Here is a 40,753-nt window from a genome sequence, read left to right on the forward strand (position 1 = left end):
GGAAAAGGGCAAAACTCCCCTCTCCGAAAACCCTATGCTGTTCTGAATGAACGCGTCCCTCGATCCGAAGGACGATGAAAGCGACGATCTCGCAAACGAGCCCTTACAGGGCGCCGTTGCAAAACCGCCGCGTTGCGACTTGACCTTGTCACGCCGAGATCGGAAGGGCCGGTGCACGCACCGTCCGATCGTTCTCTTCGTCGCGTCTTGGTAGAGCGGGATTTAAGCCGGCCTCTCCACCCGGTCAACCCCGAACAGCCATACATTCCACATGGAGGACGGCATGGCATCCTTGTCGTTCGTTCCGTGGTGGCCCGCCAATCGAGTGGTCGCCCCGCCGTTCCTTGCCGAAGCCGCGGTTGTGGCACGTGAACCACCACCGGATGTGCCGCCGGTCAGCCATCCAGGCTCATGTCGGTCACCCGAACGACCCTGTTCCACCTTCCTACGTCCTTGGAGAGGAAGGCGCAGCACTGCTCGGGACTGCCGGCAACGATGTCGACGCCGTGCTCCTCCATCTCCGCAAGGCTTCGGCGCGGATGTTGGTTGATGATGGCCGCGTTGGACACGAACAGCATTTTTGGCTTGATAAGCGTCCTGCAAGGCGGGGCCGCCGCCGCGGTAGGGCATGTGCACCAGCAGGAAGCCGCCCTGCTGTCCGCGCGCAATCGGCACGATCGCCGTAGCCTTCTCGAAGCATGCGGGAGGACCACACTCCACCTGCGCGGATCGCGTCGTCCACAGGGCCAGGGCCGGACGCACCCTGCTGGTTCAACCGCGAAACGGCCAACGGAGCGGTAGGGGCCTCATTGATCGGGTGACTCGCCGGCACCGCGACCGGGCCTCGACCGGCTCGGGGCGCGGTCGCTCCCCCTGACGCGGACCCCGGCCGCCCTCCTCGCCCGATCCCGCCCTACTCCTGCCGGTAGTTCGGCGCTTCCCGCGTGACCGCCACGTCGTGGACGTGGCTTTCGCGCAGCCCCGCGGCCGTGATCCGGCGGAAACGGCAGTTCCGCTGCATCTCCGCCATCGTGGCGTTGCCGGTGTAGCCCATCGCCGCGCGCAGCCCGCCCACGAGCTGGTGCACGACATTGCCGACCGGCCCCTTGTAGCCGACCCGGCCTTCCACGCCCTCCGGCACCAGCTTGAGGCTGTCCTGCACCTCCTGCTGGAAGTAGCGGTCGGCGCTGCCGCGGGCCATGGCGCCGATGGAACCCATGCCGCGGTACGACTTGTAGGACCGGCCCTGGTACAGGAACACCTCGCCGGGCGCCTCGTCGGTGCCGGCGAAGAGGCTGCCCATCATCACGCAGTCGGCGCCCGCCGCCACGGCCTTGGCGATGTCGCCCGAGGAGCGGACGCCGCCGTCGGCGATGGCGGGCACGCCGCCCTCCCGCGCCGCCGCCGCGCACTCCATCACCGCGGTGAACTGCGGGACGCCGACGCCGGCGACCACCCGCGTGGTGCATATGGAGCCCGGCCCGATGCCGACCTTCACCGCGTCGGCGCCGGCGCCGATGAGCGCGGCCACGCCTTCCGGCGTGGCCACGTTGCCGGCCACCACCTGCACGGCGTTGGACATTCGCTTGATGCGCTCCACCGCGGCCAGGACGCCGCCCGAGTGGCCGTGCGCGGTGTCCACCACCACCACGTCCACCTCGGCCGCCACCAGCGCCTCGACGCGCCGGAGCCCGTCCTCGCCGACGCCGGTCGCAGCGGCGACGCGGAGCCGGCCGAGCGCGTCCTTCACCGCGTTCGGGTTGGCTTGGGCCTTGTCCATGTCCTTCACGGTGATGAGGCCGACGCAGCGGCCGGCCTCGTCCACCACCAGGAGCTTCTCGATGCGGTGCTTGTGCAGCAGGGCGCGGGCGTGCTCCGGCGTGATGTCGCCCGGCGCGGTGACGAGGTTGTCGCGCGTCATCAGCTCGTAGACGCGGGTGCCGGGATCGCTGGCGAAGCGCACGTCGCGGTTGGTGATGATGCCCACCAGGCGGCCGGAACCGCGCTCCACCACCGGCACGCCGCTGATGCGGTGCGCGTCCTGGAGGGCGCGGACGTCGGCGAGCGTCTGGTCGGGGTGGATGGTGACGGGGTTCACCACCATGCCGCTTTCGAACTTCTTCACCCGGCGCACCTGCGCCGCCTGCTCCTCCGAGGTCATGTTCTTGTGGACCACGCCGATGCCGCCGGCCTGCGCCATGGCGATCGCCATGTTGGACTCGGTGACGGTGTCCATCGCCGCGGCGACGAGCGGGATGTTGAGCGGGATGTCGCGGGTGAGGCGCGTGCGGGTGTCGGTCTGGTGCGGCAGCACCGCCGAGTAGGCGGGCATCAGCAGCACGTCGTCGAAGGCGAAGGCTTCTTCAATGACGGTGCGGGCCGACTGGCCGCCGTTGGCGACGGCGGCGTCCGGCAATGATTCGGGGGCCATGGGAACCTTCCGCGTTCGGGCGCGGCGAAGCGCTGCCTTGGCGGTGCCCCTTAGACCCGATCGCCGCGGCGCCGCAAGCGCCGGAGGCAGGCGCGGGCGCGGGTCAGCCCTCGCGGCCGCGGAAACCGGTGGCGACCACGTAGAGTTCGCTGCTGTCCTTGCGGCTGGCGGGCGGCTTGGCGTGCCGCACGGCGGCGAAGCGGCGCTTCAGCGTGGCCAGGAAGGAGCGCTCGCTCCCCCCCTGGAAGACCTTGGCGACGAAGGCCCCGCCGGGCGCCAGCGCCACCAACGCTGTGTCGAGCGCGAGTTCGGCCAGGGCCATGATGCGGAGGTGGTCGGTCGCGCCGTGGCCCGTGGTGTTCGGCGCCATGTCGGACAGCACCAAGTCGGCGGTGCCGCCCAACGCCTCCAACGCCGCCGCCGCGGCGGCATCGTCCTGGAAATCGCCCTGGACGATCGTGGCGCCGGGCACCGGGTCCATGGGCAGGAGGTCCACGGCCACGACCCGTCCGCCCGGCGCAGTGCGTTCCACCGCCACCTGCGTCCACCCGCCGGGCGCGGCCCCGAGGTCCAGCACGCGCCCCCCCGGGCGGAGCAGCCGGTGCTTCTCGTCCATTTCCAGCAGCTTGAAGGCGGCGCGGGACCGCAGGCCCTGCTGCTGCGCGGCCCGGACGTAGGGATCGTTGAGCTGGCGTTCGAGCCAGCGCTGGCTGGCCTTGGAGCGGCTTTTGGCGGTCCGGAGCCTCGTGGAGAGGCCCCGCCCGCCGCCAGGCGGCAACGGCGCGCGCATGGCGTCGGGCCGCTACGGGTCGAGGCGGGCGCGGACCGGCGCGGGCGNCGGGCGGGGACCGGCGCCGGCGACCGGCGGGCCGGCACCCGGGCGTCCCGCGCCGGGCCGCGGTGGGCACCGCCCCGCGGCGCGGCCGCCATCGCGTCAGCGCGCATCATGCGGATCAGCATGCCTTCCCGCAGGCCCCGGTCGGCGACGGTCAGCGAGGGCACTTGCCAAACCTGCCGGATGGCGGCGTAAACGGCGCAGCCCGGCAGGACGAACTCCACCCGCTCCGGCCCGACGCAGGGGTGCGCCGCCAAGCCGTCCCGCCCGAGCGCGAACAGATCGCCCATCGCTTGGTCGGCGACGCAAGCTTCCAGGGTGCGGCCGTCCACCAGCGGGCGGCGGTAGCGCGGCAAGGACAGCGCCACACCCGCGAGGGTCGTCACCGTGCCGCTGGTGCCGATCAGCCGCACGCCGCCGGCCCGGATCTCCTGCCCGATGCAATGCACCCGGTCGAACCGGCGGAGGTGCTCGGCCACAAGTTCCACCACCTCGCCGAAGCCCTGCTCGGTGAAGCAGGAAGCGCCGACCCGTTCGGCAAGCGTGACCACCCCGAAGGGCAAGGACACGTAGCCGATCAGCTCCGCCGCGGGGCCCCGCGGCGGCACCCGTATCCAGGCGATCTCGGTGCTGCCGCCGCCGATGTCGAACAGGAGGCCGCGCCTGTCGCCCGACTCGAGCAGCGGGGCGCAGCTCTCCATCGCCAGCTCCGCTTCCTCGCGGGCGGAGATGACGCGCGGTCGGAGCCCGGTTTCGGCCTCCACCCGGGCGAGGAAGGCGGTGCCGTTCGAGGCGCGGCGGCACGCCTCCGTGGCGACGGCGTGGAAGCCGTGGACCGGGCGGCGCGCCAGTTTATCGGCGCAAGAGGCCAGTGCCGACACGGCGCGGTCCATGGCGGCGTCCGACAAGCGGCCGGTCGCCGCCAGCCCTTCGCCGAGCCGGACGATGCGGCTGAAGCTGTCGACCACGCGGAAGCCGCCGCCCGGCGTCGGCGCAGCGACCAAGAGGCGGCAGTTGTTCGTTCCCAGGTCGAGCGCCGCGTAGACCGGCGCGGGGACGTGATGGTGGCCCGGACGGAGCCCGCGAGCTTCCCGATCCGCCTCGGTGGAGAACCGGACGGGGGCGAGGGTGGCGTGTGCCGCGTCGTCGGGCATGCGGCGCTCAGACCCTTTTCGTCCGGTCCAGGCGACCCCTACTTGGTGCCGTGGCCGGCCATGATCCGGCCCGGCGCCGGGGACGGCAAGCCCTTTTCGGGGCGCGGGTGTTGCAGGAGGCCTGGGCAAGCGCTAGCTCAATGCCTGAGACGCCGGACGCGGTCCTCGTCTTCCGCTTGGGGGATAGTTTAGCGGTAGAACTCCCGGCTCTGACCCGGGCAGCCTTGGTTCGAATCCAGGTCCCCCAGCTCGCCCCCGATACGATCAGGAACGCTAAAGGTCTATCGGCCCGGCCAAGCTGCCGAAACCGCCTTTGCGTCCGTATGCCCGCTCGGACATCCTGTGGGAGAGCGCGTGGCAAGTATTCCGCAAGCCCGGGTCGGTAGAGCTGGCGGTGGGGCGGTTCAGCCTAACCATCGCTCGCATCCCGTACCGGCCGGCGCCGTAGGAGCCCACCTAGGAGGCTATGGCCCCATCTGCTGCGGTCCTTCTGCCCTCCCCCGGAGCGTTCTACCAGACGGCACTTGCCTACCGACGCGCTGCAAAACCCTCCGCCCGATGCCCTCCCAACTCCCACACGGTAGGCGGCACTTCATCTCCGCGCGTTATTAAAGCGCGGATTGGACGCCCGGTGCCGAAAATATCTTCGTCCGGAAAGGCCAAGTCCCCGAACACCTGACCGGGCATTCTTGGATTCCCAGGCATGTTGATCTCGACGGGGCCGCAGGCGAACACCGCACTGGTCATAAACAAGTTCAGCCCGCTGCGGAGGGGTTCATGGTGGATCAACCGGCGCTCCCCGCCACTAGCGAGCAGCTCGGAAGCGGTGTTCTTGTCCTCCGCCGTGAGGATGACCTCGATCATCGTAGCCATCCCCGGAGGTGCGGGGTCTATCCAGTGGAGCTTGCCGCTGTCCGAAGGGGACGGTGCCGAGAGGTGGTTTGCGGGAAAGGCGATGGAGACGAGACGGCATCCGCTGCCCATTCCGGCAGGCGGGACGGGATCACGCTCCCACTTCTGAATGCAGCGGTCGGAACCGTCCGGGCGCTCTGCAATCTCCGCCCAACGGCACCTTCCGCTTTTGTGGAAGCTAAACTTCATGACTCTCGAAAACACCCCGCGCTGTAGCAGATAGATGTCGTCGCCCTGGCTCCACAGCTTCCAAGAACTTGACTGCCGGACGGCGGGTTTACCGACCACGAACCGTAGGTTGCCCATAGAACCTCGCTCTGATGAGCCGTAAGAATAACGAACAGCGCTGTTGCGGTCCCCTCCTGCGCTACCGCCCGCGATGCCGCTAGCGCCAGCCGCAGTAGCCGGGAGAAGGAAGCACAGAAAAAACGGTTTTGAGGAACGATCCGCTCCGCCCGGTGTCATCGTGGGGTCGTTGACAGCGCCCCCGCCGCCGCCTCACAACTGTTGCAGACGTCACCTGCCCTTGCCGGTAAGGCTCAGGTTTCCAGCCGTTCTCAAATGCTCCGCTGCGGGTCCAGATTCCCCAGCCACCCCTCCCTTGAAAGATCGGCGCGTCGGTTCAGGCGAGCTTGGCCTCGAACCCCCGGCGGGTGCCTGGGCGCTCCATCATGGTTCCGTACCAGCGCCGGACTTCAGGGAACTCCGCCAGGTCGACGCGGTGCCGCTCGTGCCGCCACGCCCAGCCCAGGATGGCGAAGTCGGCGATGGACGGCTCCCCTTCCGTCGCCACGAACGGGCGCCCCTTCAATCGCCGGTCGAGCACGCCGTAGAGCCTGCGCGTTTCCTTACTGTACCGCTCCAGCCCGTAGCGCTGGTCGGCCGGGTCCTTGACCATGAGGAAATGGTGGACTTGGCCGGGCATTGGCCCGAAGCCGCCCATCTGCCACATCAGCCATTCCACTACGGCCATCCGTCCCCGCGCATCCTTGGGCAGGAAGCGGCCGGTCTTCTCCGCCAGGTAGATGAGGATGGCGCCGCTCTCGAAGACGCTGATCGGCTTCCCGTCCGGGCCCTCGGGGTCGACGATGGCCGGGATACGGTTGTTCGGGCTGATCGCCAGGAAGGCCGGGTCGAATTGCTCGTCCTTGGTGATGTTCACCGTCCTGACGGTGTAGGGCAGCCCCATCTCTTCCAGCGCGACGCTGACCTTGCGGCCGTTCGGCGTGTCCCAGGTGTGCAGCTCGATCATCAAGCGGTCGCTCCCTTGGCGGTGCGGCAATACCGCGGCCGAGTGCCTTAGCCCCGGCCGGCCGTCCAGGCGAGGGACGCCAGTGGTGTCGCCGCCACGCCGCGCCCTCGTTTCGACACAAGGGATAGAAACGCCTTCACAAGGATAATCGAATTATGCATCCTCCGGTTGCGTTCCCGCGTTGGGGCGCCGGGGCCGGGAGAGGCCAAGGCGGCGCTGGGGCGCTTGGGGGATTTCAGTGGACATGCACGCCGTCGCCTTGCCGGAGGGCCGCCGGAAATCGGTCGGATTCGCCTACGCCTTGTTGGTGTTCTTCGGGTTGTTCGGGCTGCACCGGCTGTACCTGGGGCACATCCTGAGCGCCGCGGGCATGGCCGCCATCACGCTTGTTTCGCTTCCGCTGATTTGGACCGGGCTTGGGCTGCTCGGCCTCGTCTCCGTCGGCACCTGGGCCCTTGCAGACGCGCTGCTCATCCCGGGCATGACCCGGACCAGCAACGAGGTGGTGCCCGCTGCCGCCGCAGCGGAGGCGCTCGCCTGACTCAGCGCCGGGGACGCGCCGTCGCGCGTCCCCCTTCCGCCCACTCAGCCTAGCAGCTTCTTCAGCACGTCGTTGACGAGGGCCGGGTTGCCCTTGCCGGCCATAGCCTTCATCACCTGGCCAACGAAAAAGCCGAACAGCTTCTCCTTGCCGCCTTTGTAATCCGCGACCTTGTCGGCGTTGGCCTCCAGCACGGCCTTCGCCGCGGCCTCGATGGCCCCGGTGTCCGTCACCTGCCGCAGCCCGCGCTCCTCGACGATGGCGCCGGGCGGCTTGCCCGTTTCCACCATCGCTTCGAACACCTCCTTGGCGAGCTTGCCGGAGAGGGTGCCGTCCTTCATCAGGTCGAGCAGCGCGCCGAGGTCGCGGGCGCTGACCGGCGGGTTTTCGATGCCGCGCTTGGTGCGGTTCAAGGCGGCGAAGAGGTCGCCCATGACCCAATTCGCGGCGAGCTTCGGGTCGCGGCCGCGAGCCACCTCCTCGAAGTAGGCGGCGGTCTCCTTCTCCAGCACCAGCACGTGCGCGTCGTAGGCCGAGAGGCCGAAATCGCGCTGGTAGCGGGCTCGGCGGGCGTCCGGCAGCTCCGGCAGTCCGGCGCGCAGCTCCTCCACCCAGCCCGCGTCCAGCACCAGGGGCGGCAGGTCGGGGTCGGGGAAGTAGCGGTAGTCGTGCGCCTCTTCCTTGGAGCGCATGGAGCGCGTGACGCCGCGGGCGGTGTCGAACAGGCGCGTCTCCTGTTCGACGGTGCCGCCCTCCTCCCACACCTCGATTTGGCGGCGGGCTTCGGCCTCCACCGCCTGCATGACGAAGCGAATGGAGTTGACGTTCTTCACCTCGCAGCGGGTGCGGAAGCCCTCCCCCGGCTTGCGGACGGAGACGTTGACATCGGCGCGGAGCGAGCCCTCGTCCATGTTGCCGTCGCAGGTGCCGAGGTAGCGCATGATCTGGCGGAGCTTGGTCAGGTAGGCGCCGGCCTCCTCGGGGCTCCGCATGTCGGGCTCGGAGACGACCTCCATCAGCGCCACGCCGGAGCGGTTGAGGTCGATGTAGCTCTTGGTCGCGTGCTGGTCGTGCAGCGACTTGCCGGCGTCCTGCTCCAGGTGCAGGCGGGTGATGCCGACGCGCTTGCGGGCGCCGTCCGCGAGTTCGATTTCGACCGCGCCCTCGCCGACGATGGGGTGGGCGTACTGGCTGATCTGGTAGCCCTGCGGCAGGTCGGCGTAGAAGTAGTTCTTGCGGTCGAAGCGGGACCACAGGTGGATCTCGGCGCCCAGGCCGAGGCCGGTGCGGATGGCCTGCGCCACGCACTCCCGGTTCGGCACCGGCAGCATTCCCGGGAAGCCGGCATCCACCAGGCTGACCTGCGTGTTCGGCTCGGCGCCGAAGGCGGTCGCGGCGCCGGAGAACAGCTTGCTCCGGCTCACCACTTGGGCATGGACTTCGAGGCCCACGACCACCTCCCAAGTGCCGGTGCTGCCTTCGATCGTGTAACTCATCCTGTCACCATATGAGGTTTCGCCCCGGCCCGGCTTAGGCGCCGTGCCCGCGGGCGTAGCCGTTGCGCGCCGGCGGCGCCCAGCCGGCGGGCGGGGTCTTCGGTTCGTACACCTCGACGAGCAACGGGTGGCAGGCCACCGCATCGCTGGAGTGCTGGGCGCCGCAGTCGCCGCCGGGGCAGGCGGACAGTGCGCCCAAGAGGTCGATCTCGGCGAAGAACTCCAAGAAATCGCCCGGCCGCACGGGGCTGGCCTTCATGAAGTACCGCCCCGTGTCGCGGGCGAAGCCGGTGCACATGAAGACGTTGAGCACGTCGTGCACCGCCGGCTCGGCCTCCGCCAACGATCGGCCCGTCCTGCGGGCGAGCGCCCGCGTCAGGTTCGAATGGCAGCAGTGGTGGTAGTCGCCGCCGGATAGGAGCCGGTGAGTGTAGGGGTCGCAGCGGGTGCCGATGACGTCGTGCACGGAGCCGCCCCACTCGTCGAAGCCGTACCAGTCGAGCGTGTCCTGCGTGACCGTCGCCATCGGCCGGAGATGCGGCAGGGACGACCACAGCCGGTCCCCGGTGGACAAGTGGGTGCCGTGCAGCGCCCGCGTCTTGCCGGAGAAGAAGCGCTCGTCGAGGTCGTCGGCGGCCCAGAGGTTCAGATCCCCGACCTGCGGGCCTTCGACGCTGACGATGCGGAAGAAGCACCCCGCGGGCACGTCGAAGCAGCGCGCGTCGCGCGGCGGCACGACGGTCTCGACCACCTTGCGCCAACCCTCGCGGGCCGCGCGGTAGGCCGCGAGGTCCGGTCGGGGCAGGCTCCCGACCGGGTAGCAGACCACGGGCGCGACCGCCCTGCGCGCCACCGCGTCGGCGGGTTCGGTCGCCTCGGGCCGCACCGGCTTCATTTCGCCATGACGGCCGGCAGCGCGTCGAACGCCGCCGCGCGCTCCAGCGCCGCGCCGACCGCGAACACTGTTTCCTCGTCGAAGGCGCGGCCGATCACCTGGAGGCCGAGCGGCAGGCCCTGGGCATCGAGGCCGGCCGGGACGGAGATGCCGGGGAGGCCGGCGAGGTTGGCGGTCACCGTGAACACGTCGTTCAGGTACATGGTGACGGGGTCGTCCTGCTTCTCGTCCATGCCGAAGGCGGCGGAGGGCGTGGCGGGCGTGACGATGGCGTCCACCTTGGCGGCGCCGTTCGGGGCGAAGACCTCGTCGAAGTCGCGCTTGATGAGGGCGCGGACCTTTTGCGCCTTCAGGTAATAGGCGTCGTAGTAGCCGGCGGACAGCACGTAGGTGCCGATCATGACGCGGCGCTTCACCTCGGCGCCGAAGCCGGCGGCGCGGGTGCGCTCGTAAAGGTCCTTGAGGTCGCCGTTCCGCTCCTCCACCCGCAGCCCGTACCGCACGCCGTCGTAGCGGGCGAGGTTCGACGACGCTTCGGCTGGGGCCACGATATAGTAGGTGGGCAGCGCGTACTTGGTGTGGGGCAGGCTGATCTCGACGGTCTCGGCGCCGGCGTCACGCAGCCAATCCAGGCCTTGCCGCCACAGCGCCTCGATCTCGGCGGGCATCCCGTCCAGCCGGTACTCCTTGGGCACGCCGATGCGGAGGCCCTTCACCGAGCGCCCGCAGGCGGCGGCGAAGTCGGGCACGGGCACGTCGGCGCTGGTGGAGTCCTTCGGGTCGAAGCCGGACATGGAACGGAGGAGGATGGCGCAGTCCTCCACCGTCCGCGCCACGGGGCCGGCCTGGTCGAGGGAGGACGCGAAGGCCACCACGCCCCAGCGGCTGCAACGGCCATAGGTCGGCTTGATGCCGGCGATGCCGCAGAAGGCCGCGGGCTGGCGGATGGAGCCGCCGGTGTCGGTCGCCGTGGCGCCGAGCGCGAGCCGCGCCGCGACCGCCGCCGCCGAGCCGCCGGAGGAGCCGCCGGGCACCAGCCGCGCGTCCGGGTCGTTGCGGCGGTTCCAGGGATTCTCGACGGGGCCGAGAGCGGATGTGGTGTTGGACGAGCCCATGGCGAACTCGTCCATGTTGGTCTTGCCGAGGAACACCGCGCCGTCGCGGAGCAGGTTGGCGGTGACCGTGCTCTCGTAGGGCGGCACGAAACTGCCGAGGATGCGGCTGCCCGCGGTGGTGCGGACGCCCTCCGTGCAGAACAGGTCCTTGATGCCGAGCGGGGCGCCGTCCAGCGGCCCGAGGGCCTCGCCGCGGGCGCGCCGGGCGTCGCTGGCGCGGGCGCGTTCCAGGGCGCGCTCGCCGGTGACGGCCACGTAGGCGTTGAGGCGCGGGTTCAGCGCCTCGATGGCGTCGAGGTGGGCGCGCGTCAGTTCCTCGGCGCTGAGGTCGCGCGCGGCCAGGGCGTCGAGGGCGCCGCGCAGGGTCAGGTCGGTCGGTCGAGTCATTCCACCACCTTCGGCACGCCGAAATAGGCGCCCTCGCGGTCCGGGGCGTTGGCGAGCACGGCGTCCGGCTTGCCGCCGTCCGTCACGGCGTCCTCGCGGAGCCGCAGCGACACCGCCCCGCCGCCGGCCATGGGCTCCACGCCCTCGGTCGGCACCGCCTGCAACTGCTCCACCCAGCCGAGGATGCCGTTCAGCTCTGCCTCCATGCGGGCGAGCTCCGCCGGTTCCATCCGGATGCGGGCGAGCGAGGCGACGCGCCTCACCGTGTCGGCGTCGAGGGACATGCGCGATCCTGCGTCAGGATGTTATATCACTGGTGACTGATCTATCGGGCGCTATACCGGCGGCCATGCCCCTGTTCAACTTGGCGGAGATGCGGGCCGCCCTGCCCCGCGGCCAACGCCTGATCGGCCTCGATCCGGGGTCGAAGCTGATCGGCGTGGCGCTCTCCGATCCGCTGCTGATGCTGGCGAGCCCCTACGGCACCCTCAAGCGCGGCAAGCTGCGCGCCGCGGCCGAGGAGTTGCGCGCGATCGCGGCGAAGGAGGGCGCGGGCGGGCTGGTCGTGGGCTTGCCGCTTTCCATGGACGGGAGCTTCGGCCCGGCGGCGCATTCGGCGCGCGACTGGGCCAAGGCCCTGTCGGACGAAGCGGGGCTGCCGGCCGCCATGTGGGACGAGCGCCTGTCCTCGGCCGCGGTGAACCGCATGCTGATCGGGGAAGCGGACCTGAGCCGGGCCAAGCGGGCGCGGGTGGTGGACCGGGCGGCCGCGGCCTGGATGCTACAGGCGGCGCTGGACGCGACGCGCCCCCGCCCGGTGCCCTTCCCCGACGATGCGGCCCCGGTTTAGAAGCGGCAGCCCATGTCCTTCTCCTTCCCGATCCTGCCAAGCGGCCACCTGCTCGCCATCGAAGGATTGGAGCCGCCGCACATCGGGGCTTTGTTGGAACTGGCCGAGAGCTACGCGCTGCTCAACCGCTCGGGCAAGACGCAGCGCGACCTGCTGAAGGGCCGCACGCTCATCAACCTGTTCTTCGAGGACTCCACCCGCACCCGCACCTCCTTCGAGCTGGCCGGCAAGCGGCTGGGCGCCGACGTCCTCAACATGTCGGTCTCGACCAGCAGCGTGAACAAGGGCGAGACGCTGCTCGACACCGCCTCCACCCTCAACGCCATGCATTGCGACCTGCTGGTGGTGCGGCACGCGCAGTCGGGGGCGCCGGCGCTCCTGTCGCAGAAGGTGACGGCCAGCGTCATCAACGCCGGCGACGGCACGCACGAGCACCCGACCCAGGCGTTGCTGGACGCCCTGACGATCCTGCGGCGGAAAGGCCGGCTTGAGGGGCTGGTGGTCGCCATCTGCGGCGACGTGCTGCACAGCCGCGTGGCGCGGAGCAACGTCCACCTGCTCACGGCCATGAACGCCCGCGTGCGGCTGGTCGGGCCGCCGACGCTGATGCCGGCCGAGGCGGCGCGGCTCGGGGTGGAGGTCCACCACGACATGCGCCGCGGCCTGGACGGCGCCGATGTGGTGATGATGCTGCGCCTGCAGCGCGAGCGCATGACCGCCGGGCTGGTCCCCTCCCCGCGCGAGTTCTTCCGCTTCTACGGGCTGGACGCCGAGAAGCTCGCCCGGGCGAAGCCGGACGCCATCGTCATGCACCCCGGCCCGATGAACCGCGGCATCGAGATCGACAGCGCCGTGGCGGACGACCCCGAGCGGAGCGTCATCGGCGAGCAGGTGGAGATGGGCGTGGCCGTGCGGATGGCGGTGCTGGACGTGCTGGCGCGCGACCTGCGGCGGAACGCCTGAGGGATGGCGGCCACCCTGATCGCCGGCGCCCGCCTGCTCGACCCCGCCACCGGCACGGATGCCCCCGGCGACTTGCTGATGGAAGGCGGCGTCATCCTCGATCACGGCAAGGGCCTGGGGCGCCCGGACGGCGCCGAGGTCGTGGACGCCGACGGCCTTTGCCTCGCGCCGGGGCTGGTGGACCTGCGCGCCGCGCTCGGCGAGCCGGGCGCGGAGCACCGCGAGACCATCGCCTCGGCCGCGCAGGCCGCGGCGGCGGGCGGCATCACCACCCTCTGCGCCCTGCCCGACACCGTACCGGCGCTGGACGACCCGGCGCTGGTGCAGTTCGTGCTCCGGCGCGGGGAGGAAACGGGCTGCGTCACGTTGCTGCCCTACGCCGCCGCCACCAAGGGCTGCGCCGGGAAGGACCTGGCCGAGTACGGCTTGTTGCGCGAGGCCGGCGCGGTGGCATTCACGGACGGGACGCGGGCGATCGGCAGCGCGCGGGTGATGCGCCTCGCGCTCTCCTACGCCCGCGCCTTCGGCTCCTTCATCGTGCAGCACCCGGAGGAGCCGGCCCTCGCCGCCGGCGGGGCCGCGACGGAGGGCGAGTTGGCGACGCGCCTCGGCCTGCCCGGCATCCCGGCCGCCGCCGAAGCGATGCTGGTGGCGCGCGACGTGGCGCTCGCCCGGATCACCGGCGGCCACGTGCATTTCGCCCACGTCTCCACCGCGGCGGCGCTGGACCTCATCCGGGCCGCCAAGGCGGAGGGCTTGGCCGTCACCTGCGACACGGCGCCGCCCTACTTCGACCTGAACGAGACGGCGATCGGCGATTGGCGCTCCTACGCCAAGCTGTCGCCGCCGCTGCGGCCGGAGGCGGACCGGCTGGCGGTGGTGGCGGCGTTGGCGGACGGCACGATCGACGCCATCGCCTCCGACCACCAGCCGCGCGACGCGGACGACAAGCGGCTGCCCTTCGTGCAAGCCGAGGCGGGCGGCGCCGGGCTCGCCACCCTGCTCGGCGTGGCCTTGGCGCGGGTCCATGCCGGCGACCTCCCGTTGCTCCAGGCGCTGGACCTGCTGACGGCGCGGCCGGCGAAGCTGCTCGGGCTCCCCGTCGGGCGGCTCGCCAAAGGGGCGCCCGCCGACCTGGTGCTGTTCGACCCCGAGCGCGCTTGGCAGGTGAAGGCGGGCCAGTTGCCGGGCAAGGCGCAGAACTCGCCCTTCGACGGGCGGGCGTTGGAGGGCCGGGTGGTCGGAACTTGGAAGAACGGCCAAAGGGTGTTCGGCTGATGGCTTTGGTTGTGGCGTTGTTGCTCGGCTACCTGCTCGGTTCCGTGCCTTGGGGGCTGTTGCTGACGCGCGCCGCCGGGCACGGCGACATCCGCGCCATCGGCTCGGGCAACATCGGCGCCACCAACGTGCTCCGCACCGGCAACAAGGGGCTGGCGGCGGCGACGCTGGCCTTGGACGTGCTGAAGGGCATGGCGGCCCTACTGGTCGCAGAGGCGGTCTGGGGCGAGGCGGCGGGGCTCGCGGCCGGCTTCGGCGCCATGCTGGGCCACGCCTTCCCCGTTTGGCTCGGCTTCCGCGGCGGCAAGGGCGTGGCGACGGGCGCGGGCGTTCTGCTGGCCGCCTCGTGGTGGATGGGGCTGGCGGCGGTGCTGGTGTGGCTGGCGACGGCCGCCCTCACCCGGCTGTCCTCGGCCGGCGCGCTGGCGGCCTGCGCGGCAGCGCCCGTGGTCGCCCTGGTGGCGGGCCGGACGGACCTCGCGCTCTTCGCCGCTGGGATCGCGGCGCTGGTGGTGTTCCGCCACCGGGCCAACATCGCCCGCCTGCTTGCCGGGACTGAGCCGCGGATCGGCCAGAAGACGTGACGGGCAAGGTGGTCCCGGCGATCGCGCCGGCCGATGCTGTCGCGCGATTGCGCCTTGCCCGCACGGACGGCATCGGCCCGCAGACCTTCCGCCGCCTGCTCGAACGCTTCGGTTCCGCCGCGGCGGCGCTCGAGGAGATGCCTGGCTACGGCCGCGGCCGCCTCCGCGCGCCGCCAGAGGCTGAGGCGTTGCGTGAGATGGACGCGGTGGCGGCGCTCGGCGGCTCCTTCCTCTTTCTCGGCACGCCCGGTTACCCGCCGCTCCTCGACACGCTGACCGACCCGCCGGCCGTGCTCGCCTTGCTCGGCGACCCGGCAGCCCTCGGCCCGCGCGCCGTCGCGGTGGTAGGAGCGCGCAACGCCTCCGCCGCCGGCCGCCGGATCGCGGACGACCTGGCCGAGTCGCTCGCGGCCCACGGCCTCGTCGTGGTGTCGGGCATGGCGCGCGGGATCGACGCGGCGGCGCACCAAGGGGCGATGCGGAAAGGGCGCACCGTCGCCGTGGTCGCCTGCGGCCTCGACCAGCCCTACCCGCCGGAGCACGCTCCCCTCCAGGCCCGCATCGCCGCCGAGGGCGGGGCGGTGCTGGCGGAGGCGCCGCTCGGAACGGCGCCGCACGCCCGGCACTTCCCGCGCCGCAACCGGATCGTCGCCGGCCTGTCGCTCGGCGTCGTGCTGGTGGAGGCGGCGGTGCGGTCCGGCAGCCTGATCACCGCCCGCCTCGGCCTGGAAGCAGGGCGGGAGATCTTCGCCGTGCCGGGCAGCCCGCTGGACGAGCGATGCCGGGGTTGCAACGACCTCATCCGGCAAGGCGCCCACCTGACCGAAGGACCGGAGGACGTGCTGGCCCACCTGCCGCAAACTCCGGACTCGGCACCTGCCTTCGTGTTCCGCCCCACGGCCAGGAACATGCCGGCGCCTGCGACTCGGGCCGGCGAGGCGCGCGAGCCCTCCGGGGACGAGGCGCAAGTGCTTGATCTATTAGGCCCATCGCCGATCGCGGTTGACGACGTGCTGCGGCGTTGCCAACTCTCTGCGCCTGTTGTCCAGGCGATTCTGCTCGATCTCGAACTGTCCGGCCGCGCGGAGATGCTGCCGGGCAACCGGGTCGCCCTGACCGGCAAGGGTTGAGACGCGCCGCCGCAGCGCGACACCAGGACCCGGAGTCCCATGCCCGACGTAGTCGTCGTCGAATCACCCGCCAAAGCCAAGACCATCAACAAGTACCTCGGCCGGGACTTCACCGTGCTGGCGTCCTTCGGCCACGTGCGCGACCTGCCCCCGAAGGACGGCTCCGTCCGCCCGGAGGAGGACTTCGCCATGGACTGGGAGTCCGAGGACCGCGGCGAACGGCAGGTGAACGAGATCGCCCGGGCGCTGCGCGGCGCCCGCCGCCTGTTCCTCGCCACCGACCCGGACCGCGAGGGCGAGGCCATCTCCTGGCACGTGCGGGAAATGCTGGCCCGGAAGGGCGCGCTGAAGGGGGTCGAGGTCAACCGAATCACCTTCAACGAGATCACCAAGCGCGCGATCCAGCACGCCATTGCCCACCCGCGCGACTTGGACGCGCCGCTGATCGACGCCTACATGGCGCGCCGGGCGCTGGATTACTTGGTCGGCTTCACCCTCTCGCCCGTGCTGTGGCGCAAGCTGCCGGGCAGCCGGAGCGCCGGGCGCGTGCAGTCCGTCGCGCTGCGCCTGATCTGCGAGCGCGAAGCGGAGATCGAGGCGTTCCGCGCCCGGGAATACTGGACGGTGGAGGGCCGCTTCACCACGCCGCAGGGCGCGCCCTTCACCGCCCGGCTGACCCACCTCGATGGCCGGAAGCTCGAGCAGTTCGACCTGCCGGACGAGGCCTCGGCGATGCGCGCCAAGGCCGCGGTCGAGGCGGGCGAGTTCAGCGTCCTCTCCGTCGAGAAACGCCGCGTCCGGCGCAACCCGCCGCCGCCCTTCACCACCTCCACCCTCCAGCAGGAGGCGTCGCGCAAGCTGGGCATGGGCGCGCAGCAGACCATGCGCACGGCCCAGCAGCTCTACGAGGGCGTGGACATCGAGGGCGACACCGTCGGCCTCATCACCTACATGCGGACGGACGGCGTGCAGATGGCGCGGGAGGCGGTCACCGCCATCCGCGGCCATGTCGGGGATGCGTTCGGCCCCGACTACGTGCCCGCGGCGCCGCGCGAATACAGCAGCAAGGCCAAGAACGCCCAGGAGGCGCACGAGGCGATCCGCCCGACCGACGTGCGGAACACGCCGGAGCGCGTGGCCCGCTTCCTCGACGACCGGCAGCGGCGCCTCTACGAGCTGGTGTGGAAGCGCGCCGTCGCCAGCCAGATGCAGTCGGCCGAGCTGGACCAGACCGCGGTGGACCTGGCCGACGCGGCGGGCCGCACGCGGCTGCGCGCCACCGGCTCGGTGATCGCCTTCGACGGCTTCCTCAAGCTCTACCGCGAGGACCTCGACGACAGCGAGGCGGACCGCCGCGCCGGCCTGCTGACCGGCGCCAAACCCGGCGAGGACGAAGACACCCGGACCCTCCCGCCCATGCGCGAGAAGGACCCGTTGAAGCGCGGCGAGGTTTCGGCGCACCAGCACTTCACCCAGCCGCCGCCGCGCTACTCGGAAGCGAGCCTGGTCAAGCGGATGGAGGAGTTGGGCATCGGCCGCCCCTCCACCTACGCCTCCATCCTGCAAGTCTTGCAGGACCGGAACTACGTCACGCTGGAGAAGCGGCGGTTCCAGCCGGAGGACCGCGGCCGGCTCGTCACCGCCTTCTTGGTGGCTTTCTTCGAGCGCTACGTGGACACCGGCTTCACCGCCGGGCTGGAGGAGCAGCTCGACGACATCTCCGGCGGGCGCATCGCCTGGCGGGAGGTGATGCGGCAGTTCTGGGACGATTTCTCCCGCGCGGTGGGCGCCACCAAGGACCTCAAGATCAGCGACGTGATCGACGCGCTGGACGAGGAGCTGGGGCCGCACTTCTTCCCCGGCCGCGCCGACGGCACCGATCCGCGCGCCTGCCCGGCCTGCGCCGGCGGGCGGCTCGGATTGCGGCTCGGGCGGTCGGGCGCCTTCGTCGGCTGCTCCAACTACCCGGAATGCCGCTACACCCGGCCGCTCGCCGTGCCGGGGGCGGAGGGCGAGAACGCCTCCACGCTCAACGAAGGGCAACGCGAGCTGGGGACCGATCCGGCCACCGGCCAGAACGTCACCCTCCGGCGCGGCCCTTACGGCTTGTACGTGCAGCTTGGTGAAGGCGGCACGGACGAGAAGGGCAAGCCGACCAAGCCGCGCCGCGCCAGCCTGACGCGGGACATGGCCCCCGAGACGCTGGACCTCGACCGGGCTTTGGCGCTGCTGTCCCTGCCTCGCGTGGTGGGCCGCGACCCGGAAACGGGCGGCGAGATCACCGCCGGCATCGGCCGGTTCGGCCCGTACATCCGCCTCGGCACCGCCTACCAGTCCTTGGAGCCGGGCGACGACGTGCTGACGCTCGGCATGAACCGCGCCATGGACCTGCTGGCGAAGGCGCGGGCCAAGGTGCGCCCGCTCGGCGCCCACCCGCAGGACGGGCAACCGGTCGAAATCCGCAAGGGTCGCTTCGGCCCCTACGCGCAGCACGGCAACCGCGTCGCCAACCTGCCGCGCAACGTGGAGATGGAAGAGGTCACGCTCGACCAAGCGGTGCAGCTCCTGGGCGAGAAGGGCAAGGAACTGGCGCCGAAAGGCGCCAAAGGCCGGCGCGGCAAGGCGGCCGCCGGGAAGTCGGGTGCCGGAGCGGCGGGCAAGACGAACGGCGCGGCGGCCGCCGAGGCCGCTCCCGCGGCCCGCAAGCCGCCAGCGGCCGGCAAGGTCGCAGCGCGCAAGGCGGCGCCCGCCAAGCCTGCGCGGGAAGCCACCGGCAAGTCCTCCTCGGCCAAGCCGGCCGTGCGAGCTGCCAAGCCGGCGACCACGGCCCGGCCCGCGGCGGCGACGCGGAAGCCGGCGGCAACCAAGGCCAAAGCCACGGCGGCGCGCGGCAAGGGCAAAGCCTGAGCATGGCGCGCCGGCCGTCCGGTCCTCCCGCCGGGCCGGCGCCTCTCCCCTCGAAGGAGGAACTGCGCCGTTTCCTCCGTGCCGCGACGGGACGCGTCGGCAAGACGGAGATCGCCCGGCACTTCGGCCTTTCCACCGACCAGCGCCCGGCGCTCCGCGACCTGCTGCGGTCGCTGAAGGAGGACGGCTCCGTTGCGCCCGCCGGGCGGCGCGGGGTGGCGGCGCCCGGCCGGTTGCCCGAGATGGCGGTGGTCGAGGTGTTCGGCACCGACCCGGACGGCGACCCGCTCGCACGGCCGGTGTCCTGGCCGGAGGGGAGCGGGCGGCCTCCCCTGGTGCTGATGCGGCCGGAACGTCCGGGGCAGCCGGCGCTGGCGCCCGGCGAGCGGGTGCTGGCGCGGCTCAAGTACATCGGCGCCGGCCGCTACGAGGGCCGCACCTTCAAGCGGATCGGCTCCGCCGCGCCGCTCCGCATCCTGGGCGTCTACGAGCACGGCCGCATCGAGCCCACCGACCGGCGGCAGCGCGCCGACTGGACGGTGCCGGAGCACGAGCGGCACGGCGCCGAGCCGGGCGAGATCGTGCTCGCCGAGCCGTTGCCGGCGCGCGCGCTCGGCCCCCGCCCGGCGCGGGTGGTCGAGCGCCTGGGACGGGTGGACGACGCGCGCGCCGTCTCCCTCATCTGCATCCACACCCACGGCATCCCCGACCGCTTCCCGCCGGAGGCGCTGGCCGAGGCCGAGGCGGCGCGAGCCGTCCCCCTCGACGGGCGGGAAGACCTGCGCGGCGTGCCGCTCGTCACCATCGACGGCGAGGACGCGCGCGACTTCGACGACGCAGTGTTCGCGGAGCGGGACGGCGACGGCTGGCGCGTGCTGGTCGCCATCGCGGACGTGGCGCACTACGTCCGGCCCGGGAGCGCGCTCGACCGCGAGGCGCGGGAGCGCGGCAACAGCGTCTATTTCCCGGACCGCGCCGTGCCGATGCTGCCGGAGGCGCTGTCCAACGGCTGGTGCAGCCTGAAGCCGCGCGAGGACCGCGGCTGCTTGTTCGTGGAGATGCGCTTCGACGCGAGTGGCAAGAAGACCGGCCACCGCTTCGGCCGCGGCCTGATGCGCAGCGCCGCCCGCCTCACCTACGAGCAGGCGCAGGCGGCGATGGACGCCGGCACGGACCCGGACGGCGTGCCGGCAGGCGGGATGCCGGCGCTGAATGGCGCCTTCCGCGCGCTGCTGGCGGCGCGGGAGGAGCGCGGGACGCTGGACCTGGAGATGCCGGAACGGCGCGTGCTGCTGGATGAGGCGGGCCGCGTGACGGCCGTGGTGCCGCGGGCGCGGCTCGACGCGCACCGTTTGATCGAGGAGTTCATGGTCGCCGCCAACGTCTGCGCGGCGGAGGAGCTGGAGCGCCGGCGCCAGCCCTGCATGTACCGCGTCCACGACCAGCCCTCGGCCGAGAAGCTGGAAGGGCTGCGGCAGTTCTTGGAAACCTTCAGCATCTCCCTGCCGCCGGCGGGGCAGGTCCACCCGCGCTCGTTTTCCCACGCGCTGTCCATCGTCCGGGGGCGGCCGGAGGAGCGGCTGGTGCACGAGGCGGTGCTGCGCGGGCAGTCGCAGGCGGCCTACCACCCGGAGAACATCGGCCATTTCGGCTTGGCCTTGCAGCGTTACGCCCACTTCACCAGCCCCATCCGCCGCTACGCCGACCTCGTGGTGCATCGCGCGCTGATCAGCGGCCTGCGCCTCGGCCCGGACGGGTTGGGCGAGGCCGAGGCGGAGCGCCTCCCGGACATCGCCGAGCACATCACCCGCACAGAGCGCCGGGCCGCGGCGGCGGAGCGCGACGCGGTGGACCGCTACCTCGCGGCGCACATGGCGCACCGGATCGGAAACCACTTCGACGCGCGCGTTTCGGGGGTGACACGCTTCGGCCTCTTCGTCACGCTGGACGAGAACGGCGCGAGCGGGATCGTCCCGCTCGGGTCGCTGCCGGACGACCGATGGACAGAGGACGAGGGCGGGCGCGCGCTGGTGGGCCGGAGGACGGGGCTGCGCTTCACCCTGGGACAGGCGGTCGAGGCGAGGCTGGCGCAGGCGGACCCGCGCACCGGCAGCCTTGTGTTCCACGTGCTCGGTGGAGCGGGTTCGCCGGCTTCAGGCGGCGGTCGCGGTCGTGGCGCCGCCCGCGCCGCCCCGGGCCGGGGACCTCGTCGGCGCTCCTGATCCTCCTTCTGCTGTTCGCGCATCCGGCGCGGGCGGAGGAAGCGGCCGATTTCCCGCGCGCCAGGGTGGAAGCGGTGCTCGCCACCGCCTTGGGCGCCGTGCTGGAACGCCACATCGAGGGCGCGCCGCCGGCCAGCCTCGCCTTTTGGAGCCTCCGCGGCTTGGAGGTGTTAGAGCCCGCGCTGCGCCCGGAGCTGCGTGGCGACGTTTTGGTGCTCGGCGCCGGGTCGGAGCGGCCGCTCGCGGTCCGTGTCCTGCCTGCCGTGGCACCGACGGCGGCCCCCGAAACCGCGGCGCCCGCCCTGGCTCACGCCCTCGTGGCCATGTTCGACGCGGCCTGGCGGACGTCCCCGGCCTTGCGGCGCGTCGGGCCGGAGCGGATGCTGCGCAGCGCCTTCGACGAGCTGTTCGACCACCTCGACCCGCACAGCCGTTACCTGACGCCGGAAGAGGCGTTGGCGGCCCGCATCCGACGTGTCGGGCAGGCGGGGCTTGGCCTGCGGCTTGGCGTGGCGGGCGGCCGTGGCGGCGCGCGCGGTGTGGTCGTGGCGGCGCTTTCGCCGGACGGGCCGGCGGCGGCGGCCGGGCTACGGGTCGGAGACCGGGTCGTGGCCGTGGACGGTGTGCCCGTCTCGGGGCGCGACCTCGGCTTCGCCGCGACCCTCCTCGAAGGCCCGGCCGAAACCGAGGTGGAAATCCGGATCGAACGGGCTGGCCGTCGCCGGGCGGTGTTGCTGCGGCGGATCGCGGCGCCGGCGTCCCCCGTCCGGGCCGAAACGCGCGACGGGGTGCTCTGGCTGCGCATCGAAGCCTTCGCCGACACCACCGACGAACGTTTGGCTGACGCCCTCTTCGCAGGCTCGGGAGCGGCGCGCGGCGTGGTGCTGGACCTGCGCGGCAACCGCGGCGGTTTGCTGAGCCAGGCGGTGGCGGTGGCGAGCGCCTTTCTCCCGGGCGGCACGGTGGCCTTGACCGCGGGGCGGCACCCGGACGCGGCGCGGCTTTGGCAGGCGAACGGGCCGGACCTCGCGGAAGGCCTGCCCGTGGTGGTGCTGGTGGACGGACGTTCGGCATCGGCCGCCGAGATCGTTGCGGCGGCGCTGGGGGACCGTGGCCGAGCGGTGGTCGTCGGCAGCGTCACCACCGGAAAAGGGTTGATCCAGGCCGTCGTGCCGTTGCCGAACGGCGGCGAATTGCTGGTCACGTGGTCGCAGGTGCTCGGCCCGGGTGGGCGGCCGATCCAAGGCATCGGCGTGCTGCCAACGGTATGCACCAGCCTCGGGACGGACGCCCTGGCCGAGAACTTGGCGCGCCTGCGCCGGGACGAGCCGCCGGTGGCCATGGCCCCGGCCCGTCCTCGCGCCCTCCGCACGCCGCCGCCTACTCCCTTGTCATCCGCCGAGATCGCCGCCTTGCGCGCGTCCTGCCCGCCGGCCGAGGGCCGCGACGCCGATGTGGCAGCGGCGCGAGCATTGCTGGACTCGCCGAACGCCTATGCCGCCGCGCTGGCGCGATGACCGTTCCCGCTTGACGCGCCCGCGCGCGGCGTTAGCTTCCTGCGCCACCATTTACACGCACACGCTCAAGGACCGGGACACGCCGCCATGGCCAAGTCAAACACCATCCAGATCAGGTTGGTCAGCAGCGCCGAGACGGGCTACTTCTACGTCACGAAGAAGAACGTCCGGAACAGCACCGGCAAGCTTGAGATGAAGAAGTACGATCCGGTTGTGCGCAAGCACGTCGTCTTCCGCGAAGCCAAGATCAAGTAGAGTGGCGACGCCCCCTACTTAGTCCTTGCTTTGCGCCGCCCGCGCCGGCGCGACCTCCACCCTGTTCCGTCCCAGCGACTTGGCCCGGTAAAGCGCAACGTCCGCCGCGGCGATGGCCTCGGAAGCGCTCACGCCGGTCGGCGTTATCGCCAGTCCGACGCTCACCGTGACGCTCACCTCGCCTTGGCCGGTCGGTATGGGCGTCCGTTCCAGTGCTGCGCGGAGGCGCTCGGCGATGGCAACCGCTTCCTCAGGCGGCGCGTCGGCCAGCACCACCAGGAACTCTTCCCCGCCGAAGCGCGCCACCACGTCGGCGGCGCGGAGCTGCGAACGGAGGCGTTCGGCGACCTCCTGCAGCACCTTGTCGCCTCCGGCGTGGCCGTGGCCGTCGTTGATGGCTTTGAAGCGGTCCACGTCGATCATCATAACCGCCACGTCGCCGGCGCGCAGCGCGGCTTCGAGGTGGTGTTGGACGAAGCGGCGGTTCCGCAGGCCCGTGAGCGGGTCGCTGACTGCCAACTCCAACGAGCGGTCGAGGTCGGTTCGGAGGCGCTCCTCGTAGCGTCGCCGGCGGATCTGGTTGCGCGCCCTGGCGCGTAGTTCGTTGCCGTCGACCGGTCGCAGGACGTAGTCGCTGGCGCCGATCTCGAAGCCGCGCAAGACGAGATCGCGCTGCGCCGGATCGGCGACCAGCAGCACCGGGAGGTCCCGCGTGGCGTGTTGGGCCTTCATGCGCGAGGCGAACCGGAGGTGCTCCATGCCCGTCGCGGGCAGGCACAAGATGGCCAGGTCGAAGCGGCCCGTAGTCAATGCCGCTTCGGCCTCCTCCGGCCGGCTCACCAGGGCCGGCACGGCGCCGTCCGCCACCAGGCAGGAGCCCACCTCCGCCGCTTCGGCGTCATCGGCGAGCACCAGCACCGCGCTCCCGGCCACCGCCGCCTCGGGAGTGACGGGCGGTTCCACCCCGAGTTGCCGTGCGATTTCGGCCCGCAGGCGCCAAGCGTCCTGCACCTGCTTCACGCGCAGAAGGGCGCGCAGCCGGGCGAACAGCGTCACGTCGTCGACCGGCTTCGACAGGAAGTCGTCCGCGCCGGCCTCCAAGCCCCGGACACGCTCCGAACGGTCGATCAGCGCGGTGACCATGACCACAGGGATATGCGCGGTGCCGGGGTTGGCCTTCAGGGCCCGGCAGGTCTCGAAGCCGTCCATTTCCGGCATCATGACGTCGAGCAGAATCACGTCCGGCGACCATTGGGCGGCCACGGCCAGCGCTTCGGCTCCGCTCGCCGCCATGGTCACCTCGAAGAACTCAGCCGCGAGCTTCGCTTCGAGAAGGCGGCGATTCACCGGGATGTCGTCCACCACGAGCACGCGCGCGCTCATGTGACGCACCTGTGAAGTTTCGCCGTTGCAGAGCGCCTCGTACCGGGCCCGGCCTGTGCCGTCTCCAATGCGACGCCTAGAAGGGTTGCCGGCCGGTTCGGACCGGTCGGAGGCAATCCAGCGGCAACACCAAGGAGTGGGGCATGTCGGGTGTCACGGTCGGCGGGACGGGGCGGAGGTTTGGGTCCAACGCGACGCTCTTCTTCCGCCGTTGGCTCGCGAACCCGTTGCAGATGGGTTCCGTCGTTCCTTCCTCGCCGGCCTTGTGCCGCCGCATCGCCGCGCTGGTCGAGCGGTCGCCGGGCGAAGCGGTGTTGGAACTCGGGGCGGGCACAGGCGTGGTGAGCCGCGCCTTGCTGGACTCGGGCGTCCCGCCGGAACGACTCCTCGTCGTCGAGATCGTCCCGGACATGGCCAGCCATCTCCGCCAAGTCCTGCCGGGGGTGGACGTGCTCTGCGGCGACGCCTTCGATCTCGGCCGGGTGCTGCCGAAACGCTGGCACGGGCGGATCGGAACTGCGATCTGCGGCATACCCCTGGTGCTGCTGCCCACAGAACAGCAGAAGCGCTTCGTGAACGCCGTTGACGCCGTGGCGCCGGGCCGCGGGTTCCTCCTCTACACCTACTGTGTCACCTCGCCCTTGCCGTACCGCAGGCTCGGCTTGGCCGCGAGGCGCGAGGCCTGGACGCCCTGGAACCTGCCGCCGGCAAGCGTCTGGCGTTATCGGCAGAACGACGCTGGTGTCCATTCCTGAAGCCAGTTCATGGTGGCGACTGCTTTTTGGTAAGCACCTTGGTTGGCACTCTACTAAAAGTTTCGCTTCCGATGTGAGGAAACGTACTGTCCGAGGGGTGATGCATACCCGCTCGGGAACGCGTTGCGAACGTGCATCAGAGTGTTGACCGACCCTGCCACACCTGCGTGGAGAAGAAAGCAACTTTCGCCCGCTCACCCATGATCGGAGCCGTGGCTCACGGGTGTGGTGGGGCTCCCCGGTCACGAAGCGCATTTCGTTACAAGACAAAGTTTGTTTGAAGCTGGATTGTTGCCTGGCGACTACAGAGGGGTGGGCTTCGGTCTCCAAACCCCGGCCTCTTGAAGCCACACCCGTTTGCGGAGCACAGGACCCGAAAGGATGGCTTTGCCACTCCCGCCCGGGACGCGCCTTGCAACTAAGCTACCTCACGGCGAACTGCGTCTTCCCGAACATGTTCTCCCGCTCGGCATCCGTCATGGATCCCTGGCGGTGACAATCGGCAAGCACCGCCACGCCGCGCTGCACCGCCGGCCGCGCCGCAATCGCGGCGTGCCACCGCTTCACGGCCGGGTACACGGCCAAGTCCATGCCGCGCCGGTCCGCGTTGCGGATCCACGGGAAGGTGCAGACGTCAGCTATTGAATAGCCCTGGCCGGCGAGGAACGCGCTCTCGCCAAGCCGCTTCTCCAGCACGCGGTGCAGGCGTGCCACCTCGTTGGTGTAACGCTCGACGGCGTAGGGCAGCTTCTCGGGCGCGTAGTTGGCGAAGTGGTTGTACTGGCCGAACATGGGTCCCACCCCGCCCACTTGGAACATCACCCATTGCAGGCAGCGGTACTGTTCTGCGCGGTCGCGCGGCAGCAGGGCGCTGCCGGCCTTCTCGGCGAGGTAGATGAGGATGGCGCCGCTCTCGAAGAGCGGGAACGGCCCACCGCTTGGCCCATCGGGGTCCACAATAGCCGGGATGCGGTGGTTCGGCGTGACGGCCAGGAATTCCGGCTTGAACTGGTCGCCGGCGCCGATGTTCACCGGCACCACTCGTAAGGCAGGCCCAGTTCTTCGAGCATGATGTGGGCCTTGTGGCCGTTGAACGTCGGCCAGGTCCAGACCCGGATGGGCTTCCGCGACGTCGAAGCGTCGGTCGCCATGCGTGCTCGCCCCCCTGTTCGCGGCAGAGTTGGGTCGGGCGCGTGGCTCCGCAACCGCGCGTGCCCCGCCTCCCTTCCCCGTCAGGCGTTGCCCGCGAGGTACTCCATCGCCGCCTGGACGCCGCCCGGCTTGTGCGGGACGCCGGCCGCGCGCAGCCCCATTTCCACGCCGCCCAGCGTGCCGACCAGTTGCAGATCGCCGAAGTCACCCAGGTGGCCGATGCGGAACACCCGGTCCTTGAGCGGCCCGAGGCCGTTGCCGAGGCTCATGTTGTGCCGCTCCAGGATCGTGGCGCGGAGCGCGTCGGCACTGTGCCCCTCCGGCACCCGAACCGCGGTCAGGCTGGAGGAGTAGTGCCGCGGCTCCTCGCACTGGATCTCCAGCCCCCAGGCGCGCACGGCCCGGCGGGTCGCTTCCGCGTGGCGGTCGTGGCGGGCGAAGACGTTGTCCAGCCCCGCCTCCGCGAGCATGTCCACCGCCGCGTCCAGCCCGTACAGCAGGTTGGTGGCCGGCGTGTAGGGGAAGTAACCGGTCTCGTTCGCGGCCAGCATCGCCCGCCAGTCCCAGAAGGAGCGCGGCAGCTTCGCGTCTTCCGACGCCTTCAGCGCCTTGGCCGAAACCGCGTTGAAGGACAGGCCGGGCGGCAGCATCAGCCCCTTCTGGCTGCCCGCCACCGTGACGTCCACGCCCCATTCGTCGTGCCGGTAGTCGATGGAGCCGAGCGAGGAAATGGTGTCCACCAGCAGCAGCGCCGGGTGGCCGGCGGCGTCGATCGCCTTGCGGACCTCGTCGATGCGGGAGGTGGCGCCGGTGGAGGTCTCGTTGTGGACCACGCAGACCGCCTTGATCGCGCGCTCCTTGTCCTCCCGCAGCCGGGTCTCGATTTGGGCGGGATCGGCGCCGCGGCGCCAGTCGCCCGCCAGGAACTCCGGCCGGAGCGTCAGGCGCTCCGCCATCTCCCGCCAAAGGGTGGCGAACCAACCCGTTTCGCACATCAGCACGCGGTCGCCGGGCGACAGCGTGTTCGCCAGCGCCGCCTCCCAAGCGCCCGTGCCGGATGCCGGGTAGATCACCACGTGCGAGGCGGTGCGAAAAACGGTCCGCGCCTTTTCCAGGAGCGCCTTGCCGAAGCGGCCAAACTCGGGGCCGCGGTGGTCCATGGTGGGGTTGTCCATAGCCCGTAGCACGCGGTCCGGCACGTTGGTGGGACCGGGGATCTGGAGGAAGTGCCGACCGGCCGTCGGCTTGGTTTCCACGTAGGCCATGGGTGCTCCTGTCGGTTCCGATCCGTCTACCCCCGGCGGGCGTGCCGGCCAATGGCCCCGGGGCGGCCTGGCGCCTCAGTTGCAGGGGCCGCAACCCCTTTCCTAAAATCCGGCCGACGCGAGGGAGGATGGTGCGTGTTCCGCGAGCGCGCCCGGGCGATCGCCGCCGCTTGCCTGTCGGCCGCCGCGTGGGCCGTCCCGCCTGCCAGGGCGCAGGCCCCGATCGCCATCGTGACCAGCTTCGGCTCCGCGTCCGCCGCCGGCATCGTGGCCCGGCTGCTCGCCACCGAGTTCACGCCGATTCTCGGAGCGCCAGTGGTGGCGAAGAACACGACGGCCGCGCGCGCCCAGACGGGGAGACGCTGCTGTTCTCGCCGATCGGCTTGATCGCCATCCAGCCGAGCTTCATGCGGAACGCCGGCTACCGCGCCACCGACTTGGCGCCGGTCTGCATGGTGAACAAGGCGCCGCTGGCGATGATGACACCGCTCGTCTCCGGGCTTCGGACGGTGGCCGACGTGTTGGCCCGTGCGCGGGCCGAGAACGGCCGGATGCCCTACGGCACCACCCGCATGGGCACGACGCCGCACCTCAGCATGGTGATGTGGGCGCGCGCCGCCGAGGTGGGCCTGAGCCACATAACCCACCGCGGCCCGGCCGACCTGATGGTGGCCTCCTAGCGGGGCAGCGTCCTAATCATGAACGACCACCGTTCCTCGGTCCGCGCCAGCGGGCTGCACGCCATCGCCGCGCTGTCCGCCGAGCGGCTGCCCGCCCCCCCCCCGACACCCCGACCATGGGCGAAGCCGGGTTCCCGATCGAGATGTCGATCTGGCACGGCCTGTTCGCGCCCGCGGCGACACCGACCCAGACGATCGCCCGCATCGAGGCCGCTTGCGAGCGCGCGGTGCGTGCGCCGGCCGTGATTCAGGGGCACGAGCGCATCCGGACCCCGGTCGTCCAACTCAACGTCCGCGACTTCAGCGCCGCCGTCGCCCGCGACGTCGAGACCACGCGGCGCGTCATCGAGGAAAACGGCTTGCGCCAAGCCGAGTGAGCCGTGGGCCGACGGGGCGCGCTCCGGGACGGGAAGGGCTATATGTCCCGGCCACCCCAACCCGCCGGTAGACCGCCATGAACATGATGAACCGCCCCGTCGCCCTCGGCGATCCGCGCTTGGCCCGGCGCCTCGCGCGCGAAACCGAGGGCGAGGTGCTGTTCGGGGCCGGGGACCGGGGCCGCTACGCGACGGACGCCTCCATCTACCAGATCGAGCCGGTGGGCGTGCTGGTACCCAGGCGGTTGGAGGACGTCGAGGCGGCGATTGCGATCTGCCGCGAAGAGGGCGTGCCGGTGTTGCCGCGCGGCGCCGGCACCAGCCAGTGCGGCCAAACCGTCAACCGCGCCCTGGTCATCGACTGCACCAAGCACCTGCGGCGCGTGCTCTCGGTGGACGCGGAGGCCGGCGTCGCCCGCGTCGAGCCGGGCATCACCCTCGGCGCGCTGAACGACGCGCTCAAGCCGCACGGGCGCTTTTTCCCGGTGGACCCTTCCACCTGGGCGCGCTGCACCATCGGCGGCATGGCCGGCAACAACTCCTGCGGCGCCAAGTCCATCCGCTACGGGCTGATGGCGGACAACGTGCTGGGCATCGACGCGCTGCTGGCGGACGGCTCGCGGTTCCGCTTCGGCGACCTGCCGGACATCCTCGGCGCCGATGTGCCGGCGGGCGCGGCCGACCTCGTCCAGAGGCTGCGGGCGCTCGGCGCGCGGGAGGCGGACGAGATCGCGGCGCGCTTCCCGCCCCAGCTCCGGCGCGTCGGCGGCTACAACCTCGACGCGCTGACGCCGGCCGCGCGCGCCGCCGGGCGCGGCAACCTGGCGCGGCTGCTGGTGGGGAGCGAAGGCGGCCTCGCCTTCTCGGCGGCACTGGATCTCAAGCTCTGGCCGATCAAGCCGCGCAAGGTGCTCGGCATCTGCCAGTTCCCGACCTTTCGCGCGGCGATGGAGGCGGCGCGGCACCTGGTCGCGCTCGACCCGGAGGCGGTGGAACTCGTGGACCGGACGATGATCGACCTCGGCCGGTCCATCCCGATCTACCGCGCCACCATCGACCGCATGGTACGGGGCGAGCCGGACAGCCTGCTCATCGTCGAGTTCCACGGGCACGAGGAGGAGCCGCTGCTGCGCGGCCTCGATCGGCTGGAGGAGATGATGGGCGACCTCGGCCACCGGGACGCTGTGGTGCCCGCCACCGACGCAGGCTTCCAGGCCGCCATCGCCGAGGTGCGCGAGGCCGGGCTGAACATCATGATGTCCATGAAGGGTGACGGCAAGCCGGTCTCCTTCATCGAGGACTGCGCGGTGGACCTCGACCACCTGGCCGACTTCACCGAGAAGCTGAACGAGGTGTTCGCCAAGCACGGCACGAAAGGCACTTGGTACGCCCACGCTTCCGTCGGCTGCCTGCACGTCCGGCCGGTGCTGAACATGAAGGACCCGGCGGAGGTGCGGACGATGCGCGCCATCGCCGAGGAGTGCTTCGCCCTGGTCCGCGAGTACAAGGGCTCGCACAGCGGCGAGCACGGCGACGGCATCGTCCGTAGCGAATTCAACGAGCCGATGTTCGGCGCCCGCCTCACCCGCGCCTTCGAGGCGGTGAAGGACGCCTTCGACCCGCGCGGCTTGCTCAACCCCGGCCGCGTGGTGCGGGCCCCGCGGATGGATGACCGAAGCCTGTTCCGGTACGGGCCGGGCTATGCGGCCGATCCGAAGGTGGCGCCGGCGCTCGACTGGTCGGCTTGGCCCGGTCCGCAAGGCGGGCTGCTCGGCGCGGTCGAGATGTGCAACAACAACGGCACCTGCCGCAAGCCGAACCCGGACGTGATGTGCCCGAGCTACCGGGCGACGCGCAACGAGCGCGACCTGACGCGCGGGCGCGCGAACACCTTGCGGCTCGCTTTGACGGGCCAGCTCGGGCCGGAGGCCCTGGCGTCCGACGAGGTGGCGGCGGCGCTGTCGCTCTGCGTCTCCTGCAAGGCGTGCAAGCGGGAATGCCCGACGGGCGTGGACATGGCCAAGATGAAGATCGAAGCCATGCACGCGCGGGCCAAGGCGCGCGGCGTCTCGGCCAAGGACCGGCTGGTCGCGGAGCTGCCGCGTTGGGCGCCCTTCGCGGCGCGGGTGCCCTTCCTGGCCAACGCGCGGAACACGGTGCCGGGCCTCGCCACCTTGGCCGAACGGGCGCTGGGCTTCGCCGCGGCCCGCCGCCTGCCCCGTTTCCGCCGCGACGCCTTCCGCGACGACGAGTTGCCGGCGCCGACCGGGCGGGGGGGCGAGGTGATCCTCTACCCGGACCCGTTCAACCGCTACTTCGAGCCCGAGAACCTCCGCGCCGCCGTCCGGGTGCTCCGGGCAGCGGGCTACGAACCCGCCCTCGCAAGGCCGCCGCAGGGCCGTCGCCCGCTCGACAGCGGCCGCACCTACCTGGCGGCGGGCATGGTGGATGAGGCCCGGGCGGAGGCGCGGCGGACCCTCCACGCGCTCGGCCGCTTCGGCTCGCCGGTGGTTGGGATCGAGCCTTCTGACCTGTTCACCCTCCGCGACGAGTTCCTGTCGCTGTTGCCCGGGGAAGAGACGCGGCGCTTGGCGGCCCGGGCGGTGCTGCTGTCGGAACTCATCGCCAGGGAGAAGCCCCGGCTGGCGCTGCGCCCAGTGGCGCCGGCGGCGCACATCCACGGCCACTGCCACCAGAAGAGCTTCTCGGCCTTTCCGGCGGCTGTGGCGACGCTGGCCCTGGTGCCAGGGCTGAAGGTGCTGCCGATCGCGTCCTCCTGCTGCGGCATGGCGGGGAGCTTCGGTTACGAAGCAGCCAACCAAGAGGCGTCGCGGGCCATGGCGGAACTGTCGCTGTTGCCGGCCGTGCGCGCGGTGCCCGAAGGAGAACTGGTGGTGGCCGACGGCACCTCCTGCCGCCATCAGATCGCCGACCTCGGCGGGGGGCGGGAAGCCCTGCACAGCGTGCGCGTGTTGGACATGGCGTCAAGCGGTCGAGACGACGTATGACCGGCGGTTGAAGCCGCCCCCGCCCCAACCTGTGTGGTTTGCAGGGTGGAACGCCTGAGGCGAGTCTTTCAAGAGGTTGGGTGCCAGCGGCTCCGGACCGCGGCTGGCCATCTTTCATTAAAGATTGTGTATCAATAACTTAGCGGAAACCGCTGCCTCGCAGGACGCATCGGCAACGTCTCTTTCGTTTCGGATTACCTTTTTTTTCGAAACTAAAACTTGACGCTACCAACACAATCTTTAGTTTCGCCTTCGGAAGCGATGGTTGATCGATCGTCACTTCCTTCTCAACCGGGGCGCGCTTTACCGAGAGCGTGTGACACCCCACCGACCGAGCCTGAACGGAGAAAGCAGATGATCGACAACGCCAAGCAGATGATCAACACCGTCAAGTCCTGCGTCCAGTCCGCCGCCGCCGACCGCAAAGGCGCCACGGCCATCGAGTACGCGCTGATCGCGGCCGCCGCCGCGGCGGTCATCCTGGTCGGCTTCCGCGCCTTCTTCGACCGGATCATCGCCTTCCTCGGCGGCATCTCCTTCGTCTGAAACCGCTGCCCACTGCTCCAAAGGGACGAGTCCGGGGCGCGCAGCCCCGGACGCGGCCCCGCCGGGCAGGCGCGCGGGCCCCGCGAGGAAAGGAGCGAGCGTTATGGCGACGGCCGTTTTCGCATGCGCGCTTGGTGCTTCCGCCCTCCTACTCTTCGCCGCTTGGTGTGACCTTGCGACTCGGACCATCCCTGACGGCCTGAGCGTCGGCATCGCCGCCCTCGGTTTGCTGGCCCGCTCCACGGAGGGCCCGGCTTCGGTGGCCGCGTCGCTCCTGGTGGCGGCCGTCCTCTACTACGCGGTCTTCGTCCCCTTGCACGCGTTCAGCGCGCTCGGCGGCGGCGACGCGAAGCTGCTGACCGCATCGGCGATCGGCCTCGCCCCGCTCGCCACCTTCGACCTCCTAGTGTCCACCGTCATGGCCGGCGGCGCCCTCAGCCTCCTCTACCTGAGCCTGCGCCTGCTCCCACGCCCCCTCCCCCTGCCGCCGCAGCCGCATGCTTGGCGCGCCAGCCGGATCCTTTCACTCGAACGACGCCGGTTCAACCGGCGCGGCCCGCTCCCATACGCGGTGGCCATCGCCGTTGGCGGCATTTTCACCTTGATGAAGCCTTTCGGAGCCTGAGCATGATCATCCGGATGACCATCGCGGGCGCGCTCGTCCTTTCAGCGGGCGGCCTCGGCATCGCGTTCCTGGCGAGCAGGCCTGCCCCGGTGACGGTGGTCGAGGCGCCGCCCACGCCCACGCCCGAGCCGCCGGTCGCGCCCTCGGCCAAGGTCGCTTTGCTCGTGGCCGCGCGCCCGCTGTCCGCCGGCACCCTCGTAAAGGACGAGGACTTCGTGGTGCGCGAGGTGGCGCCCGGGAGCGTGCCCGAGGGAGGCATGCTCCAGTCCGAAGAGTCCAGGGTGGAGCTGCGCGGCGCCCTGCTCCGTCGCTACCTGGACGCTGGGGCCACCATCGTCAGCGGCGACGTGCTCCGCCCGCGCGACCGAGGCTTCCTGGCCGCGGTGCTGAGGCCGGGCCATCGCGCCATCGCAGTCGGCGTGAACGCCATCACCGGAGCCGCGGGCCTCATATGGCCCGGCGACCAAGTGGACCTGATCCTGACGCAAGAGATGGACGCCGCCTCCGCTCCCGTGTCCCGCCGCATCGTCGGTGAAACGGTGCTGAACAACGTCCGGGTCATCGCCGTGGACCAGCACTTCACCCAGGGCGCCTCGGCCGGGCTGTTGGCCACCGGCGGCAACAACCAGCGCGAGGTCGCAAGGACCGTCACGCTCGAAGTTCAACCCGATCAGGCGGAGCGCGTCGCCGTCGCGGAGCGCCTCGGCCGCCTTTCACTGACCGTTCGTTCCATGGAGCAATCGGCCGAGCAAGCGTCGCCCGACGCCGCTCCGACATCGATCTTCGGCGCAGATGTCTCACCGGCACTTTCTCGTTCTGGACCTGCTATTGGATCGCGAATTCGTGTTATTCAAGGTTCCGACTCTCAGGAGGTAACTTTCCGGTGATCAGGGCTCTTCCCCTCGCCTGCCTCGCCACGACGCTTGTCGCGGGCCAAGCGTCGGCCCAGGCCATCGGCGCCCCGCCGCTGCCTTCCCGGCCGGACTCCCTTGCGCAAGCCGGAACCGTGCCGTTGCAATCGGCTCCGATGCCGCCCGGCGCCTTCCAGGCGACGCCATCCGCACCGTTGCCGGTGCTGATAGAAACCGGCAGCGGCCGTCTCCTCACCCTTCCCGCGCCGGCTTCCACCGTGATCGCCGCCGATCCGAAGGTGGCGCGGGTTCAGCCGGCCTCGCCCACCAGCATCTTCGTCATGGGCGTTTCTGCGGGCCGCACCACCATCATGACCACGGCCGAGGATGGCACGGCCATCGCGGAATACGCGGTAACGGTTCGGTCAGGAAATCAAACAGAAGCCGCAGCGCAGCCCGGGGCGGCGCCATTGGCGCCAGCGAAGCCCGCGCGCCCGACGGCGGCGGCGCTCGAGGCCGCCTTGAAGCAGATGTCCCGCGGCGCCAGCGCTTTGCAGGTGCGTTCCGTGCCGAACGGTTACGTCCTCAGCGGAACGGTGGCGACAGCGGCGGAAGCCCAGCGCGTGGAGACCATGGCGCGCGGCTTCTTGTCCGACGACCAGAAGATCCTGAACGAAGTCGAAATTCTATCCACCGTCCAGGTCAACCTGCGCGTCCGGGTGATGGAGATTTCGCGAGAGGTCACGCGCAACCTGGGCTTCAACTGGCAAGCGCTCGCGGCGACAGGAAACTTCGTCCTCGGCCTCAAGTCCGGCGCTTCGGCCGCCTACGCCGTCAACTCTATCCTTGCCGGTTCCACCTCCATCGGCGGCGCCCCGAATCGGTTCGCGGTGGGCGCCTCCAGCGCCGGTCGATACGATGTCAACTCCATCATCGACGCGTTGGCGCAGGACCGGCTGGCGACCATCCTCGCCGAACCGAACCTGACGGCGCAGTCCGGTGAAACGGCGAGCTTCCTCGCGGGAGGCGAGTTCCCTGTCCCGGTGGGAGCGTCCCTCACGGGCACGATAACCATTCAGTTCAAGCAGTTCGGCGTCAGCTTGGCCTTTGTGCCCATCGTGCTCGGCCCCGACCGGGTAAACCTGCGCGTCCGGCCGGAGGTCAGCGAACTGACGGACAACGGCGCGGTCAACCTGCCACTCGCCGGCGGCACCGTCCGCATCCCGGCCTTGTCGGTTCGTCGCGCCGAAACGACCATCGAGCTCGGTAGCGGTCAGAGCTTCGCCATCGCCGGCCTGTTGCAGCGGTCCACCGCCCAAGTGGCGGACGGCATAGCCGGCGTGAGCGAAGTCCCGGTGCTGGGCGCGCTGTTCCGCTCCACCGCTTTCAGGCGGGCGGAAACCGAGTTGGTCATCATCGTCACACCTTACCTCGTACGACCCGTCTCCGACCCCCGCCTCCTCCAAGGGCCCACGGAAGGATTCAAGCCCGCGACCGACCTCGATCGGGTCTTGTTCATGCGCCAGACGGCGCGTGGCGGCGCTTTGGCGCGGCCAGCGACCGCCGTGCCGCAGGATTCTGGTTTCCTCCTGGAGTAGCCGCCGCCATGCCACGTCCCCTCCGCACCTGCCTACTGGCCGCAGCCGCTGCCGCGTCCCTAGCGGCTTGCACGGACGACCCGTTCGAGCGGCCCGGCACCGTCGCCCCGCGCGGCTTCAACGACGCCAACCTGCGCGCCATGGTCGTGGACCCCGCGCACCTGCGCCGCGGCGTGGAAGCGACCACCACCCGCGGCGACGCGGGAGCGAAGCCGGTTGACCTCCTCCGGAGCGGCAAGCGGCCGCCGCTCACGGGCAGCGGTTCCGCCCAGCCCGCGATCAACACCGGCATGGGAGGCTCGAATGGCGGCCAGTGACACCGTCGCCGCGTCGAGGCCCGCCGGCGCCGAGTCCTCGTCGGACCGCGTGCCGTTCCTCGCCTACATCAACGACGACGAGAGCGAGGCGACGCTCCGGATGGGCCTGTCCGACCACCTGGAGTCCATCGCGGTCCGCCGCGGCGGGATCCGGGCCGCCATCCGAGCCCTGGAGCGCGAGCGCACGCCGCGCGTGCTGGTCGTGGACCTCAGCGACGAGGACGACCCCGTCGGCGCCCTCGACGGCCTCGCGGCCGTTTGCGAGCCGGATGTGACGGTCCTCGCCATCGGCAACCAAGGCAACATCGAGTTCTACCGGGAGATCACCCGCGGGCTCGGCGTGTCCGAATACCTGACCAAGCCCCTCACCCGCGACAACGTCGCGCGGCTCTTCGGCGCGCGCGTTGCCGGCCTCGCCGAGCGCCCGTCGCAGCGCGCCGGGCACGTCGTGGCGGTGTGCGGCGTGCGCGGCGGCGTGGGCACCACCACGGTCGCGATCAACCTCGCGCTCCAGGTGGCGGAGCTCACGCGCAGCCACGTCGGCATCCTGGACCTCCACCTCCGCTCCGGGACCGCCGCCACCATGTTGAGCGCGCGGTGCTCCGCCGGCCTTCGCGTCGCGTTGGAGCAGGCCGACCGCGTCGACGCGCTGTTCGTGGACCGCGCCTCGGTGAAGATCTCGGACCGCGTGCGCCTCTTGGCGGCGGACGAAGGCCCCGAGGCCGACGTCGCGCCCACCGCCGAGGGCGTGACGCGCCTCCTCGAACTGCTGCGCACACGGTGCAACATCATCGTGGTCGACCTGCGCTACCCGCCGGGGCCGATGGAACGGCAGGTGCTCGCCGTCGCCCGGCAACGGGTGCTGGTGATGCGCCCCGACGTCGCCAGCGTGCGCGACGTGGCCGCGGCCAAGAAGCTCATGGCGAAGATCCCGAATTCGGCGCCCGTGCTCACCGTGCTCAACCGGGCCGGGTCGCCGGGCGCGCTGAAGACGGCGATGGTCACGGAAGGCCTCGGCTTCGCGCCCGACGTCGTCGTCCCCGACCTGCCCAGGCACCTGCCCCGCGCCGCCAACCTCGGCCGGCCGGCGCTGAAGGACAGCCCCGCTCTGAGCCGCGCGCTTGCCCCGTTGTCGCAGGAGGTCGGCGGCACCCGCGCCGTCAAGGCGGGCTCCTGGTTGGACCGTTTCCGGAAAGGCAAGTGATGAGCGTGTTCGGACGCCGCACCGAAGCACCGCTTCCGCCGCCGCCCGCCGAGCCGGCGAAGGCGCTCGCGCAACCGCCCGCGCAAGGGGCGGAAGCAGGGGCCGCCCCCGTGCCGGCGCCGGCCCGGCCCGCCGCGCGGGGTCCCCGGCCTGAGCCGGAGGTGAAGATCGCCGAGAAGCAGCGCATGCTCACCAAGCTGCGTTCCGAGGTGATGGACCGCATCGACCCGGCGGTCGCCGCGGAACTGCCGCCGGAAGCGCTTCGCAAGCAGCTCGAAGCGGTGGTGCACGAGGTCGCCGAACGGGACCGGCTCCAGCTCACGGCGCGCGAGCAAGCGGAGCTCGCGGAGGAGCTGACGCAGGACATGGTGGGCTACGGCCCGCTCGACCCCTTGCTGAAGGACGAGTCCGTCACCGAGATCATGGTGAACGGACCGAACGCGGTGTTCGTTGAGCGCGCCGGCCTGCTCTCCCAATGGCCGATCAAGTTCCGCAGCCCCGAGCAGGTGACCTCCATCGCGCAGAAAATGGCGGCCGGCGTCGGCCGCCGCGTGGACGAGTCGAGCCCACTGGTCGACTGCCGCCTCCCCGACGGCAGCCGGGTGAACGCGGTGATCCCGCCGCTCGCGATTGACGGCGCCGTCATCACCATCCGCAAATTCTCGAAGAAGAAGATCGACCTCGGCAAGATGGTGGAGTTCGGCTCCATCTCCGAGCAGATGCGCAAGGTGCTCGAGATCGCCGGGCGCTGCCGCCTGAACATCGTGATCTCCGGCGGCACCGGCTCGGGCAAGACCACCCTGATGAACGCGATCAGCCGCTCGATCGAGAACACGGAGCGCATCGTGACCATCGAGGACGCGGCGGAGTTGCAGCTCCAGCAGCCCCACGTCGTGCGCCTCGAGACCCGCCCGCCCAACCTCGAAGGCAAAGGCGAGGTCAACCAGCGCGACCTGATCAAGAACGCGCTCCGCATGCGGCCCGACCGCATCATCGTCGGCGAGGTGCGCGGCCCCGAGGCGCTGGACATGCTCCAGGCCATGAACACCGGCCACGACGGCTCCATCTGCACCGTCCACTCCAACACGCCGCGCGACGCCCTCACCCGCATCGAGAACCTGGTGATGATGGGCACCGCGTCCCTGCCGCCGCGCGCGGTGCGCATCCAGATCACCAACGCCGTGGACCTCATCGTCCAGATCCAGCGCATGCGCGACGGCGGGCGCCGCATCACCCATGTCTCGGAGATCGTCGGCATGGAGGGCGATGTCGTCACCATGAACGACGTCTTCCTCTTCGAGTACACGGGCGACGACTCCAAGGGCCGCATCCAGGGGCGCTGGGTTTCCAGCGGCATCCGCCCGGGATTCGCCGACAGGCTCGACTACTTCGGCCTGCAACCCGCCTGGATGGCGGCCGTCCAGGCGGAATGACCATGCAGAACGGCAACCTCCTCGCCTTGTGCGTCTTCCTGCTCGTCTTCGCGTGCATCGCGTCCGCGATCATGGTGGTGCGCGGCGACTCCGACACCCGCCGCCTCGAAAGCCGGCTGCGCTCCGCCAACGCGGCCGCCGCCGCGTCGACGGGCGCCGCCGGCCCGAAGGTGCCCGCCCGGGACATCCGCCGCAGCGCGGGCGGGTCGCCCTTGGTCCGTGCGTTGGAGAAGTTGGGGCGATCCCGCCACGTGCCGAAGGAGCGCCGGATCGCGTGGCCGCTCGTCGTAGCGGCGGGCGTCGCAGCGGCTGCGGGTGGCAGCTACCTGGGCACCAAGCTGGTCGGCGCGGCGGCGGCGCCGGCCATTGGCCTGCTGGCGGCGCTGTTCTTCGTCCGGGTGCTGTTCCGCATGGAGCGCTCGCGCTACCAGAACATGCTCTTCCTCCAGGTGCCCGACGCCATGGGCCTGATCCTGCGCGCCATCCGCGCCGGCCTGCCCATGGGCGAGGCGCTGGCGAACGTCGCGCGCGAGTTGCCGTCGCCCAGCCGGGAGGAGTTCGCGCAGGTGGTCGGCAACATCGGCATCGGCCAGTCCTTGGACACCGCGCTCCTCGGCCTGGCCGACAGGTCGGGCCTGACCGAATACTACTTCTTCGCCGTCACCGTCGGCCTCCAGGCGCAAACGGGCGGCAACCTCGGCGAAACCATCGACAATCTCGCCGACATGGTGCGCAAGCGCGTGGCCATGGTGGGGCGGGTCAAGGCGCTCACCGGCGAGGCGCGGGCTTCCGCGGTCATTCTCACGTCCCTCCCCTTCGCCATGGGCGCGCTGATCTCCGTGCTCGTGCCGGGCCACCTCACTCCGCTTTACCAAACCGATCTCGGCTTCCGGCTCCTGCTGATCGGTGGGGTGATGCTCGGCACCGGCGTGATGGCCATCCGCTGGCTGATATCGAACGCAGTGAAGGACTGACCGCTCCCATGGACCTGGAAGCTTCGGCCCTCGTCGTCGGCGCGGTGTGCGCGATGATCCTGGCGGCCGCCTGTGTGCTCCTCTACGGGGCGAAGTCCGAGCGCGACATCATGGCCCGCATGCAGGGGACGTCGGCCGGGCCGGTGGCGCCCGCCACGGGAGGCGCGGCCCACCCGGCCGGTTCGGGCGCCCTGCTGGGCATCCTGACGGGCTTGGGCGAGCGCCTCCGCCACAAGGCGATCATGTCCGAGAAGGACATCCTGAACCTCGAACGGTCGCTCATGGCGGCGGGCCTCAACCCGCGCAACGCGGTGCCCTTGTTCCTCGGCGTGAAAGCGGCCCTCGTGGTGACGCTGCCCTTCTTGGGGTACGCCGCTGCCGCGTTCCACGGCACCGAGAACGATCTGGCCGTGGCCGGAGCGTGCGGGTTCGTCGGCCTCATGGCCCCGAACTGGATCCTCGGCTTCATGCGGAAACGCTACGTCAAGGCGCTCAACAAAGGCCTCCCGGACGCGATGGACATGCTCGTGGTCTGCGCCGAGGCCGGCCTCGGCCTGGACAGCGCGGTGGAGCGGGTCGCGCGCGAGATGGCCGGTTCCAACCAAGCGGTGTCGTCGGAGTTCGCGCTGCTCGCCCACGAACTGCGCGTGATGCCCGACCGCCGCCAAGCGCTGACCCGCTTGGCCGACAGGGCGCTGGTGGACCTGCTGAAGAGACTCGCGGCTACGCTCGGACAGACCTTCCGCTTCGGCACGCCTCTGGCTCAGGCGCTGCGCATCCTCGCGGCCGAAGCACGGCAGGACCGCATCGTTCGCCTGGAGAACAAAGCGGCGCAGTTGCCCGCGCTGATGGTGCTGCCGCTGATCCTGTTCATCATGCCCGTTCTTTTCATCGTCCTGGTCGGGCCGGCGGCCATCACGCTCTCATCAGGTTTTGGAGGTTAGGATGCCCCCGCTCACCGCACGCCTCGCGCGGGCATCGCTTGGCGCTCTTTTGCTCGGGTCCCTCGCCGGGTGCGCCGGCAGCGCCAGCAAGACCGGGGCCGACGTCGCGTCTCGCCTACGCATCGCGTCCGTCGCGGAAGCGTCGGGGCAAACCGAGGTTGCCATGTCGGTGCTCGGTTCGCTCGCGAGCTCGGCGCCGGAAAACGTCGACGTGCAGGCGCGCTACGCCCGGGCGCTCGCCCGGGCCGGCAACATCCACGAGGCGGAAGGGGCTGTGTCGCAGGCGCTGCGCCGGAAGCCGGGCGACCCCGTGCTGCTGCTGGAACTCGGCCGGATCCGCCTCCTCGAAGGGAGGGCCGCCGAGGCCGCGGAGGCCTTCGCCGCGGTGAACGCGTCCCGTCCGCGGGAACTGGCGGCAACGCTCGGGCGCGGTATCGCCCAGGACCTGCTCGGCCAGCACGGCGAAGCGCAAGCCAGCTACCGGGCGGTGCTCGCGGCCGACCCGCAGAACCTGCCCGCGCTCAACAACCTGGCGCTCTCCATGGTCCTCGCCGGCGACGCGAGCGGGGCGGTGCCGATGCTGCAGCGCCTTGCAACCCGGAGCGACGCCCCGGCCAGGGTCCGGAACAACCTGTCCGTCGCGCAGGCCGCCGCGAACGACCAAGGCGGCGGCCTGACCCTCGCGGGCGCGGCGCCTCGCAGCCATGACCGAGGATCGCCGCAATCGGCACCGGCATTCACCGCCGCGGCGCCGACCCGAGGAAGGGTCGACGCCCACGCGGCTGCGTCGGCGAGTTCCGCCGCGAGCACGGCGCTTGCGGCCTTCACCGACGGCGTCGTGGCGATGGAGCCGATCCCGGACCAGCCCCGCCGCGCCAAGCCGACGCTTAAGGTGCCGGCCGAGCGTTGAGCGGCGG

General features: G+C 71.1%; 37 protein-coding genes, 1 tRNA gene and 1 pseudogene. 26 read left to right on the plus strand and 13 right to left on the minus strand.

Going from position 1 to position 40,753, the window contains the following annotated elements:
* Nucleotides 1–395: 395 nt before the first annotated feature.
* The 4 genes and pseudogenes from ABD067_RS10060 to ABD067_RS10075 all read right to left on the minus strand — a co-directional run.
* Nucleotides 396–578, minus strand: a complete 183-nt coding sequence (locus tag ABD067_RS10060) for a hypothetical protein (protein ID WP_343895134.1) — start codon at nucleotides 576–578, stop codon at nucleotides 396–398.
* A gap of 335 nt (nucleotides 579–913) precedes the next feature.
* Complete coding sequence (gene guaB, locus ABD067_RS10065) at nucleotides 914–2,431, minus strand: IMP dehydrogenase (RefSeq protein ID WP_343895135.1); 1,518 nt, start codon at nucleotides 2,429–2,431, stop codon at nucleotides 914–916.
* Nucleotides 2,432–2,534: 103 nt separating this feature from the next.
* On the minus strand, nucleotides 2,535–3,221 hold the full coding sequence (locus ABD067_RS10070) for an RlmE family RNA methyltransferase (protein WP_343895136.1): 687 nt from the start codon (nucleotides 3,219–3,221) through the stop codon (nucleotides 2,535–2,537).
* Nucleotides 3,222–3,430: 209 nt separating this feature from the next.
* A pseudogene (locus ABD067_RS10075) lies at nucleotides 3,431–4,420 on the minus strand (Ppx/GppA phosphatase family protein); the annotation flags it as partial.
* A gap of 177 nt (nucleotides 4,421–4,597) precedes the next feature.
* Between ABD067_RS10075 and ABD067_RS10080 the strand changes: the two are divergent.
* Nucleotides 4,598–4,668, plus strand: a tRNA-Gln gene (locus tag ABD067_RS10080).
* A 280-nt stretch (nucleotides 4,669–4,948) separates the two neighbouring features.
* Here the strand turns inward: ABD067_RS10080 and ABD067_RS10085 are convergent.
* Nucleotides 4,949–5,284: a hypothetical protein gene (locus tag ABD067_RS10085; RefSeq protein ID WP_343895137.1), complete on the minus strand. Its 336-nt coding sequence runs from the start codon at nucleotides 5,282–5,284 to the stop codon at nucleotides 4,949–4,951.
* Between the two features lie 670 nt (nucleotides 5,285–5,954).
* The gene (locus ABD067_RS10090; protein WP_343895138.1) at nucleotides 5,955–6,584 is read right to left on the minus strand and encodes a glutathione S-transferase family protein; all 630 of its coding nucleotides are present in this window, start codon (nucleotides 6,582–6,584) and stop codon (nucleotides 5,955–5,957) included.
* 244 nt (nucleotides 6,585–6,828) lie between these two features.
* Here ABD067_RS10090 and ABD067_RS10095 point away from each other — a divergent pair, with 244 nt between their 5' ends.
* The gene (locus tag ABD067_RS10095) at nucleotides 6,829–7,125 is read left to right on the plus strand and encodes an NINE protein (protein WP_343895140.1); all 297 of its coding nucleotides are present in this window, start codon (nucleotides 6,829–6,831) and stop codon (nucleotides 7,123–7,125) included.
* Nucleotides 7,126–7,169: 44 nt separating this feature from the next.
* Here ABD067_RS10095 and gatB read toward each other — a convergent pair whose 3' ends face one another.
* The 4 genes from gatB to gatC are packed head-to-tail and all read right to left on the minus strand — an operon-like array spanning nucleotide 7,170 to nucleotide 11,302.
* Nucleotides 7,170–8,621 (minus strand): Asp-tRNA(Asn)/Glu-tRNA(Gln) amidotransferase subunit GatB, encoded by a 1,452-nt coding sequence (gene gatB, locus ABD067_RS10100; protein WP_343895141.1) that lies wholly within the window; start codon nucleotides 8,619–8,621, stop codon nucleotides 7,170–7,172.
* A 34-nt stretch (nucleotides 8,622–8,655) separates the two neighbouring features.
* Entirely contained in the window at nucleotides 8,656–9,516 is an 861-nt protein-coding gene (locus ABD067_RS10105; protein ID WP_343895142.1) for an urea carboxylase-associated family protein, read from the minus strand.
* Nucleotides 9,513–11,018, minus strand: coding sequence for an Asp-tRNA(Asn)/Glu-tRNA(Gln) amidotransferase subunit GatA (gene gatA, locus ABD067_RS10110; RefSeq protein WP_343895143.1), 1,506 nt, complete (start codon nucleotides 11,016–11,018; stop codon nucleotides 9,513–9,515). The genes ABD067_RS10105 and gatA overlap by 4 nt, the downstream gene beginning before the upstream one ends.
* Nucleotides 11,015–11,302 carry an Asp-tRNA(Asn)/Glu-tRNA(Gln) amidotransferase subunit GatC gene (gatC, locus tag ABD067_RS10115; protein WP_343895145.1) on the minus strand — a complete coding sequence of 96 codons (288 nt, stop codon included), beginning with the start codon at nucleotides 11,300–11,302 and terminating at the stop codon, nucleotides 11,015–11,017. The genes gatA and gatC overlap by 4 nt, the downstream gene beginning before the upstream one ends.
* Nucleotides 11,303–11,367: 65 nt before the next feature.
* Here gatC and ruvX point away from each other — a divergent pair, with 65 nt between their 5' ends.
* The 9 genes from ruvX (at nucleotide 11,368) to rpmG (ending at nucleotide 22,724) form a co-directional block, all read left to right on the plus strand.
* Nucleotides 11,368–11,868 carry a Holliday junction resolvase RuvX gene (ruvX, locus tag ABD067_RS10120; RefSeq protein ID WP_343895146.1) on the plus strand — a complete coding sequence of 167 codons (501 nt, stop codon included), beginning with the start codon at nucleotides 11,368–11,370 and terminating at the stop codon, nucleotides 11,866–11,868.
* A gap of 12 nt (nucleotides 11,869–11,880) precedes the next feature.
* Nucleotides 11,881–12,831: an aspartate carbamoyltransferase catalytic subunit gene (locus ABD067_RS10125; RefSeq protein WP_343895148.1), complete on the plus strand. Its 951-nt coding sequence runs from the start codon at nucleotides 11,881–11,883 to the stop codon at nucleotides 12,829–12,831.
* Nucleotides 12,832–12,834: 3 nt separating this feature from the next.
* Complete coding sequence (locus ABD067_RS10130; protein ID WP_343895149.1) at nucleotides 12,835–14,109, plus strand: dihydroorotase; 1,275 nt, start codon at nucleotides 12,835–12,837, stop codon at nucleotides 14,107–14,109.
* Nucleotides 14,109–14,693: a glycerol-3-phosphate 1-O-acyltransferase PlsY gene (plsY, locus tag ABD067_RS10135; protein WP_343895151.1), complete on the plus strand. Its 585-nt coding sequence runs from the start codon at nucleotides 14,109–14,111 to the stop codon at nucleotides 14,691–14,693. Before ABD067_RS10130 ends, plsY begins: the two co-directional genes overlap by 1 nt.
* The gene (dprA, locus tag ABD067_RS10140) at nucleotides 14,690–15,823 is read left to right on the plus strand and encodes a DNA-processing protein DprA (protein ID WP_343895152.1); all 1,134 of its coding nucleotides are present in this window, start codon (nucleotides 14,690–14,692) and stop codon (nucleotides 15,821–15,823) included. Before plsY ends, dprA begins: the two co-directional genes overlap by 4 nt.
* A gap of 39 nt (nucleotides 15,824–15,862) precedes the next feature.
* Complete coding sequence (gene topA / locus ABD067_RS10145; protein WP_343895153.1) at nucleotides 15,863–18,730, plus strand: type I DNA topoisomerase; 2,868 nt, start codon at nucleotides 15,863–15,865, stop codon at nucleotides 18,728–18,730.
* 2 nt (nucleotides 18,731–18,732) lie between these two features.
* The gene (gene rnr, locus ABD067_RS10150; RefSeq protein WP_343895154.1) at nucleotides 18,733–20,952 is read left to right on the plus strand and encodes a ribonuclease R; all 2,220 of its coding nucleotides are present in this window, start codon (nucleotides 18,733–18,735) and stop codon (nucleotides 20,950–20,952) included.
* A gap of 74 nt (nucleotides 20,953–21,026) precedes the next feature.
* Complete coding sequence (locus tag ABD067_RS10155; RefSeq protein ID WP_343895155.1) at nucleotides 21,027–22,469, plus strand: S41 family peptidase; 1,443 nt, start codon at nucleotides 21,027–21,029, stop codon at nucleotides 22,467–22,469.
* Between the two features lie 87 nt (nucleotides 22,470–22,556).
* On the plus strand, nucleotides 22,557–22,724 hold the full coding sequence (rpmG, locus tag ABD067_RS10160) for a 50S ribosomal protein L33 (protein ID WP_343895156.1): 168 nt from the start codon (nucleotides 22,557–22,559) through the stop codon (nucleotides 22,722–22,724).
* 18 nt (nucleotides 22,725–22,742) lie between these two features.
* Here the strand turns inward: rpmG and ABD067_RS10165 are convergent, their stop codons facing one another.
* The gene (locus tag ABD067_RS10165) at nucleotides 22,743–24,107 is read right to left on the minus strand and encodes a PleD family two-component system response regulator (RefSeq protein ID WP_343895157.1); all 1,365 of its coding nucleotides are present in this window, start codon (nucleotides 24,105–24,107) and stop codon (nucleotides 22,743–22,745) included.
* 143 nt (nucleotides 24,108–24,250) lie between these two features.
* On the opposite strand from ABD067_RS10165, the gene ABD067_RS10170 reads away from it, so the two are divergent.
* Nucleotides 24,251–24,862 (plus strand): class I SAM-dependent methyltransferase, encoded by a 612-nt coding sequence (locus tag ABD067_RS10170; protein ID WP_343895158.1) that lies wholly within the window; start codon nucleotides 24,251–24,253, stop codon nucleotides 24,860–24,862.
* Between the two features lie 423 nt (nucleotides 24,863–25,285).
* Here ABD067_RS10170 and ABD067_RS10175 read toward each other — a convergent pair whose 3' ends face one another.
* Together ABD067_RS10175 and ABD067_RS10180 are read right to left on the minus strand one after the other, a co-directional pair.
* A complete protein-coding gene (locus tag ABD067_RS10175; RefSeq protein WP_343895159.1) occupies nucleotides 25,286–25,894 on the minus strand; it encodes a glutathione binding-like protein in 609 nt (202 codons plus the stop codon).
* A 200-nt stretch (nucleotides 25,895–26,094) separates the two neighbouring features.
* Nucleotides 26,095–27,279: a pyridoxal-phosphate-dependent aminotransferase family protein gene (locus ABD067_RS10180; protein WP_343895160.1), complete on the minus strand. Its 1,185-nt coding sequence runs from the start codon at nucleotides 27,277–27,279 to the stop codon at nucleotides 26,095–26,097.
* 135 nt (nucleotides 27,280–27,414) lie between these two features.
* Between ABD067_RS10180 and ABD067_RS10185 the strand changes: the two genes are divergently transcribed.
* The 14 genes from ABD067_RS10185 to ABD067_RS10250 all read left to right on the plus strand — a co-directional run bounded on the left by ABD067_RS10185 (nucleotide 27,415) and on the right by ABD067_RS10250 (nucleotide 40,746).
* Nucleotides 27,415–27,666 carry a hypothetical protein gene (locus ABD067_RS10185; protein WP_343895161.1) on the plus strand — a complete coding sequence of 84 codons (252 nt, stop codon included), beginning with the start codon at nucleotides 27,415–27,417 and terminating at the stop codon, nucleotides 27,664–27,666.
* Nucleotides 27,663–27,959, plus strand: coding sequence for a tripartite tricarboxylate transporter substrate-binding protein (locus ABD067_RS10190; RefSeq protein ID WP_343895162.1), 297 nt, complete (start codon nucleotides 27,663–27,665; stop codon nucleotides 27,957–27,959). Before ABD067_RS10185 ends, ABD067_RS10190 begins: the two co-directional genes overlap by 4 nt.
* Nucleotides 27,884–28,336, plus strand: coding sequence for a tripartite tricarboxylate transporter substrate-binding protein (locus ABD067_RS10195; protein ID WP_343895163.1), 453 nt, complete (start codon nucleotides 27,884–27,886; stop codon nucleotides 28,334–28,336). Before ABD067_RS10190 ends, ABD067_RS10195 begins: the two co-directional genes overlap by 76 nt.
* A gap of 77 nt (nucleotides 28,337–28,413) precedes the next feature.
* Nucleotides 28,414–31,344 (plus strand): FAD-binding and (Fe-S)-binding domain-containing protein, encoded by a 2,931-nt coding sequence (locus ABD067_RS10200; RefSeq protein ID WP_343895164.1) that lies wholly within the window; start codon nucleotides 28,414–28,416, stop codon nucleotides 31,342–31,344.
* Nucleotides 31,345–31,698: 354 nt separating this feature from the next.
* Nucleotides 31,699–31,890, plus strand: a complete 192-nt coding sequence (locus ABD067_RS10205) for a Flp family type IVb pilin (protein WP_343895165.1) — start codon at nucleotides 31,699–31,701, stop codon at nucleotides 31,888–31,890.
* Between the two features lie 103 nt (nucleotides 31,891–31,993).
* The gene (locus ABD067_RS10210; protein ID WP_343895166.1) at nucleotides 31,994–32,515 is read left to right on the plus strand and encodes an A24 family peptidase; all 522 of its coding nucleotides are present in this window, start codon (nucleotides 31,994–31,996) and stop codon (nucleotides 32,513–32,515) included.
* Nucleotides 32,516–32,529: 14 nt separating this feature from the next.
* Nucleotides 32,530–33,402, plus strand: a complete 873-nt coding sequence (gene cpaB / locus ABD067_RS10215) for a Flp pilus assembly protein CpaB (protein ID WP_343895167.1) — start codon at nucleotides 32,530–32,532, stop codon at nucleotides 33,400–33,402.
* Nucleotides 33,403–33,542: 140 nt separating this feature from the next.
* On the plus strand, nucleotides 33,543–34,964 hold the full coding sequence (locus ABD067_RS10220; RefSeq protein ID WP_343895168.1) for a type II and III secretion system protein family protein: 1,422 nt from the start codon (nucleotides 33,543–33,545) through the stop codon (nucleotides 34,962–34,964).
* An 8-nt stretch (nucleotides 34,965–34,972) separates the two neighbouring features.
* On the plus strand, nucleotides 34,973–35,281 hold the full coding sequence (locus ABD067_RS10225) for a hypothetical protein (protein WP_343895169.1): 309 nt from the start codon (nucleotides 34,973–34,975) through the stop codon (nucleotides 35,279–35,281).
* Complete coding sequence (locus ABD067_RS10230) at nucleotides 35,268–36,485, plus strand: AAA family ATPase (RefSeq protein WP_343895171.1); 1,218 nt, start codon at nucleotides 35,268–35,270, stop codon at nucleotides 36,483–36,485. The genes ABD067_RS10225 and ABD067_RS10230 overlap by 14 nt, the downstream gene beginning before the upstream one ends.
* Complete coding sequence (locus ABD067_RS10235) at nucleotides 36,485–37,918, plus strand: CpaF family protein (RefSeq protein ID WP_343895172.1); 1,434 nt, start codon at nucleotides 36,485–36,487, stop codon at nucleotides 37,916–37,918. The genes ABD067_RS10230 and ABD067_RS10235 overlap by 1 nt, the downstream gene beginning before the upstream one ends.
* Before the next feature lie 2 nt (nucleotides 37,919–37,920).
* The gene (locus tag ABD067_RS10240) at nucleotides 37,921–38,892 is read left to right on the plus strand and encodes a type II secretion system F family protein (RefSeq protein WP_343895174.1); all 972 of its coding nucleotides are present in this window, start codon (nucleotides 37,921–37,923) and stop codon (nucleotides 38,890–38,892) included.
* Nucleotides 38,893–38,900: 8 nt separating this feature from the next.
* On the plus strand, nucleotides 38,901–39,836 hold the full coding sequence (locus ABD067_RS10245) for a type II secretion system F family protein (RefSeq protein ID WP_343895175.1): 936 nt from the start codon (nucleotides 38,901–38,903) through the stop codon (nucleotides 39,834–39,836).
* 1 nt (nucleotide 39,837) lies between these two features.
* Nucleotides 39,838–40,746 (plus strand): tetratricopeptide repeat protein, encoded by a 909-nt coding sequence (locus ABD067_RS10250; RefSeq protein ID WP_343895176.1) that lies wholly within the window; start codon nucleotides 39,838–39,840, stop codon nucleotides 40,744–40,746.
* Nucleotides 40,747–40,753: the final 7 nt, after the last annotated feature.

The organism is Craurococcus roseus, from assembly GCF_039523795.1.
Taxonomy (GTDB): Bacteria; Pseudomonadota; Alphaproteobacteria; order Acetobacterales; family Acetobacteraceae; genus Craurococcus; species Craurococcus roseus.

Excerpts from the sequence above, each read along its gene's own strand:
- gatC (WP_343895145.1), bottom strand. The coding sequence starts at position 11,302 with ATGTCCCTCGACGCCGACACGGTGAGGCGCGTCGCCTCGCTCGCCCGC.
- ABD067_RS10090 (WP_343895138.1), bottom strand. The coding sequence starts at position 6,584 with ATGATCGAGCTGCACACCTGGGACACGCCGAACGGCCGCAAGGTCAGC.
- ABD067_RS10180 (WP_343895160.1), bottom strand. The coding sequence starts at position 27,279 with ATGGCCTACGTGGAAACCAAGCCGACGGCCGGTCGGCACTTCCTCCAG.
- ABD067_RS10095 (WP_343895140.1), top strand. The coding sequence starts at position 6,829 with ATGCACGCCGTCGCCTTGCCGGAGGGCCGCCGGAAATCGGTCGGATTC.
- ABD067_RS10130 (WP_343895149.1), top strand. The coding sequence starts at position 12,835 with ATGGCGGCCACCCTGATCGCCGGCGCCCGCCTGCTCGACCCCGCCACC.
- ABD067_RS10245 (WP_343895175.1), top strand. The coding sequence starts at position 38,901 with ATGGACCTGGAAGCTTCGGCCCTCGTCGTCGGCGCGGTGTGCGCGATG.
- gatB (WP_343895141.1), bottom strand. The coding sequence starts at position 8,621 with ATGAGTTACACGATCGAAGGCAGCACCGGCACTTGGGAGGTGGTCGTG.
- ABD067_RS10125 (WP_343895148.1), top strand. The coding sequence starts at position 11,881 with ATGTCCTTCTCCTTCCCGATCCTGCCAAGCGGCCACCTGCTCGCCATC.
- cpaB (WP_343895167.1), top strand. The coding sequence starts at position 32,530 with ATGACCATCGCGGGCGCGCTCGTCCTTTCAGCGGGCGGCCTCGGCATC.
- ABD067_RS10165 (WP_343895157.1), bottom strand. The coding sequence starts at position 24,107 with ATGAGCGCGCGCGTGCTCGTGGTGGACGACATCCCGGTGAATCGCCGC.
- gatA (WP_343895143.1), bottom strand. The coding sequence starts at position 11,018 with ATGACTCGACCGACCGACCTGACCCTGCGCGGCGCCCTCGACGCCCTG.
- ABD067_RS10240 (WP_343895174.1), top strand. The coding sequence starts at position 37,921 with ATGCAGAACGGCAACCTCCTCGCCTTGTGCGTCTTCCTGCTCGTCTTC.
- ABD067_RS10230 (WP_343895171.1), top strand. The coding sequence starts at position 35,268 with ATGGCGGCCAGTGACACCGTCGCCGCGTCGAGGCCCGCCGGCGCCGAG.
- ruvX (WP_343895146.1), top strand. The coding sequence starts at position 11,368 with ATGCCCCTGTTCAACTTGGCGGAGATGCGGGCCGCCCTGCCCCGCGGC.
- ABD067_RS10085 (WP_343895137.1), bottom strand. The coding sequence starts at position 5,284 with ATGATCGAGGTCATCCTCACGGCGGAGGACAAGAACACCGCTTCCGAG.
- guaB (WP_343895135.1), bottom strand. The coding sequence starts at position 2,431 with ATGGCCCCCGAATCATTGCCGGACGCCGCCGTCGCCAACGGCGGCCAG.
- ABD067_RS10220 (WP_343895168.1), top strand. The coding sequence starts at position 33,543 with ATGCCGCCCGGCGCCTTCCAGGCGACGCCATCCGCACCGTTGCCGGTG.
- ABD067_RS10060 (WP_343895134.1), bottom strand. The coding sequence starts at position 578 with ATGCTGTTCGTGTCCAACGCGGCCATCATCAACCAACATCCGCGCCGA.
- ABD067_RS10070 (WP_343895136.1), bottom strand. The coding sequence starts at position 3,221 with ATGCGCGCGCCGTTGCCGCCTGGCGGCGGGCGGGGCCTCTCCACGAGG.
- topA (WP_343895153.1), top strand. The coding sequence starts at position 15,863 with ATGCCCGACGTAGTCGTCGTCGAATCACCCGCCAAAGCCAAGACCATC.
- ABD067_RS10225 (WP_343895169.1), top strand. The coding sequence starts at position 34,973 with ATGCCACGTCCCCTCCGCACCTGCCTACTGGCCGCAGCCGCTGCCGCG.
- plsY (WP_343895151.1), top strand. The coding sequence starts at position 14,109 with ATGGCTTTGGTTGTGGCGTTGTTGCTCGGCTACCTGCTCGGTTCCGTG.
- ABD067_RS10205 (WP_343895165.1), top strand. The coding sequence starts at position 31,699 with ATGATCGACAACGCCAAGCAGATGATCAACACCGTCAAGTCCTGCGTC.
- ABD067_RS10105 (WP_343895142.1), bottom strand. The coding sequence starts at position 9,516 with ATGAAGCCGGTGCGGCCCGAGGCGACCGAACCCGCCGACGCGGTGGCG.
- ABD067_RS10235 (WP_343895172.1), top strand. The coding sequence starts at position 36,485 with ATGAGCGTGTTCGGACGCCGCACCGAAGCACCGCTTCCGCCGCCGCCC.
- rpmG (WP_343895156.1), top strand. The coding sequence starts at position 22,557 with ATGGCCAAGTCAAACACCATCCAGATCAGGTTGGTCAGCAGCGCCGAG.
- ABD067_RS10210 (WP_343895166.1), top strand. The coding sequence starts at position 31,994 with ATGGCGACGGCCGTTTTCGCATGCGCGCTTGGTGCTTCCGCCCTCCTA.
- rnr (WP_343895154.1), top strand. The coding sequence starts at position 18,733 with ATGGCGCGCCGGCCGTCCGGTCCTCCCGCCGGGCCGGCGCCTCTCCCC.
- ABD067_RS10200 (WP_343895164.1), top strand. The coding sequence starts at position 28,414 with ATGAACATGATGAACCGCCCCGTCGCCCTCGGCGATCCGCGCTTGGCC.
- ABD067_RS10250 (WP_343895176.1), top strand. The coding sequence starts at position 39,838 with ATGCCCCCGCTCACCGCACGCCTCGCGCGGGCATCGCTTGGCGCTCTT.
- ABD067_RS10170 (WP_343895158.1), top strand. The coding sequence starts at position 24,251 with ATGTCGGGTGTCACGGTCGGCGGGACGGGGCGGAGGTTTGGGTCCAAC.